This is a genomic window from Vreelandella neptunia, from assembly GCF_022489065.1.
Classification (GTDB): domain Bacteria; phylum Pseudomonadota; class Gammaproteobacteria; order Pseudomonadales; family Halomonadaceae; genus Vreelandella; species Vreelandella neptunia_A.
The window spans coordinates 1-56,841 of record NZ_JAKVTW010000007.1 but is presented as its reverse complement, the minus strand read 5'-3'; the positions used below and the strand labels follow the sequence as shown (position 1 = coordinate 56,841).

General features: G+C 55.4%; 53 protein-coding genes, 1 tRNA gene and 1 pseudogene (1 of these 55 only partly in view). 34 read left to right on the top strand and 21 right to left on the bottom strand.

Annotation, left to right across the window (positions count from 1 at the left end; genetic code table 11):
• From MLE19_RS11290 to hemE, 3 genes are all read right to left on the bottom strand, one after another.
• Window positions 1-724, bottom strand: the 5' portion of a protein-coding gene (locus MLE19_RS11290; RefSeq protein ID WP_240718285.1) for an amino acid ABC transporter substrate-binding protein. Its footprint begins 302 nt before the window's first position; 724 of the gene's 1,026 nt are visible here — the first part of the coding sequence; its start codon is at window positions 722-724; the stop codon falls past the left edge of the window.
• A 244-nt stretch (window positions 725-968) separates the two neighbouring features.
• Window positions 969-1,835 (bottom strand): polyamine aminopropyltransferase, encoded by an 867-nt coding sequence (speE, locus tag MLE19_RS11285; protein ID WP_240718284.1) that lies wholly within the window; start codon window positions 1,833-1,835, stop codon window positions 969-971.
• Complete coding sequence (gene hemE / locus MLE19_RS11280; RefSeq protein ID WP_240718283.1) at window positions 1,832-2,947, bottom strand: uroporphyrinogen decarboxylase; 1,116 nt, start codon at window positions 2,945-2,947, stop codon at window positions 1,832-1,834. The genes speE and hemE overlap by 4 nt, the downstream gene beginning before the upstream one ends.
• A 262-nt stretch (window positions 2,948-3,209) precedes the next feature.
• On the opposite strand from hemE, the gene ribA reads away from it, so the two are divergent.
• Together ribA and trhA are read left to right on the top strand one after the other, a co-directional pair.
• Window positions 3,210-3,845 (top strand): GTP cyclohydrolase II, encoded by a 636-nt coding sequence (gene ribA, locus MLE19_RS11275; protein WP_240718282.1) that lies wholly within the window; start codon window positions 3,210-3,212, stop codon window positions 3,843-3,845.
• Window positions 3,846-3,880: 35 nt separating this feature from the next.
• Window positions 3,881-4,579 carry a PAQR family membrane homeostasis protein TrhA gene (gene trhA, locus MLE19_RS11270; RefSeq protein ID WP_240718281.1) on the top strand — a complete coding sequence of 233 codons (699 nt, stop codon included), beginning with the start codon at window positions 3,881-3,883 and terminating at the stop codon, window positions 4,577-4,579.
• Here trhA and MLE19_RS11265 read toward each other — a convergent pair.
• From MLE19_RS11265 to MLE19_RS11245, 5 genes are all read right to left on the bottom strand, one after another.
• Window positions 4,576-5,199 (bottom strand): glutathione S-transferase family protein, encoded by a 624-nt coding sequence (locus MLE19_RS11265; protein ID WP_240718280.1) that lies wholly within the window; start codon window positions 5,197-5,199, stop codon window positions 4,576-4,578. The genes trhA and MLE19_RS11265 overlap by 4 nt on opposite strands.
• A 104-nt stretch (window positions 5,200-5,303) precedes the next feature.
• Window positions 5,304-6,068: a co-chaperone DjlA gene (gene djlA, locus MLE19_RS11260; protein ID WP_240718279.1), complete on the bottom strand. Its 765-nt coding sequence runs from the start codon at window positions 6,066-6,068 to the stop codon at window positions 5,304-5,306.
• A gap of 32 nt (window positions 6,069-6,100) precedes the next feature.
• Complete coding sequence (gene dxs / locus MLE19_RS11255; RefSeq protein ID WP_240718278.1) at window positions 6,101-8,023, bottom strand: 1-deoxy-D-xylulose-5-phosphate synthase; 1,923 nt, start codon at window positions 8,021-8,023, stop codon at window positions 6,101-6,103.
• Between the two features lie 2 nt (window positions 8,024-8,025).
• On the bottom strand, window positions 8,026-8,919 hold the full coding sequence (ispA, locus tag MLE19_RS11250) for a (2E,6E)-farnesyl diphosphate synthase (protein ID WP_240718277.1): 894 nt from the start codon (window positions 8,917-8,919) through the stop codon (window positions 8,026-8,028).
• Window positions 8,913-9,203 (bottom strand): exodeoxyribonuclease VII small subunit, encoded by a 291-nt coding sequence (locus MLE19_RS11245; protein WP_240718276.1) that lies wholly within the window; start codon window positions 9,201-9,203, stop codon window positions 8,913-8,915. Before MLE19_RS11245 ends, ispA begins: the two co-directional genes overlap by 7 nt.
• A 249-nt stretch (window positions 9,204-9,452) precedes the next feature.
• On the opposite strand from MLE19_RS11245, the gene serA reads away from it, so the two are divergent.
• On the top strand, window positions 9,453-10,697 hold the full coding sequence (gene serA, locus MLE19_RS11240; RefSeq protein WP_240718275.1) for a phosphoglycerate dehydrogenase: 1,245 nt from the start codon (window positions 9,453-9,455) through the stop codon (window positions 10,695-10,697).
• A gap of 88 nt (window positions 10,698-10,785) precedes the next feature.
• On the opposite strand, the gene MLE19_RS11235 is transcribed toward serA, so the two are convergent.
• Entirely contained in the window at window positions 10,786-11,475 is a 690-nt protein-coding gene (locus MLE19_RS11235) for a pirin family protein (RefSeq protein ID WP_240718274.1), read from the bottom strand.
• Between the two features lie 184 nt (window positions 11,476-11,659).
• Here MLE19_RS11235 and MLE19_RS11230 point away from each other — a divergent pair, with 184 nt between their 5' ends.
• The 5 genes from MLE19_RS11230 (at window position 11,660) to ybiO (ending at window position 17,504) form a co-directional block, all read left to right on the top strand.
• The gene (locus tag MLE19_RS11230) at window positions 11,660-12,613 is read left to right on the top strand and encodes a rhodanese-related sulfurtransferase (RefSeq protein ID WP_240718273.1); all 954 of its coding nucleotides are present in this window, start codon (window positions 11,660-11,662) and stop codon (window positions 12,611-12,613) included.
• 58 nt (window positions 12,614-12,671) lie between these two features.
• A complete protein-coding gene (locus tag MLE19_RS11225; RefSeq protein ID WP_240718272.1) occupies window positions 12,672-13,469 on the top strand; it encodes an enoyl-CoA hydratase in 798 nt (265 codons plus the stop codon).
• 177 nt (window positions 13,470-13,646) lie between these two features.
• Window positions 13,647-14,468 (top strand): IclR family transcriptional regulator domain-containing protein, encoded by an 822-nt coding sequence (locus MLE19_RS11220; protein WP_240718271.1) that lies wholly within the window; start codon window positions 13,647-13,649, stop codon window positions 14,466-14,468.
• A gap of 17 nt (window positions 14,469-14,485) precedes the next feature.
• Window positions 14,486-14,917 carry a YqaA family protein gene (locus MLE19_RS11215; RefSeq protein ID WP_240718270.1) on the top strand — a complete coding sequence of 144 codons (432 nt, stop codon included), beginning with the start codon at window positions 14,486-14,488 and terminating at the stop codon, window positions 14,915-14,917.
• Window positions 14,918-15,104: 187 nt separating this feature from the next.
• Entirely contained in the window at window positions 15,105-17,504 is a 2,400-nt protein-coding gene (gene ybiO, locus MLE19_RS11210; RefSeq protein WP_240718269.1) for a mechanosensitive channel protein, read from the top strand.
• Window positions 17,505-17,577: 73 nt separating this feature from the next.
• Here ybiO and MLE19_RS11205 read toward each other — a convergent pair whose 3' ends face one another.
• Entirely contained in the window at window positions 17,578-18,336 is a 759-nt protein-coding gene (locus MLE19_RS11205) for an SDR family NAD(P)-dependent oxidoreductase (protein ID WP_240718268.1), read from the bottom strand.
• 183 nt (window positions 18,337-18,519) lie between these two features.
• On the opposite strand from MLE19_RS11205, the gene folK reads away from it, so the two are divergent.
• Entirely contained in the window at window positions 18,520-18,966 is a 447-nt protein-coding gene (gene folK / locus MLE19_RS11200) for a 2-amino-4-hydroxy-6-hydroxymethyldihydropteridine diphosphokinase (RefSeq protein WP_240718267.1), read from the top strand.
• A gap of 72 nt (window positions 18,967-19,038) precedes the next feature.
• The gene (locus MLE19_RS11195; protein ID WP_276322423.1) at window positions 19,039-19,860 is read left to right on the top strand and encodes a flagellin; all 822 of its coding nucleotides are present in this window, start codon (window positions 19,039-19,041) and stop codon (window positions 19,858-19,860) included.
• A gap of 31 nt (window positions 19,861-19,891) precedes the next feature.
• On the opposite strand, the gene MLE19_RS11190 is transcribed toward MLE19_RS11195, so the two are convergent.
• Window positions 19,892-21,445 carry a BCCT family transporter gene (locus tag MLE19_RS11190; protein ID WP_240718266.1) on the bottom strand — a complete coding sequence of 518 codons (1,554 nt, stop codon included), beginning with the start codon at window positions 21,443-21,445 and terminating at the stop codon, window positions 19,892-19,894.
• 362 nt (window positions 21,446-21,807) lie between these two features.
• Between MLE19_RS11190 and MLE19_RS11185 the strand changes: the two genes are divergently transcribed.
• The 3 genes from MLE19_RS11185 to MLE19_RS11175 are packed head-to-tail and all read left to right on the top strand — an operon-like array spanning window position 21,808 to window position 24,492.
• Complete coding sequence (locus MLE19_RS11185; protein ID WP_240718265.1) at window positions 21,808-22,896, top strand: ABC transporter substrate-binding protein; 1,089 nt, start codon at window positions 21,808-21,810, stop codon at window positions 22,894-22,896.
• A 2-nt stretch (window positions 22,897-22,898) separates the two neighbouring features.
• Window positions 22,899-23,681 (top strand): ABC transporter ATP-binding protein, encoded by a 783-nt coding sequence (locus MLE19_RS11180; RefSeq protein ID WP_240718264.1) that lies wholly within the window; start codon window positions 22,899-22,901, stop codon window positions 23,679-23,681.
• 40 nt (window positions 23,682-23,721) lie between these two features.
• Window positions 23,722-24,492: an ABC transporter permease gene (locus MLE19_RS11175; protein WP_240718263.1), complete on the top strand. Its 771-nt coding sequence runs from the start codon at window positions 23,722-23,724 to the stop codon at window positions 24,490-24,492.
• 23 nt (window positions 24,493-24,515) lie between these two features.
• Here MLE19_RS11175 and MLE19_RS11170 read toward each other — a convergent pair whose 3' ends face one another.
• On the bottom strand, window positions 24,516-25,244 hold the full coding sequence (locus MLE19_RS11170; RefSeq protein ID WP_425356811.1) for a DUF481 domain-containing protein: 729 nt from the start codon (window positions 25,242-25,244) through the stop codon (window positions 24,516-24,518).
• Window positions 25,245-25,387: 143 nt separating this feature from the next.
• On the opposite strand from MLE19_RS11170, the gene MLE19_RS11165 reads away from it, so the two are divergent.
• The 13 genes and pseudogenes from MLE19_RS11165 to MLE19_RS11105 form a co-directional block, all read left to right on the top strand.
• Window positions 25,388-27,160 (top strand): ATP-binding protein, encoded by a 1,773-nt coding sequence (locus MLE19_RS11165; RefSeq protein WP_240718261.1) that lies wholly within the window; start codon window positions 25,388-25,390, stop codon window positions 27,158-27,160.
• On the top strand, window positions 27,153-27,896 hold the full coding sequence (locus tag MLE19_RS11160) for a response regulator (protein WP_240718260.1): 744 nt from the start codon (window positions 27,153-27,155) through the stop codon (window positions 27,894-27,896). Before MLE19_RS11165 ends, MLE19_RS11160 begins: the two co-directional genes overlap by 8 nt.
• 177 nt (window positions 27,897-28,073) lie before the next feature.
• A complete protein-coding gene (locus MLE19_RS11155; protein ID WP_240718259.1) occupies window positions 28,074-29,072 on the top strand; it encodes a Bug family tripartite tricarboxylate transporter substrate binding protein in 999 nt (332 codons plus the stop codon).
• 104 nt (window positions 29,073-29,176) lie between these two features.
• Window positions 29,177-29,659: a tripartite tricarboxylate transporter TctB family protein gene (locus tag MLE19_RS11150; RefSeq protein WP_240718258.1), complete on the top strand. Its 483-nt coding sequence runs from the start codon at window positions 29,177-29,179 to the stop codon at window positions 29,657-29,659.
• Between the two features lie 66 nt (window positions 29,660-29,725).
• Window positions 29,726-31,228, top strand: coding sequence for a tripartite tricarboxylate transporter permease (locus tag MLE19_RS11145; RefSeq protein ID WP_240718257.1), 1,503 nt, complete (start codon window positions 29,726-29,728; stop codon window positions 31,226-31,228).
• A 390-nt stretch (window positions 31,229-31,618) separates the two neighbouring features.
• The gene (urtA, locus tag MLE19_RS11140) at window positions 31,619-33,010 is read left to right on the top strand and encodes an urea ABC transporter substrate-binding protein (RefSeq protein WP_425356810.1); all 1,392 of its coding nucleotides are present in this window, start codon (window positions 31,619-31,621) and stop codon (window positions 33,008-33,010) included.
• A gap of 117 nt (window positions 33,011-33,127) precedes the next feature.
• Window positions 33,128-34,744, top strand: coding sequence for an urea ABC transporter permease subunit UrtB (urtB, locus tag MLE19_RS11135; RefSeq protein WP_240718256.1), 1,617 nt, complete (start codon window positions 33,128-33,130; stop codon window positions 34,742-34,744).
• A 3-nt stretch (window positions 34,745-34,747) separates the two neighbouring features.
• A complete protein-coding gene (gene urtC / locus MLE19_RS11130; protein WP_240718255.1) occupies window positions 34,748-35,929 on the top strand; it encodes an urea ABC transporter permease subunit UrtC in 1,182 nt (393 codons plus the stop codon).
• The gene (urtD, locus tag MLE19_RS11125; RefSeq protein ID WP_240718254.1) at window positions 35,926-36,762 is read left to right on the top strand and encodes an urea ABC transporter ATP-binding protein UrtD; all 837 of its coding nucleotides are present in this window, start codon (window positions 35,926-35,928) and stop codon (window positions 36,760-36,762) included. The genes urtC and urtD overlap by 4 nt, the downstream gene beginning before the upstream one ends.
• Window positions 36,762-37,469: an urea ABC transporter ATP-binding subunit UrtE gene (gene urtE / locus MLE19_RS11120; RefSeq protein WP_240718253.1), complete on the top strand. Its 708-nt coding sequence runs from the start codon at window positions 36,762-36,764 to the stop codon at window positions 37,467-37,469. The genes urtD and urtE overlap by 1 nt, the downstream gene beginning before the upstream one ends.
• Before the next feature lie 241 nt (window positions 37,470-37,710).
• Window positions 37,711-40,392, top strand: coding sequence for a TrlF family AAA-like ATPase (locus MLE19_RS11115; protein ID WP_240718252.1), 2,682 nt, complete (start codon window positions 37,711-37,713; stop codon window positions 40,390-40,392).
• A gap of 60 nt (window positions 40,393-40,452) precedes the next feature.
• Window positions 40,453-41,688: an RNA-binding domain-containing protein gene (locus MLE19_RS11110; protein WP_240718251.1), complete on the top strand. Its 1,236-nt coding sequence runs from the start codon at window positions 40,453-40,455 to the stop codon at window positions 41,686-41,688.
• Window positions 41,689-42,041: 353 nt separating this feature from the next.
• Window positions 42,042-42,173 (top strand): annotated as a pseudogene (locus tag MLE19_RS11105) (ABC transporter ATP-binding protein); the annotation flags it as partial.
• 16 nt (window positions 42,174-42,189) lie between these two features.
• On the opposite strand, the gene MLE19_RS11100 reads toward MLE19_RS11105, so the two are convergent.
• Together MLE19_RS11100 and parS are read right to left on the bottom strand one after the other, a co-directional pair.
• Window positions 42,190-42,654, bottom strand: coding sequence for an RES family NAD+ phosphorylase (locus MLE19_RS11100; protein ID WP_240718250.1), 465 nt, complete (start codon window positions 42,652-42,654; stop codon window positions 42,190-42,192).
• Entirely contained in the window at window positions 42,651-43,100 is a 450-nt protein-coding gene (gene parS / locus MLE19_RS11095; protein ID WP_240718249.1) for a type II RES/Xre toxin-antitoxin system antitoxin, read from the bottom strand. The genes MLE19_RS11100 and parS overlap by 4 nt, the downstream gene beginning before the upstream one ends.
• Before the next feature lie 265 nt (window positions 43,101-43,365).
• On the opposite strand from parS, the gene MLE19_RS11090 reads away from it, so the two are divergent.
• The 7 genes from MLE19_RS11090 to ureG all read left to right on the top strand — a co-directional run bounded on the left by MLE19_RS11090 (window position 43,366) and on the right by ureG (window position 48,825).
• Entirely contained in the window at window positions 43,366-44,250 is an 885-nt protein-coding gene (locus tag MLE19_RS11090) for an urease accessory protein UreD (protein WP_240718248.1), read from the top strand.
• Window positions 44,251-44,302: 52 nt separating this feature from the next.
• Window positions 44,303-44,605, top strand: a complete 303-nt coding sequence (locus MLE19_RS11085) for an urease subunit gamma (protein ID WP_088699454.1) — start codon at window positions 44,303-44,305, stop codon at window positions 44,603-44,605.
• 27 nt (window positions 44,606-44,632) lie between these two features.
• Window positions 44,633-44,953: an urease subunit beta gene (locus MLE19_RS11080; RefSeq protein WP_240718247.1), complete on the top strand. Its 321-nt coding sequence runs from the start codon at window positions 44,633-44,635 to the stop codon at window positions 44,951-44,953.
• Entirely contained in the window at window positions 44,950-46,665 is a 1,716-nt protein-coding gene (gene ureC / locus MLE19_RS11075) for an urease subunit alpha (RefSeq protein ID WP_240718246.1), read from the top strand. The genes MLE19_RS11080 and ureC overlap by 4 nt, the downstream gene beginning before the upstream one ends.
• Before the next feature lie 161 nt (window positions 46,666-46,826).
• Entirely contained in the window at window positions 46,827-47,411 is a 585-nt protein-coding gene (locus MLE19_RS11070; RefSeq protein ID WP_240718245.1) for an urease accessory protein UreE, read from the top strand.
• Window positions 47,401-48,126, top strand: a complete 726-nt coding sequence (locus MLE19_RS11065) for an urease accessory protein UreF (protein WP_306420913.1) — start codon at window positions 47,401-47,403, stop codon at window positions 48,124-48,126. The genes MLE19_RS11070 and MLE19_RS11065 overlap by 11 nt, the downstream gene beginning before the upstream one ends.
• Before the next feature lie 57 nt (window positions 48,127-48,183).
• Window positions 48,184-48,825 carry an urease accessory protein UreG gene (gene ureG, locus MLE19_RS11060; RefSeq protein ID WP_240718244.1) on the top strand — a complete coding sequence of 214 codons (642 nt, stop codon included), beginning with the start codon at window positions 48,184-48,186 and terminating at the stop codon, window positions 48,823-48,825.
• A gap of 95 nt (window positions 48,826-48,920) precedes the next feature.
• On the opposite strand, the gene MLE19_RS11055 is transcribed toward ureG, so the two are convergent.
• The 5 genes from MLE19_RS11055 to MLE19_RS11035 all read right to left on the bottom strand — a co-directional run bounded on the left by MLE19_RS11055 (window position 48,921) and on the right by MLE19_RS11035 (window position 53,851).
• Window positions 48,921-49,685 carry an SDR family oxidoreductase gene (locus MLE19_RS11055; RefSeq protein WP_240718243.1) on the bottom strand — a complete coding sequence of 255 codons (765 nt, stop codon included), beginning with the start codon at window positions 49,683-49,685 and terminating at the stop codon, window positions 48,921-48,923.
• 66 nt (window positions 49,686-49,751) lie between these two features.
• Entirely contained in the window at window positions 49,752-50,678 is a 927-nt protein-coding gene (locus MLE19_RS11050; RefSeq protein WP_240718242.1) for a YihY/virulence factor BrkB family protein, read from the bottom strand.
• Between the two features lie 393 nt (window positions 50,679-51,071).
• On the bottom strand, window positions 51,072-52,334 hold the full coding sequence (locus tag MLE19_RS11045; RefSeq protein WP_240718241.1) for a TRAP transporter large permease: 1,263 nt from the start codon (window positions 52,332-52,334) through the stop codon (window positions 51,072-51,074).
• Window positions 52,331-52,855 carry a TRAP transporter small permease gene (locus MLE19_RS11040; protein WP_240718240.1) on the bottom strand — a complete coding sequence of 175 codons (525 nt, stop codon included), beginning with the start codon at window positions 52,853-52,855 and terminating at the stop codon, window positions 52,331-52,333. The genes MLE19_RS11045 and MLE19_RS11040 overlap by 4 nt, the downstream gene beginning before the upstream one ends.
• Window positions 52,856-53,851, bottom strand: a complete 996-nt coding sequence (locus MLE19_RS11035; RefSeq protein ID WP_240718239.1) for a TRAP transporter substrate-binding protein — start codon at window positions 53,849-53,851, stop codon at window positions 52,856-52,858. It abuts the gene before it with no gap.
• 145 nt (window positions 53,852-53,996) lie between these two features.
• Between MLE19_RS11035 and MLE19_RS11030 the strand changes: the two genes are divergently transcribed.
• A tRNA-Arg gene (locus MLE19_RS11030) sits at window positions 53,997-54,073 on the top strand.
• 157 nt (window positions 54,074-54,230) lie between these two features.
• Here the strand turns inward: MLE19_RS11030 and MLE19_RS11025 are convergent.
• The gene (locus tag MLE19_RS11025; protein ID WP_240718238.1) at window positions 54,231-55,937 is read right to left on the bottom strand and encodes a methyltransferase domain-containing protein; all 1,707 of its coding nucleotides are present in this window, start codon (window positions 55,935-55,937) and stop codon (window positions 54,231-54,233) included.
• Between the two features lie 147 nt (window positions 55,938-56,084).
• On the bottom strand, window positions 56,085-56,841 hold a 757-nt coding region (locus MLE19_RS11020; protein ID WP_240718237.1), incomplete at its 5' end, for a hypothetical protein.

Genomic DNA, 56,841 nt, shown 5'->3' with positions numbered 1-56,841 from the left:
TGTTGAACCAAAGATCGTCGCCCTGGCGAACAACAGGACCCAGCGGCTCCTTGGAGATAACGTCGGAGAGGATCATTGAAGCTTCAGGATCGTCTAGCTGAATACGCAGTGCGGCCAGCTGAGAGGTATCAGATGTTAGAACGTCACAGCGGCCAGCTTGGTAGCCACCTACGGTTTGCTCAGAGGTATCAAATACGATGGGGTTGAATTCCATGTCGTTAGCACGGAAGTAATCAGCCAAGTTCAGCTCGGTAGTAGTACCTGACTGGATACAGATAGAAGCGCCGTCGAGCTCATCGGCACCGGTAATGCCCAGGTCACGGGAAACCATGAAGCCCTGACCATCGTAAAAGTTAACGCCTGTGAAGTTCAGACCCAACGTGGTGTCACGAGTAGTGGTCCAGGTGGTGTTACGAGAAAGAACATCAACTTCGCCAGACTGCAGGGCGGTGAAGCGCTCAACGGCGTTTAGGGAAATGTAGTTAACGGCTTCTGCATCGCCAAGAACCGCTGCTGCGACTGCACGGCAAACGTCAACGTCCAGACCTTGCCAATTACCATCGTCATCCGGTGCTGAGAAGCCCGGTAAACCATCACTCACACCACACTGAACGGCGCCACGCTCAATGGTATCTTCCAAGGTATCGGCTTGAGCGGTCGCCATTCCTGCTAGGCTAATTGAGCCAGCAGACGCCAGTAGCGCTAGGTGTTTTTTGGTCAACATGTAGTTCCCCTCGAATTGATTGAAATCCGTCATTAAAATAGTTGTGCATGCCGAAGCATGTAACTAAACCTAGCAAGGAAGATGCCAACAAGGGTACAGGCCCACATTCAGCGCTTTTCAACGCTACTCAACGAATTCGAGACGAACGTCTAGGTGCAAAAAATGATACCTCCCGCCTCGCGTTGCACCGATATGGGGCAAAGTGAGGTGAGAGGTGACAAGAAAGGAGCGCTAAGGTCGCGCTTTATTCGGCCGCGAAGGCCTTGCGCATAAACGGCGGGAGGACTAGCGCACCGCGATGGGCATCAACGCTATAGTACTCAAGTGGCAGCGTGTGGCTTGTCGCAGCCTGTTCGCGAAACGCATTAACGTCAGTGGCTTTACCCGCCAAGGTCACGCTCCACCAGCCTGAGGGGTAAACCGGCTGCGGGAAAGGTAGCGTTGCAACGCTGTCAAAACCCGCTTCAAGCATATCGTTGCGCAGCTCACGAATGATCGTACCGCTATGGTAAAGCGGTGACTCGCTCTGCTGCACCATCACGCCGCCGCTTTTCAAAATACGGTGGCAGCGCTTGAGAAAGTCGGTTTTAAACAACCCCTCAGCGGGGCCAACCGGGTCGGTAGAGTCGATAATCAATACATCGATGCTCTCATCCGGTGCATCGTCCACCCATTTCACGCCATCGGCGAACAGTAATTCAGCGCGCGGGTCATTGTTTGACTCAACCAGCGAGGGAAAGAAACGCTCTGAGGCCTTGGTAACTTCTTCGTCGATATCAATTTGGGTGACTTTTTCGACGCCTGAGTGGCGCAGTACCTCTTTTAACGTGCCGCAGTCACCGCCACCGATGATCACTACCCGCTTGGGGTCTTGATGGGTAAACAGCGCCGGATGGGCAATCATTTCGTGATACAGAAAGTTATCGCGATCGGTCAGCATCACGCAGCCGTCCAGCACCATCAGGTTGCCATAGGTCTCGGTGGCGTAGACCTCCAGATGCTGGTACTGGCTCTGAACATCCAGCAGCTTTTCAGAGATCTTCAGCGAGAAGGCGCTGCCGTGGCTATCAAAGACTTCGGTAAACCACTGGTCGTCGCGTAATTCGCTCATGAATTGGCTCCTGAGTGCGCTGTGTTGGGTTGCGTCGGAATATCCTGATGATACTGCGGGCTTAGCTCGTGCAGCGCCTCCATAAAGGCGGTGACGTGGTCTGGATTGGTAAACTGGCTGATACCGTGGCCCAGATTAAACACGTGACCAGGGCCATGGCCGTAGCTTTCCAGCACGCGGGCTACTTCAGCGCGGATAGCCGAGGGGCGGGCAAACAGTACGTTGGGATCAAGGTTGCCCTGCAACGCGACCTTGTGGCCAACCCGGGCGCGGGCGTCGGAAAGCTCAGTAGACCAGTCGATACCCAGCGCATCGGCACCGGCGCAGGCGATATGCTCAAGCCACTGGCCGCCATTCTTGGTGAACAAAATCACCGGCACGTGGCGTCCATCGTGCTCACGGATCAAGCCAGAGACGATCTGCTCCATATAGCGCAGCGAGAACTCAAGGTAAGCAGGGGTCGAGAGCGCGCCGCCCCAGGTATCAAAAATCTGTACCGCCTGGGCGCCAGCACGAATCTGGGCATTTAGGTAGTCAGTTACCGCATGCGCCAGCGTATCCAGCAGCTGGTGCATGGTATCCGGCGTATCGTAGAGCATGGTTTTTAGGTGGCGGAAGTCTTTGCTGGAGCTACCTTCGACCATATACGTCGCTAGCGTCCAGGGGCTGCCAGAGAAGCCGATCAGTGGCATACGGCCGTTCAGCTCGCGGCGAATTGTCGACACTGCACGCATCACGTAATCCAGATCGCGCTCGGCATCGGGCACGCTCAGTGCGGCAACCTCTTCCTGGGTACGCACGGTTTTGCGAAATTTAGGGCCTTCGCCGGTTTCAAAATAGAGCCCCAGACCCATGGCATCGGGAATGGTTAAAATATCTGAGAACAGAATCGCGGCATCCAGCGGGTAGCGCTCTAATGGCTGCATAGTGACTTCGCAGGCCAGGTCGTGGTTGCGGCACAGATCCATAAAACTGCCTGCATCGGCGCGGCTGGCGCGGTATTCAGGCAGGTAACGACCCGCTTGGCGCATCATCCACACCGGGGTGCGGTCGACGGGCTGCTGCGCCAGGGCGCGAAGAAAACGGTCATTTTGCAAAGGTGTAGGAGTCATAGACACTTGCTCTTAAGAAGTTTGCCCGCATTGTCCTTGAGACACGTACTGGGTATAGGCATTTGCGATCGTATGGGGCAATTGTACTTGAAGATAAGCGCTATGGCGGGGTGCTCGGTGGCAAAAATCGTCGCACCCGAACAATTTTTCTCATCAAATTAACCAACTTTAGCCACTTTGCCACCGTGAGGCGGGCGCCGCTTCCTGGTAGAATACCTGCCCACTTTGCCAACGCTCGTTTGGTTAATCCGCGAGGTATCCTGTGACCATTCGCTTCATCGCCGCTTCCAAGCTGCCAACGCCCTGGGCAACATTCACCATGCACGGCTTCGAGGATGAGGCCACCGGCAAGGACCATATCGCCCTAACCCTGGGTGATGTGACCGGCGATACGCCCGTATTGGGGCGGGTACACTCCGAGTGTTTAACCGGCGATGCACTGTTTTCCATGCGCTGTGACTGTGGCTACCAGTTGCAGGAAGCGCTCAAGCGAATTGCTGAAGAGGGGCGCGGCGTGCTGTTTTATCTGCGCCAGGAGGGCCGCGGGATTGGCCTGCTGAACAAAATTCGCGCTTATAATTTGCAGGATCAAGGCGCTGATACGGTCGAAGCCAACGAGCAGCTTGGCTTTGGCGCAGATATGCGTCGCTACGATTTATGCGTGCCGATGCTCAACCATCTGGGCATTACGTCGCTGCGATTAATGACCAACAACCCACGTAAGGTGGATGCCCTCACCCGCGACGGTGTGAATGTCGTGGAGCGCCTGCCGATCACCACCGGCCTCAACCCCCATAACGAGCACTACCTCTCTACCAAAGCCGGCAAACTTGGCCATATGATGGCCCTGGACGACTTCACCCACGCCAGCGATGTGGATATTGAGCGTAAGGGGTGATAATAGTGAGGTCTAGGTTTTAGGAGTTCCCCCAAATGAAAGCCGCACGTGAAGAGCAGGGTGACGTCTTTACTGAAGAGCAGGGCGAATTCAGCGCTGCCGAAGAGTGGCTGCACAGTATCACTCACGGCATTGGAGCCTTACTCAGCCTAGTGGGGATGGTGGTTCTACTGGTGGCGGCGAGTTTGGCGGCCCACGTTGATCCATGGAAAGTGGTCAGCCTGAGTCTCTACGGCACCACGCTAGTACTGCTTTATACCGCTTCGACCCTTTACCACGGCATTCCGCATCGACGCTGGAAGCAGCGCTTTCAACTGCTTGATCACTGCGCGATTTATCTGCTTATCGCAGGCACTTACACACCCTTTCTGCTTGTTAACATGCGTGGTACTACGGGCTGGATCCTGTTTGCCGCCGTGTGGTCGCTGGCGCTGGTGGGCATTGCTTGCATACTGCTATGGCCTCAGCGCTTTTCAGTATTACGTGTGGCGATATATCTACTTATGGGCTGGATGATCGTGCTGGCGTCAGGCGAGATGGCGGCGAGCCTGTCAACGACCGGCATCTTTCTGCTTGCTGCAGGAGGAATCACCTATACGCTAGGCGTTATCTTCTATGCCGTGCGTGCGATCCCCTATAACCACGCTATTTGGCACGTGTTTGTCATAGCGGGCAGCGTCTGCCACTACTTTGCCATTTATAGCGCGGTTCTCCCTCACGTAACGGCGGCTTAACCTTCTGCCGCGGCCTTCTCTCGCGCGACGGCTTTGGCCATCGCGGGGCGCTGTACATGGCGTTCGCGGTAGGCAAGAAGCGGCTCGGGCAAGCGGTGCTTCATGCTCACCGCCCACGAAAGGGTGTGGGTTAAGAACAGATCCGCGAGCGTGAAGGTGTTACCTACCAGATATTCCTGGCCGTTATAGCGGCGCTCAAGAGCGCTCAGCGCACGCTGAAACTCCCAGGCGCAGACGGGTAGAATAGCGGGGACGCGCTTATCGGCAGGCAGGGCAAATTTATGCTTGGCCTGATTCCACAGTGGCTGCTCGATTTCGGTCACGATAAAGCTGAGCCACTGGTCGACCTGGGCGCGGGCAGCGGGATCGCTGGGAAGCAGTGTGCCATCACCATAGGACTCAGCCAGATAACGGCAAATCGGCACCGACTCAAAGAGATGAACATCGCCATCTTCCATGACCGGCACCTTGCCATCCGGGTGACGCGCCAAATGCTCGGCTGTTTGGCCTTCGCCTTTATCCAGCGCCACGTGGTGACACTGATACTCCAGGCCAAGCTCCTCAAGTGTCCAGGCTGCTCTAAGCGAGCGGGACTGGGGAAAACTGTATAGCGTGATCATGGCGTGCTCCTGGCGATAATTATCGATTTTTCAATCTAGCGAGCGTTAGCAGCGCTGTCGATGTTATATGCCCCGCTTTTAAGCTCCGTTATTAGGCGCCGCTATTAAGCGCTACCCCGTGCCGCGCGAATTCGCTCGTAAGCGTTGCCGATTTCGCTGGTGCGCGCCTGGGCGATATCGCGCATGCTTTCGGGTAGGCCTTTACCCGCCAGTTTGTCGGGGTGATTTTGGCTCATTAGGCGGCGGTAAGCCTTCTTAATCTCGGCATCGCTGGCGTCATCAGAAACACCTAGCACGCGGTAGGCATCTTTAAGTGCTTCTTCGCTGGAACCCTGTGAGTTAGCGGCGGCGCCGTGGAGCATTGCTTCGATCTGCTGAACTTCGGCGTCGCTGCAGCCTACGCCACGGGCGACGCGCAGAATCATGTCGTGCTCGGCGGGGTGAAGCACACCATCGGCGGCAATGGCGGAGAGCTGAACCTGGATAAAGACTTGCCGCAGTACCGGCTGGCGCTGGGTGAGGCGGTTTACGTTGGCAAGCTCGGCATCCAGATTGAAGTCGTCGGCGCGACCGCGCTCAAAGGCGGCGCGGGCCTTGGCGCGCTGCTCGCCCTGAAGATGCATCTGGTCAAACAGTTTCTCGGCAATATCCAGCTCGCCTTCGGTCACTTTGCCGTCGGCTTGGCAGAGGCAGCCCATTACCGAGAAAATCGACTCTAGAAAGCCTTCCTGAATACGCATACGCGCAATGTTTAAGCGTCGACTGATGCGCCGACCCAGCCACCAGCCAAGGCCGCCGCCAATCAGTAGCCCTACCGGGCCACCCGCTGCAAGGCCGATCAGGCCGAAAATAACAATAAGCAATAGCATGGCAATCTCAAAAGTAGTTTAAAAGTAATGGCTTATGGCAATCGCGCGCGTATGGCGCGCTCGATGCCTTCAATATCCAACTGACAATCGGTAAGCAGCTGTGCGGGCGTGCCGTGCTCTACAAAGGCGTCCGGCAGGCCAAGGTTTAATACTTCTACCTGAACGCCTTCGGCGTGAAGCAGTTCATTCACGGCGCTGCCTGCACCACCGGCAATCACGTTCTCTTCCAGGGTCACCAGCAGCTCGTGCTCATCAGCGGCATGCAGCACCGCATCGCGATCCAGCGGTTTGATGGAGCGCATATTGATGTGGGTAGCGTTGAGCCGTTCGGCGACGTCTGCCGCGGCGCTGTTCATGCTGCCAAAGGCGAGCAGCGCTATACGCACACCGTCGCTTGACGCTTGGCGGCGTACTTCTGCTTGGCCAATGGTCATTGGCTCAAGGTGAGCGGGAATTTCCACGCCAGGGCCGGTACCGCGTGGGTAGCGCACCGCGGCAGGGCCAGGGTAATGATAGGCCGCGCTCAACATGGCGCGGCACTCGGCTTCATCTGCCGGGGCCAGAATTACCAGGCCGGGCACACAGCGTAGGAAGGAGAGGTCCATGCTGCCGTGGTGAGTCGGCCCGTCTTCGCCCACTAAACCTGCACGGTCAATGGCAAAGGTGACGTCCAGGTTCTGCACCGCAACGTCATGGATCAGTTGATCGTAGCCACGCTGTAGGAAGGTAGAGTAAATCGCCACTACCGGCTTCATGCCTTCGCAGGCCATTCCCGCCGCGAGTGTGACGGCGTGCTGCTCCGCGATGGCTACGTCAAAATAGCGTTCGGGATACGCTTTAGAGAAGCGAATCAGGTCGGAGCCTTCGCGCATGGCGGGGGTAATCCCCATCAGGCGCGAGTCAGCGGCGGCCATATCGCATAGCCAGTCACTGAAGACATTGCAGTATTTTTTCTTGGCGACGCTCTTAACGACAGGTTTATTCACCGTCGAGGCGTTAACCGTAGTACTTGGCTTTTCCAGTTTGGTAATCGCGTGGTAGCCAATTTGATCTGCCTCGGCGGGTAGAAAGCCTTTGCCTTTGACCGTTTTGATGTGCAGAAACTGCGGGCCGTCGAGATCGCGCAGGTTTTCAAGCGTGTCGGTCAGCGTTTCGAGGTCGTGGCCATCAATGGGGCCTACGTAGTTAAAGCCCATCTCCTCAAACAGCGTGGCGGGGCTGACCATGCCTTTCATATGCTCTTCGGTACGTCGGGCAAGCTCAAGCGCGCCAGGCAGATGGGAAAGCACTTTTTTGCTCTCTTCGCGTATTTTTAGGTAGGGCTTGCTGGAGAGTACCCGGGCAAGGTAGGTCGCCATGCCGCCGACGTTCTCGGAAATCGACATCTCGTTGTCGTTGAGCACCACCAACAGATTGGCATTAACGTGACCCGCATGGGCCAGGGCTTCAAAGGCCATGCCTGCGGTGAGCGCACCGTCGCCAATGATGGCACACACGCGCCGCTTATTGCCTTGGGCTTTGGCCGCCAATGCCATACCCAGCGCCGCCGAAATCGATGTGCTGGAGTGGCCCACACCAAAGGTGTCGTACTCGGACTCAGCGCGGCGCGGAAAAGCGGCCAAGCCGCTGTGCTGGCGAATGCTTAGCATCGTTTCGCGGCGGCCGGTCAGAATCTTATGCGGGTAGGCTTGGTGGCCAACGTCCCAGACCAAGCGGTCCTGGGGCGTGTTAAAGGCGTGGTGCAGCGCAACGCTCAGCTCGACAACGCCAAGGCCTGCGCCAAAATGGCCACCCGACACGCCCACGCTATAGAGCAGGTAAGCGCGCAGCTCATCGGCCAGCTGGGCGAGTTGCTTGTCGTTCATGGCCCGCAGCGCAGCGGGGTGATCAAAGGAGTCGAGCAGCGGCGTAGTGGGGCGCTCGCGGGGGATTTCGTCGAACAGCTTCATGGGCATCGTTAGTGGTCGCGCTCGATCATATAGTGGGCTAAGTCGGCCAGCGGTGCAGCACGTTCACCCAGGGGGGCGAGCGCGGCAATGGCCTCGTCAATCAGGCTGTGCGCTTTGCGTTGAGCGCCCTCTAGCCCCAGTAGACTGGGGTAGGTGGGCTTATCGCGTGCGGCATCGGCGCCTGATGTTTTGCCTAGGGTAACGGTGTCACCCGTCACATCCAGAATATCGTCATGAATCTGGAAGGCTAGACCAATGGCGCGGGCGTAGCGAGTGAGCGCGCTTAATCGGGGGTCATCTACGGCGACCGCGACCAAGCCACCCAAGCGTACAGCAGCGACAATCAGGGCGCCGGTTTTGTGGGCATGCATATGGGCCAGGGCGTCGACATCCGGGTGGCCACCGACAGCGGCTAAATCCAACGCCTGGCCCGCCACCATGCCGTCTCGCCCAGAGGCCGACGCTAGGGTTTGCACCAAATTGCTTAAACGTGGGTGGTCAGTGCTGGCCAGTACTTCAAACGCTAGCGCCTGCAGAGCATCACCGGCCAGAATCGCGCTCGCTTCATCGAACGCCTTATGCACGGTGGGCTGACCACGGCGCAGGTCGTCGTCGTCCATGGCCGGTAGATCATCATGAATCAGCGAATAGGCGTGGATTAACTCAATCGCGGCGGCGGGGGCGTCTAGCGCCTCGTCTTCTGCGCCTAACGCGTGGCCAGCCATGTAGACCAGCAGCGGGCGCAGGCGTTTACCCCCAGCTAGCAAACCGTGGCGCATGGCCTCTTCAAGCCGTGCTGCTACCGCCGGGCGGGTGTCGAACAGTGCTGCAAGCGTGGCGTCTACACGGAGATTGCTGGTGTGGCGCAGGGTGGCGAGCTGGCTAGGCTGCATGGCTACCATGGGGGCGTCTCCTTGCTCTCATCCTCGTCCGCATCCTTGGGATCGTCGGGGCCTGCAAACGGGGCGACGTTTAGGCGGCCTTCGCTGTCTTCACTCAGCGCCCGCACCTTGAGTTCGGCGCTATCCAAACGCTGCTGGGCATCGCGGGTTAGCCGCACGCCCTGCTCAAACGCGGTCAGCGCATCCTCCAATGAGAGCTCGCCTGACTCAAGACGTTCAACGATGGTTTCGAGTTGTTCAACCGTCGCGGCAAAATCCTGCGGGGGTGATGTCGTGTCGCTCATTGGGGTATGCCTGCCAACCGGTATGTTTTTAAAATAAGCTGAAATAAGCGCACAGTATACACCGACGCCAGGGGGTGACGTCTGCCTTTCAGCCTACGCCTATGGTAACGACTTGCGGTTCATTCATTGTCAGCACGCACACTTTTCATCATCTACACCCGGCGTTTACGCGGCGGGCTGTGCTACGATATGCGCCTCCCGTGAACCGATACACGGCGCATGCCGCCGACCATAGAGGTTGATTCAGCCATGGCCAAAACGTCCCTGGACAAGAGCAAGATCAAGATCCTGCTACTCGAGGGCGTCCACCAAAGTGCGGTGGACAATTTTCACAACGCCGGTTATGAAAATATCGAGCATCTGCCCACATCCCTTGATGAAGACGCGCTGATCGAAAAGATTCGTGATGTTCACTTCATCGGTATTCGTTCCCGCACCCAACTGACGGAGCGCGTGTTCGAGGCGGCAGAGAAACTGGTCGGCGTTGGCTGTTTCTGTATCGGCACCAATCAGGTCGATTTAACCGCAGCCCTCACCCGCGGTATCGCGGTGTTTAATGCGCCTTACTCCAATACCCGTTCGGTGGCCGAGCTGGTACTGGCGGAAGCGATCATGCTGCTGCGCGGTATTCCGGAAAAAAATGCCCGGGCCCACCAGGGTGGTTGGTTGAAATCAGCCAAGAATTCTCACGAAGCGCGCGGTAAAACTCTCGGTATCGTGGGTTACGGCAGCATTGGCGCGCAGCTCTCCGTGCTAGCCGAATCGCTTGGCTTCAACGTTATCTTTTACGATGTGATTGCCAAGCTAGGCATGGGCAATGCAAGCCAAGTCGGCAGCCTTGAAGAGCTGCTGGGACGGGCCGATGTGGTCAGCCTGCACGTGCCAGACCTGGCTTCTACCCGTTGGATGATCGGTGAGAAAGAGATTGCTGCCATGAAACCTGGCGCGATTTTCATCAATGCCTCACGCGGCAGCGTGGTTGAAATCGAACCGCTGGCAGATGCGATTAAAGCAGGCAAGCTAAATGGTGCCGCTATCGACGTCTTCCCGGTGGAGCCGAAAGGCAACGATGAAGAGTTTGAAAGCCCGCTACGCGGCTTGGAAAACGTAATTCTGACCCCGCACGTAGGGGGATCTACCCTGGAGGCCCAGGAGAATATCGGGATCGAAGTATCGGAAAAACTGATCACTTATTCCGATAACGGCACCACCGTGACCTCGGTCAACTTCCCCGAAGTGGCGCTGCCCGCTCACCCGGATAAGCACCGCTTGCTGCACATTCATGACAACGTGCCGGGCGTGCTGTCGCAGATCAACCGCGTGCTGTCTGAAAACGGCATCAACATCTCGGGCCAGTATCTGCAGACCAACGAGAAAGTCGGTTATGTGGTGATTGATGTGGATAAAGCCTACGGGCCCCAAGCATTGGAAGCGTTGCGCGAAGTAGACCACACGCTGAAAATTCGTGCGCTCTACTCCTCGCAAAACAGCTAAAACGCGGGTAATAAAAAGACCATCGAAAACGGCGCCTCTCATGAGGCGCCGTTTTGGTTAGGGAAGCTGGTTCAGTTGATCAAGCTGATCAAGCCAAATCAAACAGCAGCACTTCGCCCGCTTGCTTGCCAGTGAGGCTAATCGACTCATCCGGCGTAAACGCCGCAGCATCGCCTGCGCTTAGCGTTTCGCCGTTCACCTCCATTTCTCCGTTCACTACATGCAGCCACGCATGGCGGGAGGTTGGAACGTCGGCCTGGTCGCCTTCGCTAAATAAGCCAGCGTAAAGGTTCACGTCCTGATTGACGCTGACTGACCCTTCGCGACCCTCTTGAGACGCCACCAGGCGCCACTGGCCCTGACGCTCGGCGATAGGAAAGGCCTTCTGCTCATAGCTGGGTTTAATGCCGAGCTGCTTGGGTTCAATCCAAATTTGCAGAAAGTGCAGCCCGTTCTCCTTGGAGTGGTTGAACTCGCTATGCAGGACGCCGGTACCTGCCGACATGCGCTGCACGTCGCCTGGACGCATCACCTCGCCGTTGCCCATGTTGTCTTTGTGCTCCATCTCACCTTCAAGTACGTAGGAGATAATTTCCATATCGCGGTGAGAGTGAGCGCCAAAGCCATGGCCGCCGGTTACGCGGTCTTCATTGATCACACGCAGGGCACGAAACCCCATATGGTTGCGGTCAACATAGTTGGCAAATGAAAAGGTATGAAATGAACGTAACCAGCCGTGGTCAGCGTAGCCCCGCTCGTTTGAACGACGAATAATCATGGTGTGCTCCGCAGGTTGCGTGAGGGAATAGTGACAATATACGCCTCACAGCGGCGGCGTGGAGTGAAGCTTTCAGTAAGGTTGTGTCGAATAAATCGACGTTTTCAGCGTCAGGTTGCGCTAGAATATGCGCGTCTTTATAACCCGGTCCGTCCTTTACGAGGATGACTACCTGGAGCTTTACATGTCAGACACCATTCAAAATCCGCCCATTGTGGTCGCGGCGCTGTATAAATTTGTCACCCTGAATGACTTCGAAGCGCTGCGTGAGCCTCTTCACCAAACCATGCTTGATAACGGCGTGAAGGGTACCCTGCTGCTCGCAAAAGAGGGTATCAACGGCACGGTAGCGGGTAGCCGCGAAGGGGTTGACGGCCTACTTACCTGGCTGACCGCTGATCCGCGCTTGGCCGATATTGACCATAAAGAGTCCTATTGCGACGAAACGCCGTTCTACCGCACCAAGGTCAAACTCAAAAAAGAGATCGTCACCCTTGGCGTGCCTGACATCGACCCCAACGACACCGTGGGCACTTACGTCGAGCCGGAAAACTGGAACGACATTATTGCCGACCCAGAAGTGCTGGTGATTGATACCCGTAACGATTACGAGGTGGCGATTGGCAGCTTTGAGCGGGCGATAGATCCTAAAACCACCACCTTTCGCGAATTTCCCGAGTACGTGCGCGAGCACTACGACCCGGAAAAACACAAGAAAGTCGCCATGTTCTGCACCGGTGGCATCCGTTGTGAAAAAGCCTCCAGCTTTATGCTTAAAGAGGGCTTTGAAGAGGTCTACCACCTGAAAGGCGGCGTGCTGAACTATCTGGAAAAAGTCCCGGAAGAGCAGTCGCTATGGCGCGGCGAGTGTTTTGTGTTCGATAATCGGGTCACGGTTCGCCACGACTTGAGCAAGGGTGAGTTCGAGCAGTGCCACGCCTGCCGCATGCCGATCTCCGCCGAGGATATGAAGTCGCCCGCTTTTGAGCCGGGCATTAGCTGCCCCCACTGCATCGACTCGCTGCCGGAGAAGACCCGCGCGGCGGCCCGTGAGCGCCAGCGTCAAATCGATCTCGCCAAACAGCGCGGCGAGCCGCACCCGTTAGGCCGTGATACCCGCTTAATGAAAAAAGCCTGATAAAAAAGCGTGTGCGCTAGACTGATGGGCAATGTGTTACTCACACCAGGAGTTCACCATGTCCATCATCTCTGATTCACCTGCCCCCATCCTGCAGCGTCTTGACCATCAAGGCGTTGTAACGCTGACGATGAGCTCGCCAGAGCGCTTTAACGCGCTCTCGGAAGCCATGCTGCAAGCACTACACGATGCCTTCACTGAGATTGCCGACGATAGCAGCGTGCGCTGTGTGGTACTTGCCGCCAAAGGCAAAGCTTTCTGCGCCGGGCATGATCTGAAACAGATGCGCGCCAACCCCGATAAAGCCTACTATCAAGCGCTGTTTGCCCGCTGTGGCGAGGTGATGCAGGCCATTGTGAATCTCTCCGTGCCGGTCATTGCCAAAGTGCAGGGCATCGCTACTGCCGCAGGCTGCCAACTGGTGGCGAGCTGTGATCTGGCGGTGGCGGCGCGCAGCGCCCGTTTTGCGGTTTCTGGTATCAACGTTGGGCTGTTTTGTTCCACCCCAGCGGTGGCGCTATCGCGGAACGTTGCCCGTAAACGAGCCATGGAAATGCTGCTGACGGGGGATTTTATCAGCGCCGATCAAGCCGCGGAGTGGGGGTTGATTAATCGCGTGGCAGAGGACGATGCACTGGATGAGGCAACGGATGCACTGACCGCCAGTATCTGCGCTAAAAGTGCTGTGGCGGTGCGCACGGGGAAAGCCATGTTTGCCCGGCAGCTCGCGATGCCATTAGATGAAGCCTACGCCTTCGCTGGAGAAACCATGGCCTGCAATATGCTGGCCGAGGATGTGGGCGAAGGGATTGATGCCTTTATCGCCAAGCGGCCACCGCAGTGGCGGCATCGCTGAGTTGTCGTTGCTGAGTGGCCATTGCTGAATGAATGGAATTCGTTTCCGTAAACGCGACAACGGCCATGTGGTCACGTTATCCTGACGCCCTTTGTGTTTTCAGGAAAGACGCCTTCAGCAAAGGCGCTTTTAGTCGATGGGAGCGCCTTTTTAGGAGCGTCTTTAGGAGAAAGCTAGGTGAGTGAAGCCAAGCGCAGGACGGTCGGCCGTCCGGCGAGTACCGCCAAAGCCAGCGGAGGGCATAGCCAGTCGTTGGTACGTGGCTTAACGCTGCTGGAGTATCTCGCTGCCAGTCCCCTCGGATTAGCCCTTTCAGAAGTGGCTGAGATGGCCGAGTTGGCGCCATCCACTACCCACCGGCTGTTGCAGGCTCTGCAAAGTCAGGGGTTTGTCACTCAGGAGAACGAGCAGGGGCTGTGGCGAATCGATGTTAAAACCTTTCGGATCGGCAATAGCTTCCTTGAGGCGCGCGATGTAGTCGCCACCAGTCGGCCGTTTCTACGCCGCTTAACCGCCGAAACCGGCGAAACGGCCAACCTAGGCATACGTGATGGGGCCACGGCGGTGTTTCTAGCCCAGCATGAATCGCCCCAGATGATGCGTATGATCACTCGCCTAGGCTCCCGGGCGCCGCTACATGCCTCCGGTGTCGGTAAGGCGCTGCTGGCGTGGATCCCTGACGACGAACGCGAGCAATTGCTGGATGGCCAAGAGCTTGCACGAGTGACCGCTAATACGCTCTACCAACCCGATACGCTGCAAGTGGAAACAGCGCAAATTCGAACGCAAGGCTTTGCCTGCGACCGCGAAGAGCATGCCATTGGCCTGCACTGCGTCGCCGCCTGCGTGTTTGATGAGCACGGCACGCCGCTGGCGGCGATCTCCGTGTCAGGCCCAGTGGCGCGTATCCCCGAGGCCCGCTTACTCACCCTGGGTGCCCTGGTTCGCCAAACGGCCGATGAAATCACCCAACAGCTGGGTGGCCAGGTGCCGCGCTAGAGGGCGCTACTGACGCTATGGTAAGCCTGTTTTTTATTGCCCTGGTAAGCGCCACGCTGCTACCCGGTGGGTCTGAAGTGTGGCTGGCCCGGCTGTGGTGTGTTGGCGAGCCGCCGTTAGCGCTGTGGTTTTTCGCCACGGCGGGCAATACCCTGGGCAGCATGATCAACGTTAGTCTGGGCCGCTATGCTCGCCAGTTTCAAAGCCGCCGCTGGTTTCCTGCTTCGCCGCGCAGTTTAGCCCGCGCAGAAGGCTGGTATCACCGCTTTGGCGAGCTGAGCCTGTTGATCTCTTGGGCGCCGATTATTGGTGACCCGCTGACCGTATTGGCCGGCATATTTCGACTGCCCTGGTGGCGGGCGCTGGCGTGGATTTTAGTCGCTAAGGGTACCCGCTACGCAGTGGTACTGCTGCTGGCACAACAGTGGCTAGTACCTCTGTGTCAGTGAAACGCCTTATTAATCAAGTCATGTTACCCTGTACAACTTTTTAACAAGCTGTACTGTTAGTGTTAGCAAGATGGTTAGTGTTAGCAAAATCGTTTGCCCTTAGTGTTACAGCGGTTATGTGCAAGCTTGCTTATCATCAGGCAGCCGTTAGATTAAAAAGAACACTCACCCAAAAGGAGGTTTAGGTGTGAAGCCACTTCGTTTATTACCCTGGCTAGGTGTCTGGCTTTTGGCAATGATTGCCATTGTGGCCACGCCAGCAATGGCGCAGAGCACGCCAAGCGAGCCGGCCAGCGCCGATGGCACCGCCTCATCCGAGGAAGCTGCGCCAACGTCGTACGAGGCATTGGCCAATCTCTTAGAAGATGAGCAGTCGCGACAAGAGCTGATTGAGATGTTGCGCAGTCAAGCCTCAGCGCTGCCCGACGGTATAGCCAACGAGCTTTCGCCAGAAGCTGCCGCCCAGGGCAGCGAGATAGCGCCGGAAGATGTCTCGCTGCCGCGCCAGTTAGCTGAACTCACCAGTCGTGTAGTTAGCGATGTGGGTGGTCAGTTTGAACAAGTGGTTAGCATTGTAGGTGGGCTTTTCTCGGGTGAGGAGGCAGACAGTGTCTTTGATATGACCGCGTTTACCAGCGCGGCGATCAATCTGGGCATTGTGATTGTCGCCACGTTTGCGATGTTTATGATCTTCCGTCGTTTAGCGAAGCCGCTATTTACTAAAATAAGTGGCTGGTCGCTGAACGGTAGTAATTTAACGCCCGTATTACGTTTGATTGCCTGCGTGGCGATAGCGGCAGTCATCGATGTGTTGCTGATCGCTGTTGCTTACGTTGGCGGCAATTTATTGGCCACCTTCGCCATTGGTGAAGCCGGAGAACTCTCTACCCGCGCTTCTCTGTTCTTAAATGCGTTTTTGATTATCGAATTGCTCAAAGCCGGGGTGCGGATGCTGTTCTCTTCGCGCTACGAAGGGCTGCGGCTGCTGCCTATTTCGGCTCAAGAGGCGTCCTATTGGAACCGCTGGCTAGCGCGGCTGATCGGCATGGTAGGTTATGGCCTGATGGTGGTGGTACCGCTGGTCAATTTCTACGTGGCCGCGTCGCTGGGCCAAGCCGTCGGTACGCTGATTATGGTGCTGGCATTTATCTACGCCGTGGTAGTGGTGCTCAAGAACCGCACACGCCTACGCGATAACGTGAATGAGATGGCGGCAAAATCAACGCTCACCGCCAGCCGCGTTTCACTACAGCTATTTGCCCGCACCTGGCATTTGTTTGCACTGCTGTACTTCTTGATTGTGTTTGTACTGACGTTGACACGCCCCGGCGATGCGCTGCCGTTTGTGATGTTTGCGACCTTGAAGTCACTGGCCGCCATCGTTGTGGGGCTATTGGTCTCCTCATTTCTTAGCCAGACCATTGGTCGCCGTATCACGCTGTCGGACGACCTGCGCCGCAAACTGCCACTGCTTGAAAAGCGCCTGAATAGCTACGTGCCCAATGCGCTACGCGTGCTGCGCACAATCATTCTGGTCGTGGTCATAATGGTGGTGCTGAATGCCTGGGGCGCCTTTGATCTAGCCGCTTGGTACGCCTCAGAGCGGGGGGGCAATCTGGTAGGTAACCTTACCAGCGTTGCGGTGATCTTGATTGTGGCCATTGCTGCCTGGTTGGGCTTGGCGAGTTTGATCGAGCACAAGCTCAATCCGGAAACCGGCCATGGGGAGCCAACGGCACGGGCCAAAACGCTGCTTAGCCTGTTCCGCAACGCCCTGGCGATCGCCATGGTGACCATTACCGGCATGATCGTGCTGTCGGAAATTGGCATCAATATCGGCCCGCTAATTGCCGGTGCTGGTGTGCTGGGTCTGGCGATTGGTTTTGGTGCACAGAAGCTGGTGCAAGACGTCATCACAGGGGTGTTTATCCAGGTTGAAAATGCCATGAACACCGGTGATGTAGTCACGGTCGGCGGCGTAACGGGTACCGCCGAACGGTTAAGCATCCGTTCAGTAGGTATTCGTGACCTGTCGGGCACCTACCACATTGTGCCGTTCTCAAGCGTCGATACCGTGTCTAACTACATGCGTGAGTACGGCAATCACGTGGGTGAATACGGTATTGGCTACAACGAGAGCATCGACGAAGCCATCGAGCAGCTCCAACTGGCCTTTGAAGATCTTAAAGCCAGCGAAGAGCACGGTCATAAGCTGCTGGCAGACCTAACCGTAGCCGGTGTGGTGGCCCTGGCGGATAGCTCCGTGAACATTCGTGTAGTGATCAAAACCACACCGGGCGACCAGTGGGGTGTTGGCCGCGCTTATAATCGCTTGGTGAAGCTGCGCTTTGATGAAGCGGGTATTGAAATTCCCTTCCCGCACACCACGCTCTACTTTGGTGAGACCAAAAATGGCAAGACACCGCCTGCCAATGTGCGGGTACTGGAATCGACCGCCAAAGAGAAGAAAGTGGAAGTGGAGCCTGATGCATCACCCGCTGTTAAGCATGATACCCAGCAAGGGGTACAGCACACTGCGGACGAAGATCATCACAAGCCCGACCATGATGACGTCGATGAAACCTAAATTATCGTCATCTTAACGTGTTAACGGGGCCACCTTCGGGCGGCCCCGTTGCGTTTTAAAGGGGTGGTTTTATTTAATGACCATAGTTTTCTGAGTGCCGACCTTCCAGGTTGATGGATTCACCGCCATCGACAAACAGAATCTGACCCGCCACAAAGGGGTTATTCAATAAGTAGTGCAAGGCTTGTACAAGATGTGCAGGCTCACCCTGTCGTTTAAGCGGAATTCCTTCAATTCGCCACTCCACATAGTCGCTGGTGCGCTGGGAAGCAGGCAGCACCACGCCGGGCGCAATACCGTTAATGCGAATGCGCGGGGCGAACTCCAACGCCGCCATGCGCGTCATCTCCGCCAAGCTCATTTTTGAAAGCAGGTACGCTGCATAAGGGAATTGGTGATAGGCCACTTTGTTATCGATGATATTGATCACCTGGCCTTCATCAACCGCTTCTGCAAAGTGGCGCGTGAGCAGCAGTGGGGTGAACATATTGACCCTGAACTGGCTCTCAAGCATGGCAAGATCTGTGGCCGCGATTGGCGCTGATGTATACGCAGAAGCGCTATTTAGCAGCACATTAAGACCAGGAAAGCGATTTTTTAATGCATGAATTAAATCACTTAGCTCTGTGTCTACGTTCTCGCTTAAAAAATCGCAATGGAAAATCTCACACTCACGGCCTTTGGCACGAATGCCTCGGGCGACCTCCTCGGCCTCTACGCGGGATCTGTTGACATGCAGAGCGATGTCATAACCTGCATCGGCCAGCGCCTCAGAAAAGTACCTCCCCAAGCGGGTAGCACCGCCGGTTACCAAAGCAGCTTGTTGGTGCATAAAGCGTTCCCTGTTGTTTTATTGGTATAGGTTGACTCTCTGCGTGAGTGCAGCGTTTGTCAATAACTTATACAGAGCTTGCACGAAGCACTAGCTTAAAGGTATTGATGGAAGGGCCCTGCAACAAAGCGGTTTTAAAAACAGGGCAGTTTTAGAAGACGTCACTTCAAACAGGATGTCGCTATGCCACCAATACCTCTCACCAACGAACAGGCAGCCGCGCTCCACGAGTGTTTAATCTCACTGGGGAGTAATATCGATCCAGACCACTATTTCGGTCAGGCGCTGAGGATTATTAGCCATGAATGTGACCTGCTGGCGCGTTCAGAAGCGATTCGAACCGCGCCTGTCGGGTACCAGCAGCAGCCTGACTTCTTGAATGCCGCTATGTTGGTAAGCACGCCCCTAGAGCGTGAGGCGTTTCGCGCCTATCTCAAAGAAGTTGAAAACCGCTTAGGTCGGGTGCGGGGAGTGATTAAATCGGGTCCTCGAACGATGGATCTCGACATGGTGGCGTGGGATGGGGAGGTGGTGGACGAGGGCTATTATCACTATGATTATGTACGAATGCCCGTAGATGAAGTACTCGCCAGCAGTGGCCGCACTTTAAATGACAAGAAAACCTCATGATTGTCACTCACGCGCCGATAGTAATGCTATAGCTGTCCGAAGACAGGCAGCTATCTTCCCCGGAGGCGCGCGTTGCTCAGCCTAAACACCAATGTGATGTCGCTTATCGTGCAGAATAATCTGCGCGGCAGTCAGCAATCCATGCAGACCGCAATGCAGCGCCTCTCATCTGGGCTGCGTATCAATAGCGCAAAAGATGACCCGGCGGGGCAGGCAATTGCCAACCGCATGACGGCACAAATCAAAGGCATGACTCAGGCGATCCGCAACACCAATGATGGCATCTCTATGGTGCAAACGGCGGAAGGCTCTCTCAACCAGATTAACGATAACTTGCAGCGCATTCGCGAACTGAGCGTGCAAGCGGCGAATGGCACCAACTCTTCTAATGACCTTGCTTCTATCCAAGCCGAGATTGGTCAGCGCATGGAAGAGATTGACCGCGTTGCCGGGCAGAGTAATTTCAACGGTATTGGGTTGTTGAACGAGACCAGATCATTAAATATCCAGGTCGGCGCGAACGCGGGCGATACCATCGCGGTGCGTTTTGAAGGTATGAACTTACAGGGGTTGGGGCTGGAAGGCTTAAGCGTACTGGACGATGGCAGTGGGTCGGAAAAACCAATCGATAGGGTCGATGAGGCAATTAAGCGGTTAGATCGCCAGCGCAGCTATATGGGAGCCGTGCAGAATCGCTTCGAGAGCGTTATTGATGGCCTGAACAACAGCATCGTTAATACTTCCGCCGCCCAGTCGCGCATTCAGGATGCCGATTACGCTAAGGAAGTCTCCAACCTTATTCGCGCACAGATCCTTCAGCAAGCAGGTATCGCTATGTTGGCCCAAGCCAACCAGCAGCCGCAGATGATTCTGCGCCTGCTGGAAAGTCTATAAATCAGGATTAGGGAAGCGTAGAGCAGCTTACCTATTCAATAATGCCCTGTTCCCGTGCCATGGCGTAGGCGGCCTGAGGGCCATTCCACAATGATGGCAACAGAATCAACGACACCGGAATCGCGGTGATAACGATAAACTGCTGCAACGCTCCAATCTGACCCGCACCCATATACAGCAGTACCGCCGCCATTAGCGCCATGGCGATGCCCCAGAAGGCCCGCATTACCGGGTTTGGATTGTCATGCCCCGCGCCAACCACTGCGATCGCATAGCTCATTGAGTCGCCGGTGGTGGCAACAAAAATCGTTGTCAGCAGTAAAATGGCCAGCGCCATCCAAGTGCCGCCGGGCAGCGCCTGGGCAACGGTCAAGGTAGCCACATCAAACTGGAAGTTATTGAGTGCTTCGGTTAAATCAATCACGCCATTGAGCTGATAGTAAATGCCCGAACCGCCCAGCAGGGTAAACCAAACGGTAGTGGCGATAGGGGCAAGAATAGCCACCGCAACAATCATTTCACGGATGCTGCGACCACGAGAAATACGCGCCACAAAAATCGCCATTACCGGGGCGTAGCCAATAAACCAAGCAAAGAAGAATACTGTCCACCACTGCATCCACCACGCCGGGGCTGTTTCAGCGGTCATGGTCGCCATGGTAAAGAATTCGCTGATGTAAGCCCCCATGCCGGAAACGTAGCTATTAACTAAAAACAGCGTGGGGCCAAAGACCATAATCACCGCACCGATAGCCAGCGCCAGCAGCACGTTAAAACGACTTAGTATCTGAATACCTTTGTGAACACCGCTCATAGAGGAGAGCACATAAATGCTGGCCAGCACGCCTAGAATAATCAGTTGGCCGGTATAGCCTTCCGGCAGTCCAAACAGCTCATGAAGACCAAAACTAACCTGAGTAGCCAGAAAGCCTATCGGGCCGACGGTGCCTGCAACCAACGCAATAACACAGCAAGCATCGACTAAGCCGCCCAAAGGCCCACGCATTAAACGTTCACCCAGTATCGGGTAGAGCAGGGTGCGTGGCTGCAGCGGTTGGCCTTTTACGTAGTGCGCATGTGCAAGAACGACTGCCGTTAGCGAGCCCAATACAGCCCAGGCCATAAAGCCCCAATGCATAAAGGATTGCCCCAAAGCGCCAGAAACAGCTTCAGCGGTGCCCGCTTCGCTATCAAAGGCGGGAGGTGTCACCACAAAGTGATAAACCGGCTCCCCGGCGGCAAAAAATACCCCGCCGCCCGCCAGTAGCGTACACAGAATGATCGAGAGCCATTTAAACGTGCTCATTTCTGGTGCATCTAAATTGCCAATTTTGGCTTTTGCAGCCGGTGTCATCGCTAAACCGATGGCAATAAAGAACGTCATCAGAAGTAGCAGCTGGAAGTAGCTACCTAACACTAACGCGGTCCATGCAAAGCCTGCGCTTATGCTATCCGCCACCAGGGCTACGTCATAAAACGACAGTGCCAGAAAAGCGACGATAAAGCCGATGCTCAAGATAAGCACAATAGGGTCGCCAAGTGAAAACCGCTGGTCGCCCTCAGCGTTGGGGCCAGGTTGAGACATGTTGAGTACCTTATGGAGGAGCAGGGGGAGGTGTAAAAAGAGCCTAACAAAGCGTGTCGTTAGGTGGTTTAACGCCGCTTGATTGACGTAACAGCAGATAAAAAAATAGCAGGTAAAAAAAAGCGCCATTCAATGAATGGCGCGAGGACAGGAAACTGAACATAGTATACCGCCAATATAGACCAACGTCTAATATGTTTTATCTTGGTGCGTTCTAAGAGTGCAAATGCACACTATTGGCGCGTTGACGAGGCATTCTTTGTCAAAGTGATTTTGTAATTAACTGATAATCATGAGAAATACGAAATTTGGCAGTATTGCTGCTAACGCTTAAGCATATTTTGTATACAAGGTGTGCCGCTATGTCGCCCGTTTTTACGCTTCTCAACTCTGCGCTTACCGCTTCTTCTTTATACCGTTCGCCAATGCGTTTATTGGTGGGTGGTGCAGCTGCGCTGGTTTTAATGCCTTCCTTCAGCCATGCCGGTGACACTCAGATACGTTTTCAGTTGGACTGGCGTTTTGAAGGCCCTTCAGCGCCGTTTCTAATGGCTGCCGAAAAGGGCTACTTCGCCGACGAGGGGCTGGATGTTCAAATCGATTCCGGCAGTGGCTCGGCGGGTGCGATCAACCGTGTCGCGTCTGGTGCCTACGAGATGGGCTTTGGCGACCTTAACGCGCTGGTCGAATTCCTTGCGGAGAACCCCGATGGCCCTGGCATTCAGGGCGTTTATATCGTTTACGACGGCACGCCTGCTGCAGTGTTTGCAAGCAAAGAGAGTGGTATCGAGAGCCCCGCTGATTTGGCCGGTAAAACCATTGCCGCTCCCGCCTTTGATACTGGTTACCGCGCCTGGGGCGTGTTTGCTGCTGCCAATGATTTAGCGGCCGATGCGGTGGAGTGGCAAAACGTCGACCCAACCCTGCGCGAAACCCTGCTAACCCGGGGTGATGTGGATGCTATTACCGGTTTCTACTTCACCAGCCTGCTCAATCTTGAGGAGCGCGGTATGAGTGAAGACGAACTCACCATTATGCCGTTCCCTGATTACGGCGTGCCGCTATACGGTAACGCGATTATCGCCAGTGAATCCTTTGCCGAAGCTAACCCTGAAGCCGTGCAGGGCTTTCTGCGCGCCTTCAATAAGGCCCTGGGCGAGACCATTGCCGACCCTGAAGCCGCTATTGAGTATGTTAAAAACCGCGATGGTTTAATCGATGTGGAAATGGAAACCCGGCGTTTGAAGCTGGCCCTAGATAGCGTGGTGGACACCCCCGATGCCCGCGATCATGGCGTAGGTGGCATTGATGAAGCGCGTCTGCAGGAGGCCATTCAACTGGTTGCCGATGCCTATAATTTGCCCTCTGTGCCGTCGCCAGACCAGGTGTTTAATTCAAACTACTTACCATCCCAGGAAGAGCGCATGCTGTTTTCGATAGAGGGCGAATAAGCATGTCGGCAGCGTTCGTCAGCTTTGATGACGTGAGCCTTGCCTACGATGCATCTGGCAACGCCATTGAAGATATCAACCTGAGTATCCACGAAGGCGAGTTTGTTGCCTTCGTGGGGCCTTCCGGGTGCGGTAAATCGACCTTTATGAAGCTGTGTACCGGGTTGCATGCACCTACCACCGGGACCGTTCAGGTGGATGGGGAAGCGGTCACGGGGCCACTGAAGATCTCCGGCATGGCGTTTCAAAACGCCAACCTGCTGCCCTGGCGCACCACCCTGGATAACGTCTTGCTGCCGCTGGAAATCGTCAAACCTTACCGGCATCAGTTTCGTAAACGGCGCGAAGAGTTTGTTGGCTGGGCGCGCAAGCTGCTCAAGACCGTCGGGCTTGAAGGCTACGAAGACCAGTACCCCTGGCAACTTTCCGGGGGTATGCAGCAGCGGGCGTCAATCTGCCGGGCGTTGATTCACCAGCCGCGCCTGCTGATGCTGGATGAGCCTTTCGGGGCGCTGGATGCCTTTACCCGGGAAGAGCTGTGGTGCGTGCTGCGCGACCTGTGGGAAGCACAGCGCTTTACGGTCGTGTTGGTGACCCACGACCTGCGTGAGGCGGCGTTTCTGGCCGATACGGTCTATATCATGAGCCGCCGCCCCGGCCGGGTGATTGAACGGCGATCCATTGAAATGCCGCGCCCTCGTGCGCTGGAAACCACCTATGAAAAACCCTTTATTGATCTGGTGCAGGAACTGCGTGCTCAGATTGGCGAAGTACGCAGTACTTAATGGCCGTACTTAATGACAGTACTTGATAAAAGGCGCGCTCATGACAAAAAATAATCGGCTAATTGAACGATTAGCGCCGTGGATCGCGATGGTGGCACTGGTCATCATTTGGGAAGTCACAGTGCGGGCTTTTGATGTGCCTAGCTTTATCTTCCCCAGCGCCCTGGAGACCGCCCAAGCACTGGTGACCTATTCCGGGCCTATCGCCATGCACTCCTGGCAAACGTTCTGGACAACGCTAATTGGCTTTGGCCTGGGCGTTGCCGTAGGACTGGTGTTGGGCTTTATTATTGGCTCGTCGCGCTTTCTATATAACGCCTGCTACCCGCTGCTGGTGGGTTTTAATGCTATTCCCAAGGTCGCCTTTGTGCCGATTCTGGTTGTCTGGTTTGGCATTGGCTCGGTGCCGGCGATTCTCACCGCCTTTTTGATCTGCTTCTTCCCGATTGTGGTCAACGTGGCGACCGGTTTAGCCACGCTAGAGCCCGAGATGGAGGACGTGCTGCGGGTGCTGGGAGCGCGGCGTATGGATGTGTTGCTCAAAGTGGGACTGCCGCGCTCGCTGCCCTACTTCTTTGCCTCGCTGAAAGTCGCCATTACCCTGGCGTTTGTAGGCACGGTCGTGTCGGAAACCGTTGCCTCTAACCAGGGCATTGGTTACCTGATGATGAGTGCCGGTTCGCAAATGCGCATGGGGCTGGTATTTGCCGGGCTGCTGGTGATCAGCGCCATGGCCATGGTGATGTATGAGTTATTTGCACAGTTAGAGAAACGCATGACCGGCTGGGCGCACCGCGGTCAGAATCGCTAGACCCAGAGCACCCAGAGCAGGACTTACCAGCGATAAAGCAGCGATGCGCTGGTGGTGCTGTCAGTGCGCTCGCTGGTGTCGTCAGGCGGCTGGGAGTTGTGCTTAATTTCATGTGATAAGCGCAGCGAAAGCCTGGCATTAAGCCTGGCGGTAAGCGCCGTTAGCGAGCGGGAAGTGGTGTTCTGGTTGGTATACTCTATCGACATCTCCTGCTGAATATCGGCGTAGTCGGAAAATCCCCAGCGATAGTCCAAAGCCGTGTAGGTCACCATTAAGCGCTCATCGTCGTACTCGCGTAGCCGGTCGTGTCGATAGCCGGGCCCCGCTTCTAACGACAGGGTGTGGGTGTCGTTCTCCAGAATCTGACGCCCATAACCCCCAATCGCAGACAACTGCTGGTCGTAACCGGCAAAGCGATCCTTCTCCCAGCGGGCAAAGCCAAATAGATAGTGTGGGCCATCCAGTTCATAACGTTCGCGCCCCGATACCAAGTACTGCTCGGCGCTGGTTTCGTTATCTTTACTCACTGTGCGCACTTCACCGCGGAGTGAGTAGGTAAACTTACCGGTTAACCAGGTCAGCAGCGTTTTGCCAATCAGTGTTTGACTATTGGTATTGCCCGAAAGGTGGGTAAAACCAAGCTCGGCATCGCCACTGAAAACGGGAGCATCATCCTGGGGAGGCGGTGGAGCGTAAAACGGGTTGGCATAAGCCACGGTTAACCATAGAGGCCAGCAGGCCAGCAAGAGCATCCATCGAACGATCGCCACTACATCCCTCCTTGGTTTCGGCATTGGCCCATTATATCAGCGAACGATGACTCTGGGGTGACGGCGATTATCGCCGTTTGCTGGCGCGTGCCATAATGGTGCGGTCACGCATTTCGAGTCTACTTATGAGCGTTTCTCGCCCCCGAACATTGGCCGACCTGCAGCGCTGGCGCCGAACCCGCGCAAGGCGCAGTTGGTATAAACGCAGTTTTCGCCTGCAGGTAATGCTGTTAGTGGGGCTACTGCTGGCAGGCATGCTACTGGCACAGGGCACCTATCTCAATCATCGCAAGGCGGAAATTATTAGCCAGCAGATGGGGGAACGCGCGCTAGCGGTAGCCAAAACGGTGGCGTCAATGCCGCAAATTATCAATGCCTTTGCGATCCCCGACCCCTCCTTCATTATTCAGCCGCTGGCAGAGCGAGTACGCCATGAAACCGGCGCCCGCTATGTCGTGGTTGGTAACGCCCAAAGTATCCGCTACTCCCACCCCGTGCCGGAGCGGATAGGGCAGCCCATGGTAGGGGGTGATAATGACCAAGCGCTGATTCATGGCCAGTTCTATGTCTCCGAGGCGACCGGTTCTCTGGGCACTGCTATGCGCGGCAAAGCGCCTATTTGGGATGAAGAGGGCAATATCATTGGCCTGGTGTCCGTCGGCTTTATGATGGATCGCGTGGCGATGGACGTGGCGCGCTATAACAGCTTCGGGTGGGCGCTGGTCGCACTGATGATTACGCTAGGCTTTGCTGGCGCCTACTGGCTGTCGCAGCACCTTAAAAAGGTCATTTTAGGTCTGGAGCCCTATGAGATTGCCCGGCTGGCGATGGAGAAAGAGGCCATTTTGCAGTCGATTCACGAAGGGATTCTGGCGGTTAATCGTGAAGGGCACATCACTTTGGTGAATCAGCAGGCGCGGCGCTTTCTCAACTTGGACGATGAGCATGTACTGTTAGGGCAGCCCATCCGTGAGATCGTGCCTAATTCGCGGCTTCTCGAGGTACTTCGGCGCGGCGAACAGGAGTTCGACCAGGAGATGTGGCTGGGCGATCACCCGGTGGTGGTCAACCGCGTGCCGATACTACACGAGGGTGAGATTGAGGGGGCGGTGGCCACCTTCCGTAGTCGGCGCGAGATCGTCGATCTATCCCACGCCTTGACCCAGGCCAGCCGCGATGTGGATATGCTGCGTGCCCAGGCCCACGAGTTTTCCAATAAGCTCTACACCATCTCCGGGCTACTGCAATTACAGCGCATTGAGGAAGCCCTGGCGCTGATCCATCAGGAAACTGAACGCGCCCAGGCGCAAATGAGCTTTTTAATGCGCCACGTGGCCGATGCCGTGCTTAGCGGCACGCTACTGGGTAAACTAACCCGCGCGCGGGAGCTGGGCGTGGCGATGGAGATTGATGAGCAAAGCTCGCTCTCCTGCCCACTAACGCCTACCGGCCAGGAGGTGATGATGAGTGTGGTGGGTAACTTGCTGGACAATGCCTGCCACGCCGCGCTGAATGGGCCGAGTAAAGCGCCCAAAGTACGCCTGTTTTTTACCGATTTAGGCGAGCAGTTGTTGATTGAAGTGGAGGACAACGGGCCAGGTGTGCCCACCGAACTCGCCGAGTCGATTTTCCAGGAGGGGTTTTCGACCAAAACGGGCAAGCACCAGGGGATTGGTCTGGCGCTGGTGGCCAGGCTCTGCCGCCAGCACGGCGGTGCTGTGACGCTGGAGGAGAGCGAGCTGGGGGGCGCATGTTTTATTGCAGTGCTCGACCGCTCGCTATGCCAAAAAAGCCTCAACGACGATCTCAAAAGCACTCTTAAAAGCAATCTCAAAAACGATCTCAAAAACAATTCCAATAACAGTGACCACAATGGCGAGGGGGGAGGCAATGTCTGATGGGCGTCATGGCATTTTGGTTGTTGAAGACGATTTTCGCATTGCGGATATCCACAGGGCCTTTATTGAGCAGAGTGACGGCTTTTATGTGGTGGGCATGGCGCGCAATGGCGGCGAAGCCAAGGCGATCATGGCGGAGCACGCTACCAGCATCCAATTGATTTTATTGGATGCCTACCTTCCTGACGTTGAAGGCCTAGAACTGCTGTGGGCGATCCGCCGCGACTATGTGCATGTGGATATCGTCATGGTTACTGCCGCCCGGGAAGTGGAAACCATCAGTGAGGCGCTGCGTGGTGGCGTGTTTGACTATCTCATCAAGCCCATTGAGGCGGCACGGATGACCCAAATGCTGACCCGCTTTCGACGCGAGCGGGAGGCGTTGGCCAACCGTGCGGAAATGAACCAGGACGAGCTGGATCACGTGCTGGCGCGTTTGAAGCCTGGGGAGCCTTCACGTGGCAAACACCAAAGCTTGTCTCAATCCCTGCCAAAGGGCATTGATCGCCTCACGCTGCGACGGGTGATTGACGCCTTTGCGGACGCTCCCGATTCCCTCACCGCCATGCAGATGGCGCGCATTATGGGGGCTAGCCGCTCCACAGCACGGCGATATTTAGAGTTTCTGGTCGCCGAGCAGGCCGTCAGTGCTGAACTGGGGTATGGCGACGTGGGGCGACCCGAGCGCCGCTATCGGCTGTTGGAGGCAGCCCACGAGTGGCTTGAGTCGCTGTGAACGGCCAGGTGTGAACAAAATGAACAAAATGGCCATAAAGAACTTTTTGTCTTTTATGCGCACAAGCTTGTCGGTCAGGGTGGCGGTCTTCTAACGTTCGCGGCGTGCCGTTACACAATATAGATATAAAATAAGACAACACCCACACAACAACACTGACACGTGGAGAACGCCATCATGACGTCGCTTACCCTCAAGCGCTTATCAGTATTCGCGCTACCCCTAGCCGCCTTTGCAGGCATGACTACCGCCGTACAGGCTCAAGAGTGGACGCCCGAACGCTCAATCGAATTCGTTGCCCCGGCTAACCCCGGCGGCGGTTGGGATACCTTGGTTCGCACCATGTCGCGGGTGATTCAGCAAGAAGAGCTGGCTGACGAAAGCTTCGCTGCGATCAACGTGCCCGGCGGCGGCGGTGCGGTAGCCTGGGCCCAAGTCGCCCGTGATAACGGCAACCCGCATAAGCTATTTGCCACCAGCCCACCGATGATTTTGGTGCCACTGGCTGGCGCATCACGCTATGACCACACCGATTTTACCCCGGTCGCGCGGATCAATACCGACTACTCGATCATTCTGGTGGCGGCGGACTCTGAGTATCAGAACCTTGAAGATCTACTCGATGCGCTGAAAGCAGACCCCAGCTTAAGCGTGGGTGGCGGCAGTGCACCGGGCTCCATGGATCATATTGCTATCGCCGGTTTAGCCTCTGCAGCGGGCATGGACGCTTCGGCAGTCAACTACATCCCGTTCTCGGGTGGTGGCGACGCCATGACTAACCTGATGGGCGGCCACATCGAAGCCGTGGTCGGTGGTGCGGGTGAAGCCGTTGGCCAACTGGGTGAAGGCAGCCAGCTGCGTGCGCTAGGCGTCTCTTCTGAAGAGCGTTTGGGTGGCGGTTTGAGAGAAGTGCCCACCTACCAAGAGCAGGGCTTCGACTACACCTTCGATATCTGGCGTGGCGTGATGGGCGCTCCCGATATGCCGGAAGAAGCAGTGGCCTACTACGAAGACCTGTTCTCCGCAATGCTTGAGACCGATGCATGGCGTGAAGCGAGCGATCAGCTGGGCTGGATCGACGCCTACCAGAACAGCGAAGAGTTCAGCGCCTTCCTAGATCAGCAGCAAGAGCAGTTCAGCGATGTGCTGAGCGAGCTTGGCCTACTGCGTCAGTAACTCCACGCCTTTCGCCCCAGCCGCCCAAGCGTGGCTGGGGGCTTCCGTCGTTAACCCTATGCGTTAACCGCGGGAGGCGTGTTGGCTCCTTCGGAGAGAATCCTATGACTCGTTTAAATACCAATCAGTGGCTAGCGCTGGTATTTGCGGTATTGGCCGCTGGCTATCTCGCAATGGCGTGGCAAATCCCCACCTTTCCGTTGCCGCGTCCGGTCGACTCTGACCTGTTTCCTAAAGTATTGGGCTTCTCGCTCTTGATCCTGTCAGTGTTTCTGTTCTTTGAGAAACCCACCCCGATTGCCGGTGCCGATGAGATAGACGATGAGGCGCAGCAAGGGCCTCTGCTATTAACGCCCTGGGCGCGTGTTGTAGTGACATCACTGGCGATTGTCGCCTATGCGTTTTTGCTGGTGCCGCTGGGCTTTGTTCTCGCCTCTACGCTGCTCTGCGTTGGCCTGACGGCCTATTACGGCTATCGCCGCCATGGGGTCAACCTTGCCACGTCGCTGGGGGTAGTGCTGGCGCTCTACTTGACCATGACGCGGGTGATGGATGTCTACCTACCCACTGGCGTGTTGCCGTTCTAATCACACCCAGTTGGCCGTTAGCAGCCCTTATCAGATCTTCTAGCCGGTTTTAAGAGAGCAACTCCCATGGATGCCTTCAATAATCTAATGTATGGCTTTGGCATCGCGCTTGAGCCAATCAATATTGCCTATGTATTTGCCGGTGTATTTGCTGGCACCATAATCGGCATGCTGCCGGGCCTGGGGCCTATCAGTGCGCTTGCCTTGATGATTCCTATCACCTTTGCCATGGAGCCTTCATCGGGCTTGATCCTGATGGCTGGGGTTTACTACGGCGCCATCTTTGGTGGCTCCACCTCGTCGATTCTGCTCAACGCCCCCGGCGTGGCGGGCACTGTGGCGACCTCCTTTGATGGCTACCCGATGGCTAAAAAAGGACAGGCGGGTAAAGCGCTGGCGATTGCTGCCTACGCCTCCTTTATTGGTGGCACCATTTCCGTTATTTTCTTAATGCTGATCGCCCCGCTGCTGTCAAAAGTGGCCGTGAGCTTTGGCCCTTCTGAGTACTTTGCCTTAATGGTGCTGGGCTTGACCGCTGTTGTCTCGCTGTCGGATAAGTCACTGGTTAAAGGGCTAATTGCCGCCGTGGTGGGGGTGATTATTTCCATTATCGGTATCGATATGCAGACCGGTACTGAGCGCTTTACCTTCGGTTCAGTGCAGTTGCTTGATGGCATCGACTTCCTGGTCGTCGCCCTGGGTATTTTCGCCCTTGCCGAGGTCTTTTACATGCTGCTGCGGGGCGGCGGTGGCAAAGAGGCGCCTCGTAATGAGATCGGCTCGCTGAAATTGACCCGCAGCGAAGTGAAAGAGATCGCTGGCCCGATTGGTCGTAGTTCGGTGTTGGGCTTTTTCACCGGCGTACTGCCCGGCGCGGGCGCGACCATCGGTTCGTTCCTTGGGTACAGCATGGAAAAACGCATTGCCAAAGATGGCGACACCTTTGGAACCGGCAATATCAAAGGCGTGGCCGCGCCGGAAGCCGCCAACAACGCTGCCTGTACGGGCTCCTTTGTGCCGCTGTTGACCCTAGGTGTGCCGGGCTCGGGCACTACTGCTGTCCTGTTAGGTGCATTGCTGGTCATGGGCGTTAATCCGGGCCCGATGATGCTTGTAGAGCGTCCGGACGTGTTTTGGGGCGTGGTTGCCAGTATGTATATCGGCAACATCTTCCTGCTGGCACTTAACCTGCCGCTGATTCCCTATATCGCCAAAATTCTCGATATGCCCCGCCCATTGTTGCTGTCGCTGATACTGATCTTCTGCATGATCGGCGTTTACGGCATGAGCTTCAGCGTATTCGATCTGCTGCTACTGCTTGGCTTTGGACTTGTGGGCCTGGGCATGCGCCTGTTTGGCTTCCCGGCGGCGCCGCTGATTTTAGCGCTGATTTTGGGCAATATCATGGAAGAGTCCATGCGCCGTGCGCTGCAGATCTCCGGTGGCGACTGGATGACCTTTATCGACAAGCCGATTGCTCTTGGCCTGCTGGTCGTCGCTCTGCTGTCGTTGACCCTGCCGCTGTTCAAGAAGCGTCGCAAGAAAGCCGCCCCTAACGTGGCCAACTAACAGCGCTTTTCGAAAGTAAAAAAGTAAGGAGCCTTGGTCATGCCAAGGCTCCTTTTTTTATGCCTAATGATGTAACTGATGAGTAAGTATTGGGTTTCTAAATTGTATATGACTAAGCTAAGTGCCTAGTTGGTGCAGTGAATCTAATTGGTGCATCAATGGGGGGCTTAAAGGGCGGTTTGCTGCATCTATTTGGTGCATAAGATGAGATTTAGTATTCTCCAGCAATTACTAAGTAATTGATTAAGTAACTGTAAGCGAACGTTGTGCCAATCTGGCGCACCCCTTGCAAGAGTTATTGGCTAGTGGACGTATTAGGGGCTAATACAACAACTCCGAATGCGAAGCCAATACACAAGCCCCAGACATAAGGGGTGCAAGGAGGTTCAAGTGACCACATTGCAACACAATACTCATACTCGCTCGACACACTCTTACCAGAAACAAGCGCAATCAAGCCGCTCGCCTGGCCGATTGGCAACCGCTCTTCTGACTGCCGCTGTTATGGGGGCCAGCACCCAGGTCATCGCCCAAGATGATGACCCCATCAAAGTTGGTATCCTGCACTCCCTCTCCGGCACCATGGCCATCAGTGAGACCGTGCTGAAAGACACCGTCGAAATGCTAATCGAACAGCAGAACGAAGCCGGTGGCTTGCTGGGACGCCAGCTAGAAGCCGTGGTGGTTGACCCCGCCTCTAACTGGCCGCTGTTTGCCGAACGCGCTCGTGAGCTGTTGGCCCAAGAAGAAGTTGACGTTATTTTCGGCAACTGGACCTCGGTTTCCCGTAAAGCGGTGCTGCCGGTCGTCGAAGAGCTCAACGGTCTGTTGTTCTACCCGGTGCAGTATGAAGGCGAAGAGTCTTCTGAAAACGTCTTCTACACCGGCGCCGCGCCCAACCAGCAGGCCATTCCTGCAGTTGAATACCTAATAAACGAAGTGGGTATCGAGCGCTTTGCGTTAGTCGGTACTGACTATGTCTATCCGCGTACCACCAACCGCATCCTTGAAGCGTTCCTTAAGGATGAGCACGGCATCGCGGAAGAGGACATTATGGTTAACTACACGCCGTTCGGTCACTCCGATTGGCAGAACATCGTAGCGGAGATTCGTCGCTTCGGTGAAGAGGGTAAACCAACCGCCGTGATCTCGACGGTTAACGGCGACGCCAACGTGCCGTTCTATACCGAGCTTTCCAACCAGGGGATCGACGCTGCGGATATCCCGGTCATCGCCTTCTCTGTGGGCGAGCAGGAGCTTACCGGTATTGATACCGGCCCGCTGGTGGGCCACTTGGCCGCCTGGAACTACTTTATGAGCGTCGATAACGACGACAACTACGACTTTATCGATGCCTGGATTGAGTACACCGGCGACGATATGGCGGTCACCAACGACCCGATGGAAGCGCACTACATTGGCTTCAATATGTGGGCCGAAGCGGTTCGCAAAGCGGGCACTACGGACGTCGATACGGTGAAAGACGCCATTATCGGTGTGACCGTGCCTAACCTCTCTGGCGGCTATGCGGCCATGATGCCTAACCACCACATCACCAAGCCGGTGCTGATTGGTGAGATTCAGGATAACGGTCAGTTCGATATCGTTTGGCAAACGCCGTCTACTGTGGCGGGCGATGCGTGGTCTGACTACCTGCCTGGCTCGCGTGACCTGATTGCCGATTGGCGCAAGCCGATGGAGTGCGGCAACTTCAACGTCGTTAACGGCTCGTGTGGTGGCAGCACCGCAGCAGAAGAAGCCGAAGCAGCACTCGCTGAGTAAATACTCATCTACTGAGTAACTACTAATCCCTCGCCACCTGGCTTGAGTCGGGTGGCGAGGGAGCACGCTACCTCCCCCTTTTAGATAACTGATTTAAATAACTGAAGGAAGAACCCCATGAGGCGTTTCCTTTCCTTAGGGCTCCTGTGTCTAATGTTGTTGAGCATTACAGTGACAGCCCAAGCACAAACGAACTCCACGGCGAGCAGTACCGATGATACCGCCGCGCTCGAGCTATTAGAGGCGCTGGACGTTGAGTCTTACACAGCCAAAAGCGAAGCGATTACCGCGATTTTGCAAAGCGATGACGAGCGCGCCCGCGATTGGCTGCAGGCCCTGCTGGATGGCCGCTTACAGCGTACCGAAGATGGCCGGTTCGTGCTGGTACTCGAGAACCGCGGCCGTGACTGGCCGGTGGCCGATGTATTGACCGGCGAAGCGCTGGGCGAGATGTCCCGCCGCGACCTGGAGCGTGTTGGTATCAACAACAACCTACGCAATCAACTGCGTAGCGCTATCGCGGTGGTTGATCTCTACTCGCCTAACGTTGAGCGCCGCCGCACATCGGCCGAGCGCCTATTAGGCGAGGTAGATAGTGACCTAGTGCAACCTATTAATGAGCTAATTGAGCAGGAAGAAGACGACCAAGTGCGCTACCGCCTCACCCAGGCCGTGGCGATTTATCGCGCAGAAGCGGGTGAAATGGAGGGCGTTGAAGCGCTGGATGGCAGCCTCCACCCGCGCTCTCGTGTGGCCCTGAGTCGAGCAGCTAATGGTGACGACCCGGTGGTCGCTAACGCCGCAGCGGCCTCTTTGGCTGGCATTGAGCAGCAGCTCAAAATCAATCGTGGTTTGGAAACGCTCTATTTCGGCTTGAGCCTTGGCTCGGTGCTGGTGCTCGCGGCCATTGGCCTGGCGATCACCTTCGGCGTCATGGGCGTGATCAATATGGCCCACGGCGAGCTAATGATGCTGGGCGCCTACACCACTTGGGCGATGCAGCAACTATTACCAGGCCAACCAGGGCTGGCGCTGATTCTATCGATTCCCGCAGGCTTTATGGTTGCCGCTCTAGCAGGCGTGGCGATCGAGCGCGGTGTGATTCAGTTCCTCAAGGGCCGCCCGCTGGAAACCCTGCTGGCGACCTTTGGTATCAGCTTGATTCTGCAGCAGCTGGTGCGCACGGTAATTTCTCCGCTCAACCGTACCGTCATCACCCCCGAGTGGATGAGCGGTTCGCTAGTGGTGAACGATGCGCTCTCATTAACGCTCAACCGTATGTACGTACTCGGCTTTGCGCTGGTGGTGTTTGCTGGCCTGATGCTGATTATGCGCCGCACGCGGCTAGGGCTTGAGGTGCGTGCTGTTACCCAGAACCGCGCCATGGCCCGCTCAATGGGTATTCGTGCCACTCGCGTGGATATCATGACCTTTGCACTGGGCTCTGGTGTGGCCGGTCTTGCTGGTGTCGCGCTCTCCCAGCTCACCAATGTCGGCCCCAACCTGGGCCAGAACTACATCATCGACTCCTTTATGGTGGTGGTGTTCGGCGGTGTGGGCAATCTGTGGGGTACGCTGGTCGCCGGTCTATCGCTCGGGGTCATCAACCAGGTGCTGGAACCCTGGGCAGGCGCGGTGCTGGCCAAAATTATCGTGCTGGTCTTTATCATCCTATTCATTCAAAAACGCCCGCGTGGACTCTTCCCGCAGAAGGGCCGGGCTGCGGAGGGCTAAGCGATGTCATTAACGACCGAATCATCGACAAATTTTTGGCTAACACGCCCGTTCAGCGAACGCTCCACGCAGATCTTTCTCGGCGTGCTGATAGCCGCGCTGGCACTGGTTACACTGCTACACGTGGCGGTGCCTGCGGACAACCCGTTACATATTGGTGCCTATACGGTCAATCTGTTCGGTAAATACCTGAGCTACGCGCTGTTGGCCGTGGCGGTGGATCTGGTGTGGGGTTACCTGGGGATTCTGAGCCTGGGCCACGGCGCCTTCTTCGCCATTGGTGGCTACGCCATGGGCATGTATTTAATGCGCCAAATTGGTGATCGAGGCACCTACGGCAACCCCGTATTGCCCGACTTTATGGTGTTCTTAAACTGGGACAGCCTGCCGTGGTTCTGGCACGGCTTCGATATGGCCTGGTTTGCCTTTGCCATGGTGCTGCTGGCGCCGGGTCTGCTGGCACTGGTGTTTGGCTTCCTGGCGTTTCGCTCCCGGGTCACCGGGGTGTATCTTTCAATCATCACCCAGGCACTGACCTTTGCCTTGATGCTGGCCTTCTTCCGCAACGAGATGGGCTTCGGCGGTAATAACGGCCTGACCGACTTCCGCGAGATCGTCGGCTTCGATTTACGCAGCGACGCCACACGCCTAGGGCTGTTCCTGGCCACTGGGGTGGCGCTGGCGCTGGGCTTTATTCTCTGCCGTGCGATTGTCACCAGCAAGCTGGGTCGGGTGAGCGTGGCCACTCGCGATGCCGAAGCGCGCACGCGCTTTCTCGGCTACCGGGTCGAGCGCTTTCAGCTGTTTGTGTTTGTGGTTTCCGCCATGCTGGCGGGTCTGGCGGGGGCGCTTTACGTGCCGCAAGTGGGGATTATCAATCCCAGCGAGTTCTCGCCGATTTTCTCCATCGAGATTGTGCTGTGGGTAGCCCTGGGCGGTCGCGCCACGCTTTATGGCGCGGTGATTGGCGCTATTTTGGTCAACTATGCCAAAACCATCTTTACCGGCGTAATGCCCGATGCCTGGCTGTTTGCGCTAGGGGCAATGTTCGTACTGGTCACGGTGTTTCTGCCTAAAGGGGTGGCGGGGCTGTTTCGCTATTTCAAGCGTCGCAAACGCGACGATACGGCAACGTCTGACCCGAACGCTGATCCCAACAGTACGCCCAAGGAGGCCTCCGCATGAGTTTGCTGCACTCGCTGACCCAGCGTGACCGGGTGTTCGATTTTATGGCGCCTCAGGCCTCACCGGTGGACGTTCGCCACGGGCCGATTCTCTACATGGAAGATGTCACCGTGAGCTTCGATGGGTTTAAAGCCATCAATAACCTCAACTTAACCATCAACGATGGCGAGCTACGCTGCATTATCGGCCCCAACGGGGCGGGAAAAACCACCATGATGGATATCATCACCGGCAAAACCCGCCCCAATAGCGGCAGTGTGTGGTTCGGTAGTCGTCATAATTTGCTGCACATGAACGAACCTGATATCGCCAGCCTGGGCATTGGTCGCAAGTTTCAAAAGCCCACGGTGTTTGAAGCGCTGTCGGTATTTGAAAACCTGGAACTGGCCATGGCGGCTGACAAGCGGATTTTTCCTACGCTCACTGCACGCATGACCGGTGAGATCAAAGACCGCATTGATGAAGTGCTAGAAACCATCGGCCTAACCGCGCTGCGCCATCAGCCGGCGGGGATTCTCTCTCACGGCCAAAAGCAGTGGCTGGAAATCGGCATGCTGCTGATGCAGCGCCCGCGCCTGCTGCTAGTAGATGAACCGGTGGCGGGCATGACCGAGCAGGAGATGGAGCGCACCGCCGAACTACTCACCGGGCTGGCCGGTAAACAGTCCGTGGTGGTAGTGGAGCATGATATGGGTTTCGTGCGTTCGATTGCTCGCCAGGTGACCGTACTGCACCAGGGCAGCGTGCTGGCGGAAGGCACCATGGATCAAGTCTCCAACGACCCCAAAGTGATCGAGGTCTACCTAGGTGCCGATGACGAGGAGGCCGCCTAATGCTAGCCATTGAAAAGCTCAACCAGTTTTACGGCGAAAGCCATACCCTTTGGGATCTGGATCTTGACGTGCCCGCCGGGCAGTGCACCTGCGTGATGGGCCGCAACGGCGTGGGTAAAACCACGCTGCTGAAAGCCGTGATGGGCGAAGTGGCGGTAAAAAGTGGCGAGCTGCGTTACACCACCGAGACAGGCGAGATCGAGCTGACTAAAAAAGCGGTGGAAGCGCGTTCCCGCATGGGAATTGGCTACGTGCCACAAGGGCGGCAGATTTTTCCGTTGCTGACCGTGGAAGAGAACCTGCGCACCGGCCTTGCCGCCCGTAGCGACGGGCTGAAGAAAATCCCCGAGCGGGTCTATGAGCTGTTCCCAGTACTTAAAGAGATGAAAAACCGCCGTGGCGGCGACCTCTCCGGTGGGCAACAGCAGCAATTGGCGATTGGCCGCGCATTGGTTATTGAGCCCAAACTGCTGATTCTTGATGAGCCAGGGGAGGGTATTCAGCCCAATATCGTCGCCCAAATCGGTCAGGTAATCCGCCAGTTGATCAACGAAGACGGCTTAACGGTGCTCTTGGTGGAGCAGAAGCTGCCCTTCGCCCGTAAGTACGCCGACCGCTTTGTAATTATGGATCGCGGCCGACCGGTGGCTAAAGGCGAGATCAGCGAGCTCTCCAATGAGCTGATCAAGCAGCATCTGACGGTTTAAACGCTGTCAAGACACGCTGGCTCATAAGGATGTGAGCCAGCTTTGGGTGCGTGCCATCACCAACCTATATGCAAATTCTCTTACCCCGACGCCCACCTTTTTTCTGTCTAAGCCTCGCTCTTTGTCTTCTCTAACCATGCCCAGCGCTTGTCATCGTGTAAGATGCTCGTAAATGATTTAGCTAATTTATATATTGGCTCGGCATAAAGGCATGGAGGCCTCATGCTGGAGGAGTGCATCAATGCGCGATATCAACAAAGTTAACGAAAAGACATATACCAAAGCGCGCTTTTTTAAGTGTGCTTTACAGGTCAACCCTGCCGGTTACATTAAATACCGAGGGCAGCAGCAAACCATTAGTGAAGATGACTATAACCAGCAACTGTTAGAAGCGGCACTTGAAGCTGGTATTGAGATCATTGGGCTAGCCGATCACGGCTCAGTCGATGCGGTAGATAAACTGCGCCGCTTATTTATGGAACACGGTATCGTTGTGTTTCCGGGCTTTGAAATTGCTTCTAGCGAGAAAATTCATTTCGTCTGCCTATTTGATGAAAATAAAAGTTCCCAAGAGTTAGAGCGCGTACTGGGTAGCCTAAGATTACTGGACCCACAGGACGGAATTTGCCCATCTCGGTTGAGCGCCGAACAATTGATTGATGAAGTGGAGCAGCAAGATGGCTTTATCTTTGCTGCTCACTGTACCAATGACAATGGGGTGTTAAAGATAGGCCAGATGAACCATGTGTGGCAGCACAAAGAGTTGCGCGCGGCACAAATCCCAGGGCCTATTGAGGACTTAAGAGGCGTAGAAAGTGATTTTTATCGCAAAGTTTTTCTCAATAAAGATCCCAACTATCGCCGTGAACACCCGATCGCCGCTATTAATGCGGCTGATGTCTCAAAACCAGAAGAAATTAAAGCCGATGGGGCTTCATGTCTTATCAAAATGACCAAGCCTTGTTTTGTATCGTTTAAACAGGCATTTAAAGATCCTGAATCCCGCGTTCGCCTCAATTCTGACAAGCCTGAAAACTACTCTTCAGCCCTTGAGCGCGTTTATTTTGTAGGCGGCTATCTTGATGGTGTGGATATAGAGTTCTCTGACCATTTAAATGCTTTGATTGGTGGAAGGGGAACCGGAAAGTCTACGCTGATCGAGTGCATTCGGTTTGCCTTAGATCTTCAGCCATTTGGAACAGCAGCTAAAAAGCAGCATGACGATGTGGTGAAAGCTAATTTAGGAGTGGAGCGAGGTAGAGTTGAATTGATGGTACGGTCTGCCGCTATGCATGGACGTCGCTTCAAGATTAGTCGTAAATACGGCGACCAACCCGTTGTGTTGGATGAAGGCGGCAATGTCTCCCCCTATCGTCCCCGTGATTTGCTTCCAAGAATAGAATTATTTGGCCAGAATGAGATCTATGAGATGACGCATGATCCTCAAAGCCGTCATCAACTGGTAGAGCGATTTTTGGAAAGTGATCACGCAGCGTATGACGATGTGATTGCTAATGTTCTACATCGCTTAAAAGAGAATAGCGACTCTGTTATTAAAGCCCTACAACAAAAGAACGAAATCGAAGAGGATGTAGAGCGTCTGCCAAAGCTGCAGGATCAAGCGAAGCAGTTCCGCGAGCTTGGCTTGGACGAAAAGCTAAAAGTTATTCCTAAACTGGAGAAAGAGAAACAGCTAAGTAGTCGCAGTAGTGAAGAGGTTAGTCGTCTCCAGGAAGCCATTGACACCCTCCAGGACTCTCTACCCGATACAGCCTTTCTCAGTGACGCCGCGCTAGAGGCATTACCGCATGCAGATTTACTGCGCAGCCAGCGAAGCGCCTTAGACGGGCTAACGGTAAAAGCTCAAGAGGTGCTCAAACACCTCACCGAAGCTCAGCAGCAGACTAGCGCCCAGTTAATTCATCTTCAGGAATCGCTCCAGGCATTGATTGCGGCGGAGGAGCTAACCCTGGAGAATGCATTCAAAGACATTCCTGCTAGCCAGGGGAAAACCGGACGTCAAATTGGTGCTGAGTACCAATCACTACTGAGACAAATTGAGAATATTAAACCCAAACAAACCCTGTTGCAGTCGCGGCAAGCGCACATCGAAGAGCTATACCGTCTGCGGAAAAAGTTGCTGTTTGAGTTGTCCGAGGCAACCAGCGCCCGAGCAAGTGCTATGCAGAGGTCGGTAAAGCGACTCATTAAGCGGTTGGGTAAAAAGGTTCATCTCAAATTGAAAAACGAAGGTGATCGGCAACCGTTATTAACCTTTTTAGTAGATTGCCGTTTAGAAAGTGTTGGCCCAAAGCGCTTATCTTGGGTAACTGATGGTGATTTTTCCCCAGCGGCACTGGCAGAGCGCATCCGTTTAGGTGAAGACGCATTGCGAGAAACAGATTGGGGCATCAGCCCCTTGGTGATAAGCGCGCTGTGTCATTTGCCAGAACGTAAGCTGCTGGAGATGGAGACACTTGCTCTGCCGGATATCATGGAAATAGAGCTGAACGTGACCCACGGCACTCAAGAACCACTATTTCGCAAGATCGACGAGCTATCGACAGGTCAACAGTGCACCGCTGTACTGCATCTGTTGTTATTAGATAACCATGATCCGCTTATCCTTGACCAGCCAGAGGATAATCTAGACAACGCCTTTATCGCTGAGCGGATTGTCACTGAGCTTCGCAACGCCAAATTGGCACGCCAATTTCTGTTTGCTACTCACAATGCCAATATACCGGTATTTGGCGATGCTGAATGGATTGGGGTGCTGACAGTTGAAGATAGAAAAGGGCACATCCTCCCAGAACATCAAGGAGCTATTGATCTACCCAATATTCAACATCTAACTGCTGACATTCTGGAAGGCGGCGAGGTTGCTTTCAATCAACGTCGTGAGAAATATGGTTTCAATTAGTTGTGTAAAAATATAGTTGTTTGAAAGATAAAGCGTGTAGAAAGTGGGAGTGGTTTACATATGTTAAAAACGGAGCTTTTAGAAGTTATTGCCAACGGAGAAAACTCTGGTGTTGAGTTTAAACGTGACGATCTCCGACCAGAGCAGCTCGCCAAGGAAATTGTAGCCATGCTGAACTTTCAGGGTGGCATGGTTCTATTAGGCGTGGATGATGATGGCTCTGTGAGTGGGGTCCAGCGAAGCAACCTTGAAGAGTGGGTGATGAATATCATTCAGAGTAAGATTCACCCTATGTTATTGCCATTTTATCAAGAGATTAAGCTGGACGAGCATAAAGTGGTGGTAATCAGCTTTCCCCAAGGTATTTCTAAGCCCTATGTGGTTCGGGATCGAGGTAAAGAAGAGATATATATCCGTGTGGGGTCAACTTCACGTTTGGCAACGCGCGAGCAGCAAATGCGCCTATTTGAACTAGGTGGCATGTTGCATGCCGAAGTAATGCCAGTGCCGCGTACTGATATGAGCTCGCTTGATGACGCACGGTTGATGAATTACCTAAGAGACATTCTGCGCGACCCTGAGATACCCGCAACTCCCGATGAATGGCAAACCAGGCTGCTGGGGCTTGGTTTTCTAACTGAAGCGGCGGGAAGTATATGCTGCACCATCGCTGGGCTTGTGCTGTTTGGTAAGAGCCCACGCCGCCATCTGAAACAAGCCGGGCTGCGTCTTTTCGCTTTTGATGGCACGGATAAAACGTATCGGGCAGAGCTCGACGAACTCCTGGACGGCCCCATGGTGGGACGCTGGGATGTCACTGATGCCGGAAAAACCTTAGTGGATGGTGGCATTGTGGAGCGTTTTATCGACACCATTAGCCCTTTTATTAGCCAAGAATCCGATTCAGTGGATGCGGGCTTACGCAGAGAAACCGAGTGGTTTTACCCGCTTGAGGTGATACGTGAGGTCTTCGTCAATGCCTTAGCACATAGAGATTGGACACGCTTCGTTGAAATAGAGGTCGGTAGCTATAGAGATCGTTTAGAAGTCATTAGCCCTGGTGCGCTTCCCAACTCCATGTCTATTGAAAAAATGAAAGCGGGGCAGCGTTCACCCCGAAACCCACTGATCATGGAAGTCCTGCGGGATTATGGCTATGTCGATTACCGGGGAATGGGGGTGCGCACCAAAATTGTACCTCTTACCCGTGCTCATACCGGGAGAGAGCCCGACTTCTTAGTGACGGATGATTATCTGAGAACGACGCTTTATAGGAAAAGCGTTAATAGAAATTAGAGATAAGGCTTTTCAAAGATTATAAGTAAAATTCAATATTTTATATCGATTATTTCACTTAATAGCCCACTATTTTGGTGGGCATATTCACTAAAATCCTGCTCTGTGTTCGGTTGACGACACTGCTTGGCGTGTAATATCGGCTTTTGATGGATAATAAGCAGGTGGGTATGCGCTATAAAGATAAACATCAGCTCGCCACCGAGTGGCAAGCGCTTTTGGAGCGCACGCCTAAGCCGTTGCGGCAAGCAGTAGAGACATTGGTGTAGAGTCACTGCGAACGCTTTGCTGACCACTTTTATCGAGTGATGCTGGAAGACCCGCATGCCTCGCTGTTTCTCTCCAACGATCAAGTGGAACAGAAGCTGCCCTTCGCCCGTAAGTACGCCGACCGCTTTGTAATTATGGATCGCGGCCGACCGGTGGCTAAAGGCGAGATCAGCGAGCTCTCCAATGAGCTGATCAAGCAGCATCTGACGGTTTAAGTTATCCACACCCGGTTTACAGCCGTGGATCGGGTTGGAACGGCAGTTCCTCGGCTGTGGCAATGGCTTGCTCGAATAAGGGGTGTGCTGGGTTGAGCATGTAGTTAAGCTCTCTTGGCACCACCACACTGGGGAGCGCCAGAGCCAAACTCTGGCCGGATGCCAGCCAACCATCGCCTAAATCAGCCGTTTCTGCAGGCGCTGGCGCTTCCTGCCAGTGATCCGGCAGATCTTCTACACCAACGCTTAAAATACTCTCCGCTTGCAGCGTCAGGCTCAGCAGCGCATAGGCGTTGAGCAGCCGATAGCTCTCCAGATGCACCATGATTTCCAGCAGCGCCAACGACTCGGAGCTTGCCACATACACACAGGCGTTACCGGGACTGTTCCAGCGCCCGCCATAAAGCCGTGCGCCCTCGCCATCAAACGCTGTTTCCTGAAACTTACGCTTAACCAGCCGATAGGCGGTGACCTCGCTCATACCGAGACCCCGTGCTCCAACCGCCCAATCAGGTTCAGTACCGTTTGATACTCCGCCGAGGTAGCGCTCATTTCGACGGGGCGCCGCCCGCCTAGCCCGGCATTGGGCTTGAGCAGCCAGGCGCGAGCACCCTCCGCATCTCCCTCGAACAGATCCAGCGCCGCCTTGAAAAGCTCAGCAAAGCGATACAGCCGATCGCTTTCTGCCATCTTGAAACGGCCCGACTTGGCGCGGCGGCTCAGTGTGGCAGAGGGAATATCCACATAGCCCGCCAGCGCCTTCTGCTCAATACCTGATACCTTGGCAAGCTGTGGGTAAACTCGATACTCCACTCCTTCATGCAATAATTCATGCAGCTTGCGGCCACGGGCAGGCAGGCCGATCTGTTGCCAGAACCCGGATGCCAAGGCCTTTGGGGGCTGATATTGCTTGAAGTGGATATCCATAACGAAACCCTCATTTGATACTTCAATGATGTATCATATGGTATTTAAGGGGCTCGCTCAACCTGTCAAGCAAGTGAATGGCAGTGCGCCAATTTGGTGCGGTTTGTATTTTTCAGCTTACTTTTTGGTGCATTTTCCTGTTTGTACAGCCCGAAAAAAGCTATCTATCTCTAGGAAATAGGGTCGGATGATGCTTTTCACCATTTTGGCGCATTATTTGCACTACTTAACTAAAGGCTAACCGAAAAGGAAGCGATAGCACCCCATGATTCTGAGCGATATCGCAAAACCGCATGTGGCCTCCGGACACCGCTTTGATCAAGGCCGACACTGGGCGGCGTCAATAGCATTGACATTTGCCCAACGCGACGGCGCAACGCGCATGGTGCAGGCGCGTCATCATGGGCCACTGCGGGTGCAGCGCCCTTTCTATCCGGAAGGGCGTAGTGAGGCTTGCCATGTTTATGTGCTTCACCCGCCGGGCGGGCTAGTCAGCGGCGATGCGCTTACCATTAGTGCCCATGTAGAGAGCGGTGCCCATGCGCTACTGACGACCCCAGCTGCCAATAAACTCTATAAAGCCGACAGCCAGGGCGTAGCCTGGACGCAGCACACCCGGTTGAGCGTTGAAGATGGCGCGACACTTGAATGGCTACCCCAGGAGACCATCGCTTTTGATGGTTCCAAGGGCGAGCAGCGCACCCAGATTGATCTTCACGGCAGCGCCCGCTGCCTGGGCTGGGAAGTAATGGCGCTGGGCCGCCCCGCCAGCGACTTACCCTATATTTCCGGACGCATTGAGCAACACTTTCGCTTAACCCTGGACGGCAAGCCACTGTGGTTAGAGCGCCAACCGTTAGACCCACTACACCCCCGCTTTGCTGGGCGCTGGGGGCAGGGTGGCGCCACGGTGCAGGCCACGCTCTGGGCGGTAGGCATCTCTGACGCGCCTGCGGCTATTGAAGCCTTGCGTGAAGCGCTCCCGGATAACCCCCGTTGGGCAGCTACTGTGCGACATGGTGTACTGCTGCTGCGCTACTTAGGCAACTCGCGCAATGAGGCTTGGGCGCTATGCGAACAGGCTTGGCATATTTTGCGGCCCCTGTGGATCGACCGCGCCGCGCATACACCGCGAATTTGGCTAACCTAATAGACACGATTGCCCTGATTGCATGTGGGCTAGTTTTTGTGGAGAGACATCGATGGAATTAACCCCGAGAGACAAAGACAAGCTGCTACTGTTCTCAGCAGCCCAGCTGGCAGAGCGCCGCAAAGCGCGCGGATTGAAGCTCAACTACCCCGAAGCGGTTGCGCTGATCAGCTTCGAGATTATGGAAGGCGCCCGGGATGGCCGCAGTGTGGCCGATCTGATGAGTTATGGCCGCGAGATTCTCAGCCGTGAGGATGTGATGGAGGGCGTCGCCGAAATGGTCGACGAAGTGCAGGTGGAAGCCACGTTCCCCGACGGCACCAAGCTGGTCACGGTACATACGCCTATTGTGTGAAGGGCGATTGAACACAGGAGCAAGCAGATGATTCCCGGTGAGTATCAGTTAAAAGACGGTGATATTGAGCTGTGCGTGGGGCGTGAGCGGATTAACGTCGAAGTGGCGAATACCGGCGACCGGCCGATTCAGATCGGTTCCCACTACCACTTTGCCGAAGCCAATCCCGCATTGACCTTTGACCGTGACAAAGCCCGCGGTTACCGCTTGGATGTGGCCGCTGGCACGGCGTTTCGCTTTGAGCCTGGCCAAACCCGCGAAGTCACGCTGATTCCCTTTGTGGGCAAGCGGGAAATTTATGGCTTCCGCGGTGATGTCATGGGCGCGCTCGACGGAGGTAAACAATGAAACCGGTTAATAAAATCAGTCGGCAAGCCTACGCCGATATGTACGGCCCCACGGTGGGCGACCGCGTGCGCCTGGGCGATACCGAGCTTTGGATTGAAGTCGAAAAAGACGCCACCCACTACGGCGATGAAGTAAAGTTCGGCGGCGGCAAAGTCATCCGCGATGGCATGGGCCAAAGCCAGCTCGCTGACGACACGGTGATGGATACCGTCATCACCAACGCGCTGATTCTGGACTGGTGGGGTATCGTCAAAGCCGATGTCGGTATTCAGAACGGCCGCATCGCCGCGATTGGCAAGGCGGGCAACCCAGACGTTCAGCCTGACGTTGAGATCGTCATTGGCCCCGGCACTGAAATCATTTCCGGCGAAGGGAAAATACTGACTGCAGGCGGCATCGATTCCCATATCCACTTTATCTGCCCCCAGCAGATCGAAGAAGCGCTGATGAGCGGTGTGACCACCATGCTCGGCGGCGGCACCGGCCCGGCTACCGGCACCAATGCCACCACCTGCACCCCCGGCCCGTGGCACATCGGCAAAATGCTGCAAGCGGTGGATGATATGCCCATGAACATCGGCTTTCTGGGTAAAGGTAACGCCAGCCTGCCTGAATCCCTTGAGCTTCAGCTCAAAGCGGGTGCTATGGGCCTCAAGCTGCACGAAGACTGGGGCACCACGCCCGCGTCGATCAATAACTGTCTGAATGTGGCGGATGAGTACGATGTCCAGGTGGCGATCCACACCGATACCCTAAACGAGTCAGGCTTTGTGGAAGATACTTTAGCCGCGTTCAAAGAGCGCTGCATTCACACCTACCACACCGAAGGTGCGGGCGGTGGCCACGCCCCGGATATCCTCACCGCCTGCTCGAAAGCTTACGTATTGCCGTCGTCCACCAACCCGACCCGACCCTATACGGTCAACACTATCGACGAACACCTCGATATGTTGATGGTGTGCCACCACCTTGATCCCAATATTCCTGAAGACGTCGCCTTTGCTGACTCACGCATCCGCCGCGAAACCATTGCCGCTGAGGATATTCTCCACGATCTCGGCGTGATCTCGATGATTGCCTCAGATTCACAAGCCATGGGGCGGGTGGGCGAAGTAGTCTGCCGCACCTGGCAAACCGCGCATAAAATGAAGGTGCAGCGCGGCCTGCTGCCGGAAGACGAAGCCCTGGGCGCCGATAACTTTCGCGCTAAGCGCTATATCGCCAAGTACACCATTAACCCGGCGATCACTCATGGTATCGCCCATGAAGTGGGCTCTATCGAAGTGGGTAAGCTGGCGGATCTGGTGCTGTGGAAGCCGGCCTTTTTCGGCGTTAAACCGGCCATGATGATCAAAGGCGGGATGATTGCAGCGGCGCCCATGGGTGACCCCAACGCCTCGATTCCCACCCCCCAGCCGGTGCACTATCGCTATATGTTTGGTGCTTTCGGCCGTGCGGCCAGCCAAACCCGGCTCAGTTTTGTCAGTCAGGCTGCGTTAGACGCGGGCATTAAAGAGGCACTGGGGCTAAATAGCGAACTAGCCGCGTGTAAAAATGTGCGCCAGGTGCGCAAGCAGGATATGAAGCTCAATGATGCCTGCCCCGATTTGACCGTCGACCCGCAGACCTATGAAGTGCGCTGCGATGGCGAAATTTTAACCTGCGAGCCTGCTACCGAGCTGCCGCTGGCGCAGCGGTATCACTTGTTCTAAACAAATGGGACTACAACCTCCACACCCAGATTAGCCGGGGTAGCCCGGAGTGAGGGTCTTTTGCCATGGATGGCAAAAGTAGCTTACAAGGATGTATTTACAGCGCCCTCACGCAGGGCTGCCCCGGCTAGGCCGCGGAAAATTTCAACGGGACGATAACAATGCTGAAACTCATTGAACGCTTAGGGCCGATAGAGGAAGGCGCCGCCAGCGACACACTCACGCTGCCCTTTGAGCTACGCATTCGTGGGCGCTTAAAAGCCCAAAGCGATAGCGGTCGCGAGCTGGGCCTATTTCTTGATCGCGGCCCGGTACTGCGCAGCGGCGAAGGCTTAAAAGCCGAAAGTGGCGAAGTTGTGCGCGTATGTGCGGCAGTTGAGCCGGTGGTTACTGCGCGAGTGAGTACTGGCTTACCGCTGGCGCGGCTCGCCTACCACTTAGGCAATCGCCACGTTCAACTGGCGCTGGGGGAAGACGACAAGGGAGCCTGGGTACGCTTCCCACCTGATCACGTGCTGGAAGAGCTTGCCGTGCTGTTGGGTGCCGAACTGGAGCACCATGAGGATACCTTCGACCCGGAGCCGGGCGCCTATAACCAAGTAGGCGGCGGTGGGCATTCACATGGACATTCGCACGGGCACGGTCATTCTCACGACCACGACCACGACCACGACCACGACCACGACCACGACCACGACCACGACCACGACCACGACCACTCGCATGAGCATCACCATGCCCACTGATGTAACCGCGCAAAATAGCCAAAGCGATGAGCTGGCGCTGCTAGGCTTAATGCAGTTGGTCAGCCCCGCGCTGCCGATTGGCGCTTTTGCCTTCTCGCAAGGGTTAGAAAGTGCCTTTGAGCTGGACTGGGTGCGCGACGAAGCGAGCCTTGCAGAGTGGCTGAATGGCGTGCTGGAAGATGGCCTAACCCGCTGTGAGCTGCCGGTGCTGGCAAGGTTGCATCACGCCTTCGGACAATCAGACCGTGACGCCGCCAGTGCAACAATAGCCGAGTGGGATGAGTGGCTGGCCGCCACCCGAGAAACCGCTGAGTTAGCCGCTGAGGATAGCCGCCTGGGCGCCTCGCTTAAGCGCTTGTTAGGCAGTTTAGATTTAATGCCAAGTGAGCACTCACTATCGTCTTTATTGCCGAGTCATGCAGGCTATGTAACGCTATTTGCCTATACGGCGCACACTCGCGGCGTAACCGTTCGTCAAACGCTGCTGGGCTTCGCCTGGGCATGGCTGGAGAACCAACTGGCGGTTGCCTGTAAAGCGCTGCCCCTTGGCCACACCGCCGCCCAACGGGTGATTGAACAGCTGCGCCCAGCACTAGTGAATGCCGTTAATCAGGCGCTAACGCTTGAGGACGACGAGCTAGGCCCCGTGCTACCCGGTTTAGCCCTAGCCAGTGCGTTGCATGAAACCCAATATTCACGACTGTTTAGAAGTTAAATAGCTTAGAAGTTAACAGCCTCAAAATTAAACAGCTTATCTATTTAGGAGAGATCAATGACACACTGTTTACGTATTGGCGTGGGCGGCCCGGTAGGCTCCGGCAAAACCGCGCTGCTCAAGCAGCTCTGTTTAGCGCTGCGGGATTATTACGATATCGCCGTGGTCACCAACGATATCTACACCCGTGAAGATGCGGACTTTCTGCTCAAGCACGATGCCCTGCCGGCTGACCGTATTCTCGGCGTAGAGACCGGCGGCTGCCCGCATACGGCCATTCGCGAAGACGCGTCGATGAACCTGGCAGCCATTGATGAGCTACAGGCCCGTCACCCGAAGCTGGAGCTCGTCATGGTGGAGTCAGGCGGTGACAACCTCTCGGCCACCTTCAGCCCCGAGCTTTCCGACCTGACGCTCTACGTGATCGACGTTTCCGCCGGCGACAAAATCCCCCGCAAAGGCGGCCCCGGCATCACCAAGTCGGATCTTCTGATTATTAACAAAATGGATATCGCAGAGCAGGTGCATGCATCGCTCGACATCATGGCGCGGGACTCGAAGAAAATGCGCGGCGAACGGCCCTTTGTATTTACCAATCTTTATGACGGCGTAGGGCTGGAAGAGATCATCCGCTTTATTCTCGATAAAGGGATGCTAGAGGAGAGACGCCCGCAGGCAGGAACGACGGCTTCTGCCTAAGGGGCTCATTGTGATCAAGATCGATAGATGAGTCGCGATCTTGATCACAGCCCCACTGAAGACGTCTGGTTAAGCTGTTTTGAATAACGACCAGTTTAAATAACCGCCAACATGCCACCGTCGACGTAAATGATTTGGCCGTTAACATAGTTCGATGCTGGCGAGGCGAGGTAGACCACGGTTCCCACCAGATCCTCAGGCACTCCCCAGCGCTTGGCAGGTGTGCGGTTAATCAGCCAGCCATTAAATTTCGGGTCGTCGACCAACGGCTGAGTCATTTCCGTCATCATGTAGCCAGGGCCGATGGCATTAGTCTGAATGTCATGTTCCGCCCACTCCGCAGCCATGGATTGGGTCAATAAACGTACACCGCCTTTAGAGGCCGTATAAGCGCCCACCGTGGGTCGTGCGACGGAACTCATTAACGATCCAATATTAATGATTTTGCCGCCCTTGCCGCGCGCAATCATCTGGCGAGCAACATTGCGACCGAGCAGGAAGGTGCTGGTCAAGTTAGTGTTGATGACCTTATCCCACTGGTCGATTTCGACCTCAAGCAAAGGGCGGCGCAGTTGCACGCCTGCATTATTGACCAGGATGTCGATATCGATTCCATCGTCGTTTAGCGCTTCAAGGGCCTGCTCAATCGCGGCTTCGTCGGTAACATCGAACGACGTTGCGAGCACCTTGTGCCCTTCAGTGGAGAGCGCTTCGCGGGCCGCTTCAAGTTTGTCCTGATTACGCCCATGAATTATGACTTGAGCACCTGACTGCGCCAGCCCACGCGCCATCGCGAGCCCTAACCCGCCAGAGGAACCGGTAATTAGCGCCGTGCGGCCTGTTAGATCGAACAACGTCATCGTTTCACCTCTTTATCATTGTGTGCAATAAGCGTTTTAAGACTAGCTTAGCCACGCCCTAGTTGCTCATTCAACCCGTGTAATAGGTTGGCGATTCGGATCGACATACCACGGCATGCCCAGGCGCGAATTGCGCTCTAGTTCGGCAATCACCTGGGCGCCCAGTAGCAAAATGATGGCGCCTACCTCCAAACTAATCAGCACGATGACCAGCGCTGCCAGGGAGCCATAAACGGCGTTAACGAACGAAAGATTGGCAAAATAGTAGACCAGTAACAGCCTGACGCCCTCCCAAAGCAGCGCCGCCACGAACCCGCCCACCACTGCTCGGCGTATGGCAATGCGCACCACTGGAAGCACTTTATAGATAGCGCTGAACATAAGAAAAACGCCAATAAAACTGGTCAGGTTGAGCACAGGTTCAGAAAAACTCGCCAACGGGAGTTCGCGTGCAAACAGTAAAAATACCAACGTATTGAGCGAACTGGCCAGGGTAACCACCAGGGTGAGAACCATCAGCCCTGCCCCGAGTACCACCATAAACGCATATGGCAGCATCACCGAGACCCATAGTCTTCGCTTGATGTGCGGGCTCTCCGGCGCATGGAAAATGATCGCCAGGGCGTCTTCAAGCATGCGAAAGGCAAAGGAGCTGAACAGTAGTAGCACGGGGAAGCTCAGAATGCCGATCACATCTCGTGAATCGAGCAGGCTGCGCACAGCCTCGAGCAGCACTTCCGCGTGGGCGGGCGCCATATGGCGGGCCTGAATGGCGAGCACATTGAGAAGGTGCTGCTGATCAACGACCTGCGTTAAGAACACCACGAGCACGGCAAAAAGCGGCACGATGGAGAGCAAAATATTGTAGCCCACCCCGCCTGCCAGCAGGATACCGTGATTTTTTAGGAAGTTACGCAATACCCGCCAAGAAAAGTGAGCTAGCCTAGGGAGCAGGAGCAAGACAGCGCTTAAAAATGAGTATTTTCGATCCATGCTGGCTATTCTCCTTATTCACTTGGAGCATGATACGCTGATGGCGTTAGCAAGTAACAAGGGCGAATAGCGAAGAAGTCAGGATTTAACGGGCGGGGTAGAAATGACGGCTGCAAAAAGGCGTTCTTAACGGGGAGCCCTAAAGCAAAAAGGTCGCCCTGACCAGGCGGTAAATAGGTCAGGGCAACCGAAGATCGTGGTTAAGCGACTTGCTTAAAACGGGCCATCCTTGGCCACCACCCCTCCACCTTGAACGTATCTGCTTGTCATAACCTTAACCCAGGTTATGAAACCAGCATTTTTTAGCTAAATAGCTGCGTATAAAGCAAAAATGGGGCTTGCCAATGGCAAGCTCCGTTGCGTTAACGCCAGAGCAGATGACGCTGGCCGTAGTTAATTGCCGGACCAGCCCATCCAGATCGGCACGTAAACCACTAATAGCAGCACGCCAATCAGCCCCAGCAGATAAGGAATGATCGCCCGCGTAATGCGCTCTAGCGGCAGCTGAGTAATCGAGGACGCCACATACAGATTAATCGCCACCGGTGGGGTAATCATGCCGATGGAAAGCCCCACCACGATAATCAAACCAAAGTGGATCGGATCAATCCCCAACTGCAGCACCAGCGGCAGCAGCACCGGAGTGAGAATAATCAGCGCACTGGCGGTTTCGATAAACACCCCGGTGAGCAGAATAATCCCCACGATCAGCAGCATAATCACGTAAGGGTTGGTAGAGAGCGACAGCACCGCCTGGGCAATTGCCCCCGGCACCTGCCAGCTTGAGAGCGTCCAGCTCAGCACCGCCGACATGGCAATCACCAGCATAATCACCGCAGTAGTCATCGCCGAACGGATCAGCAGCTTATAAGCCTGCGGCAGGGTTAGGTCGCGGTACACGAACAGCGACACCAGCATGGCGTAGTTCACCGCCACTACTGCCGCTTCTGATGGCGTGAATATCCCCGAGAAGATACCGCCGAGGATAATCACCGGGGTCATCAGCCCCCAGCTGGCGTCTTTAAAGGTATGCCAGATGGTTGCTAGCGACAGCGGTGTGCCCTTGGGGTATTGGCGCTTGTAGGCCTGGGCAATCGCAATGGCCATCAACCCTAACCCCATCGCCAGCCCCGGCAAAAAGCCGTTTAAAAACAGCTTGGAGACGGACTGCTGGGCGATCACCGCGTAGATGATCATCGGCACCGAGGGCGGGATCACCACCCCTATCGTGCCGCTGGCGGCGATCAAGCTGGCCGCTGAAGCCGGGTCGTAGCCTTTGCGCTTGAGCTCCGGCACCAGGCTTGAGCCCACCGCCGCCGTGGTCGCGGCGCCAGAGCCGGAAATCGCCGCAAAGAACATGCCCGCCATCACCGAGACCACCGACAGCCCGCCGCGCATAAAGCCCACTAACGAATCGGCAAAGCTGACCAGCTTTTCGCTCACCTTACCCTGAGCCATTAAATCTCCGGCCAGGATAAACATGGGGATGGCGACCAGGGCGAAGGAGTTGATGCCCTGGAACATCTGCTGGGTGACCACCATTAGCGGCACGCCGGATTGGTGCAGGGCATAAAGCGTGCTGGCGCCAATCGCAAAGGCAATCGGCACGCCCAGCAGCATAAACAGGAAGAACAGCCCAAACAGCAGCAGCGTCATAGCGGCTCCTCCTGGGTGTGGGTCGTCTCGTCGCCTAGCAGCAGTTCAATGATATCGACCAGCGCATACCACGCCATGATCGCCGCGCAGATCGGCATCACCGCGTAGACGTAGGTCATCGACAGCCGCAGCGAGGCGGATTTTTGAAAGCTCTGCACCTGCATATAGCGGTAGCCGATCACGATCAGTGCGATCATAAACGCCAGCACGATCAGCAGGGCGGCAATGCGGGCGATTTGGCGCAGGCGACCGGGTAGGGCATCTACCGCAAAGGTCACGGCAATGTGCCGCCCGCGTTGAAACGCCAGCGTGCCGGCCAAAAAGGTGATCCATACCAGCAGAAAGCGGGCGACCTCTTCGGTCCAGCCCACCGCAGTGAACAGCACCCGGGAGACAATCTGCAGGGTAATCACCCCAATCAGCGCCGCCATGCCCGCAAAGACCACGGGCTGGATGATGGCATCCAGCCCGTGCTCGATTCGACGCAGCAGCTTTAACAGCGGTTGAGTCGTGGTGGTCACTTACTTGAGCGCCTCCTGGATGCGCGGCAGGTAATCACCGAACTGCTCGCCGTACTTCTCATACACCGGCGCCACGGCGGCTTGGAAGGCTTCCATATCCGGATTGTCGTTGATCTCCATGCCTGCATCGCGCAGGGCCTGCAGCTGTTCGCTTTCCATCTCTGCATTCACCTGGCGCTCATGCTCTGCGGCTTCCTGTGCCGCCGCTAGTAGTACCTCTTGGGCGTTTTCCGGCAGTTGGTTCCAGGCGGGCATACCCATCACAAAAATCGCCGGGGCGTAGGTGTGGCGGGAAAGGGTCATGTAGTTCTGGGTTTCATCCAGGTTGAACGAGTGAATTACGTTCACCGGGTTTTCCTGACCGTCGATGGTGCCTTGTTGCATGGCGGTAAGCGCTTCTGTCCACGCCATGGGGATGGCGTTGGCGCCCAGCTCGCGGAAGGTGTCGGTGTAGACCGGGTTCTCCATCACGCGGATGCGCAGGCCGTCCAGGTCTTCCGGCGTGTTAATCGCCCGCTCGCTGTTGGTCAGGTTGCGGAAGCCGCGCTCGGCGTAGGCCATGCCTTTCAGATTCACTTCAGAAAGCTTATCGAGCAGTTCCTGGCCAATCGGGCCATCGAGTACTTCGTAAGCGGCTTCCGGGGAAGGGAACAGGAACGGCAGTTCAAATACCGCCATCTCTTCAACGAAGTTGGCGACCGGACCGTTGGTAATCACGCCCATATCGACGGTGCCGATCTGCATGCCTTCCAGCAGCGTGCGCTCGTCACCTAATGAGGCATTGGGGTAGATCTCGATATCCACCTTGCCGTCGGTGCGCTCTTCCACCAGCTCTTCAAATTTGGTGGCGGCGATATGAAAGCCATCCTGCTCGTTGACCACGTGGGCCAGGCGCAGGGTGACGGGGTCCATATCAGCAAAATCAGCGGCGTTAGCGGCGCTTACCAGCGCCAGTGAGATGCCCAGTGCCAGCGTGCTACGTGCAAATGTTTTCATATTATTGTGTTCCCGATTTTTCTAAGGTGCAGAAGTGCTTCCAAAGCATGCACTAGAGATGGGAAAAGGGTCAATTGAACAAGCCCGCAAAACCGCTTCGCGGCTGGACACAGCCGCCCCGCACGGTTACGATACGCACCCACAAGCGCCCGTAGCTCAGTTGGATAGAGTATCGGCCTCCGAAGCCGAGGGTCGCAGGTTCAAATCCTGCCGGGCGCGCCATCATTTCAAGGGCTTACGTTAACGCGTAAGCCCTTTTGTTTTGCGTGTGTCAAATCTGTGTCATCAGTGTGCCAAGCTCGTCAACATTTGAGCTAATACCTGTCATCAAGCTAATGACCTTTAGCTCTTACCTGACACAAGGTGTGGCACAGGCTTATCAGTGCACCCCCATCCATTCCGCAAGTTGCTGATTCGCCTTCAAGCGTTGGCGTTGTAGTAATGCGCTGTTAAAAATTACATCCAGAGAAGATGTTGGCGTGGCAAGCGGCAGTGCTACGGCAGCTTCATCACGAAATTGCTGACTGACTGTACTGGCATCGATATATTGCCACCAGTGCATAATGTCCTGTTTAGCCTTTTGCATCACTTGAGCTGCAGGCAGTCGATCCGATTTGGATTGATTGGCTTTTGCTGTCGCTGGCAGCAAATTCCATAGATCATTGTTGTTCCAGCGCGACCAGGGAAAGCAGTGGTCGATAGCGTAATTTTGCCTGTGCAGATCATTTTGTGACCAGACGCAAGACAGTGGAGCCGGTTCATGTAAACGTTGAGTGACCAGTTGACGCGCCTGCTGTGTGTCACGGCGACTTTCTTGCCACTGCAAGGCGAGATGCAATGTACCGAGATCGTAGGTGGCGTCATACCGCTGCATTAACTGAGCCCACTCATGAACAATGGCGGGCTCGATCCAGCAGGCGTAGCGGCTCATAGAGTCCCATAGTGAGGTAGGGATACGAAATGTTCCGAAAGAAGCCAGCGTGGCGCTATCAAGTCGAACAGCCTGTTCGCGGATGCGTAGCCCTTGATAACTTCCATCAAATACAGGCCGCCGGCTGCCGGGCCAGGTGGTGAAGTGAGCAGGCATCTTCAGAACTGTTTGGCAGGCATCGCGGATTGCTCGCATGATAGTGGCAGCACATTGAGGATCATAAAAGGCTGAGCCAATGCGCAGATCATGTGGCGATAGTTGCTTTAAGCGATAGAAATCATCCTTAGCGAAACCATACCCCTTCTCGCCGGGAGATTGGCGCAAATCACGCTCTATCAATAAGGGACGGTACAGTTTTATCCAGAAGAGACCTACTGCTCCCAGAGGTACCGTCACCCATTCTTCTGTTCGTGAAATCACTATGCCAGGTGCGCTATCGGCAAGGCGTGTCAGCGTGCGTAGCAAACCGAGCTTGTAAGAAGACGCTTTGTCGTCATTAACGATAATATGCCGAAGGGAAGGCAGCGCCCCAGAGCCATCATCAGGCAGCCTGAACACACGTAGATGCCAAGCAACACTTTGGCGCCCAAGCTGGTCGTCGCTATGGCTTGCCTGCAAGGGGAGTAACGCCAGATCACGAGCCCAGCTATCCAACATGCTCATGTTGACCGAATGAAACTGACGCTCATTGCTATCCGGTCCTTCACGGCAGGTGATTACCATAAGCCCACCCGGCGCAAGCAGTGAGCTAAGAACCCGCAAAGCACGTTGCTGTTCATTAGGTGGTAAATGCATCCACACCGCTGATACCAGAATCAGTTGAAAGCGCTGTGAAAGCTGACGGATGCAATTTAAAGCAGGCAAAGTATCGTCAATCCAACTGACATCCCTTTCGTGCGTATACTTTTGCCCTAACGTTCTCAGCTTTTCTGCTGGCTCTACCGCCATTACCTGCCAACCGCGCTCTGCAAGGGCTTTAGCATCGCGCCCGCTTCCAGCGCCAACGTCTAGTGCTAAACCAGCCTGCTCAGGAAGTTGATGCAGCCATTCACCATGCGCATTTTCAAAACTCAGGGACTGGTACTGGTCAAACAATCGATCAGCGTGGTCGTCGTAGAAACGCATTGACGTAATGAATGGTTGGGAATTCGCCATGCCAAATCCTTGGTAAGCAGTAACGGAAATGCACTTAACCTTACCAGTTTTGTGCACCTCTGGTGGTGAGTGAGATGCTGGGTAATTCAGCTATCGGCCAAGTGCGGACATTCAGCGGGGGCTGATATAACAAAAATCCGGCGTGTGCTATGGCCTCATCGCGTACGCAGCAACTAACGAGATCATCGCCAGAAAAGCGAGTCCGACCGAAAACCCAAAGATTTTGTTCGCTCGCTCTATGAGTCTCAATTCAAGGAACTGTCGAACCTCCCTAGTCTGGGCGCCCAATCCGAATAATGCGGTAAGGCCTACACCAACGAAAGTAGCTGGAGAGTCTGACGAGCCAGCCCAGACCAACGCGGACCAAAGAACCAGCGCAAGAGCGATGCTACCCAACCAACATGAAAGTCCTAGCTTGCTCGACGCAGTTCTAGAGTCAGGGTCATTAGAAAACCACTTTGGGATTCCTCCCCCGTTCTTAGAAATAGAACTAGGGGAAATCAGTTCGGGGTCAAGGTTATACACCTTGCGTTTATACTCAGCACAGCATTGCTCTCTTACGACGCGTGACAGATCTGCGCGGGATTGGTAGACAATCATTGGAGCGTCATCGAGTCCGTACGGAATAGACGGAGCGCTCTTGTGAGCCAAGAGGAATAGCTTCTTTCTAAGACCAAGGACTACACCAGCCTCAAACAAACAAGCATCTCTGATCTGAGACAGATCTGCGATAGCGAACTCTGCGCATTCTAGCGTTTCCCTCCATTGCTTGCGCATTTCTTGGCTCTCACCGATGCCATCTAACGCGATTCGGCATGGCAGGCCGGTTTCCTCGAAGACCGCTTTTGATATCTCCAGATGCTCACGATTGCGAAGAGAGAACGGCAAGATGTTAAACACAAAG

What these genes read in the sequence shown, in the direction of transcription:
- speE (WP_240718284.1), bottom strand. Translation starts at nt 1,835, where the DNA reads ATGAGCGAATTACGCGACGACCAGTGGTTTACCGAAGTCTTTGATAGC.
- hemE (WP_240718283.1), bottom strand. Translation starts at nt 2,947, where the DNA reads ATGACTCCTACACCTTTGCAAAATGACCGTTTTCTTCGCGCCCTGGCG.
- trhA (WP_240718281.1), top strand. Translation starts at nt 3,881, where the DNA reads ATGAAAGCCGCACGTGAAGAGCAGGGTGACGTCTTTACTGAAGAGCAG.
- MLE19_RS11265 (WP_240718280.1), bottom strand. Translation starts at nt 5,199, where the DNA reads ATGATCACGCTATACAGTTTTCCCCAGTCCCGCTCGCTTAGAGCAGCC.
- djlA (WP_240718279.1), bottom strand. Translation starts at nt 6,068, where the DNA reads ATGCTATTGCTTATTGTTATTTTCGGCCTGATCGGCCTTGCAGCGGGT.
- dxs (WP_240718278.1), bottom strand. Translation starts at nt 8,023, where the DNA reads ATGCCCATGAAGCTGTTCGACGAAATCCCCCGCGAGCGCCCCACTACG.
- ispA (WP_240718277.1), bottom strand. Translation starts at nt 8,919, where the DNA reads ATGGTAGCCATGCAGCCTAGCCAGCTCGCCACCCTGCGCCACACCAGC.
- MLE19_RS11245 (WP_240718276.1), bottom strand. Translation starts at nt 9,203, where the DNA reads ATGAGCGACACGACATCACCCCCGCAGGATTTTGCCGCGACGGTTGAA.
- serA (WP_240718275.1), top strand. Translation starts at nt 9,453, where the DNA reads ATGGCCAAAACGTCCCTGGACAAGAGCAAGATCAAGATCCTGCTACTC.
- MLE19_RS11235 (WP_240718274.1), bottom strand. Translation starts at nt 11,475, where the DNA reads ATGATTATTCGTCGTTCAAACGAGCGGGGCTACGCTGACCACGGCTGG.
- MLE19_RS11230 (WP_240718273.1), top strand. Translation starts at nt 11,660, where the DNA reads ATGTCAGACACCATTCAAAATCCGCCCATTGTGGTCGCGGCGCTGTAT.
- MLE19_RS11225 (WP_240718272.1), top strand. Translation starts at nt 12,672, where the DNA reads ATGTCCATCATCTCTGATTCACCTGCCCCCATCCTGCAGCGTCTTGAC.
- MLE19_RS11215 (WP_240718270.1), top strand. Translation starts at nt 14,486, where the DNA reads ATGGTAAGCCTGTTTTTTATTGCCCTGGTAAGCGCCACGCTGCTACCC.
- MLE19_RS11205 (WP_240718268.1), bottom strand. Translation starts at nt 18,336, where the DNA reads ATGCACCAACAAGCTGCTTTGGTAACCGGCGGTGCTACCCGCTTGGGG.
- folK (WP_240718267.1), top strand. Translation starts at nt 18,520, where the DNA reads ATGCCACCAATACCTCTCACCAACGAACAGGCAGCCGCGCTCCACGAG.
- MLE19_RS11190 (WP_240718266.1), bottom strand. Translation starts at nt 21,445, where the DNA reads ATGTCTCAACCTGGCCCCAACGCTGAGGGCGACCAGCGGTTTTCACTT.
- MLE19_RS11185 (WP_240718265.1), top strand. Translation starts at nt 21,808, where the DNA reads ATGTCGCCCGTTTTTACGCTTCTCAACTCTGCGCTTACCGCTTCTTCT.
- MLE19_RS11180 (WP_240718264.1), top strand. Translation starts at nt 22,899, where the DNA reads ATGTCGGCAGCGTTCGTCAGCTTTGATGACGTGAGCCTTGCCTACGAT.
- MLE19_RS11175 (WP_240718263.1), top strand. Translation starts at nt 23,722, where the DNA reads ATGACAAAAAATAATCGGCTAATTGAACGATTAGCGCCGTGGATCGCG.
- MLE19_RS11170 (WP_425356811.1), bottom strand. Translation starts at nt 25,244, where the DNA reads ATGCTCTTGCTGGCCTGCTGGCCTCTATGGTTAACCGTGGCTTATGCC.
- MLE19_RS11165 (WP_240718261.1), top strand. Translation starts at nt 25,388, where the DNA reads ATGAGCGTTTCTCGCCCCCGAACATTGGCCGACCTGCAGCGCTGGCGC.
- MLE19_RS11160 (WP_240718260.1), top strand. Translation starts at nt 27,153, where the DNA reads ATGTCTGATGGGCGTCATGGCATTTTGGTTGTTGAAGACGATTTTCGC.
- MLE19_RS11155 (WP_240718259.1), top strand. Translation starts at nt 28,074, where the DNA reads ATGACGTCGCTTACCCTCAAGCGCTTATCAGTATTCGCGCTACCCCTA.
- MLE19_RS11150 (WP_240718258.1), top strand. Translation starts at nt 29,177, where the DNA reads ATGACTCGTTTAAATACCAATCAGTGGCTAGCGCTGGTATTTGCGGTA.
- MLE19_RS11145 (WP_240718257.1), top strand. Translation starts at nt 29,726, where the DNA reads ATGGATGCCTTCAATAATCTAATGTATGGCTTTGGCATCGCGCTTGAG.
- urtB (WP_240718256.1), top strand. Translation starts at nt 33,128, where the DNA reads ATGAGGCGTTTCCTTTCCTTAGGGCTCCTGTGTCTAATGTTGTTGAGC.
- urtC (WP_240718255.1), top strand. Translation starts at nt 34,748, where the DNA reads ATGTCATTAACGACCGAATCATCGACAAATTTTTGGCTAACACGCCCG.
- urtD (WP_240718254.1), top strand. Translation starts at nt 35,926, where the DNA reads ATGAGTTTGCTGCACTCGCTGACCCAGCGTGACCGGGTGTTCGATTTT.
- urtE (WP_240718253.1), top strand. Translation starts at nt 36,762, where the DNA reads ATGCTAGCCATTGAAAAGCTCAACCAGTTTTACGGCGAAAGCCATACC.
- MLE19_RS11115 (WP_240718252.1), top strand. Translation starts at nt 37,711, where the DNA reads ATGCGCGATATCAACAAAGTTAACGAAAAGACATATACCAAAGCGCGC.
- MLE19_RS11110 (WP_240718251.1), top strand. Translation starts at nt 40,453, where the DNA reads ATGTTAAAAACGGAGCTTTTAGAAGTTATTGCCAACGGAGAAAACTCT.
- MLE19_RS11100 (WP_240718250.1), bottom strand. Translation starts at nt 42,654, where the DNA reads ATGAGCGAGGTCACCGCCTATCGGCTGGTTAAGCGTAAGTTTCAGGAA.
- parS (WP_240718249.1), bottom strand. Translation starts at nt 43,100, where the DNA reads ATGGATATCCACTTCAAGCAATATCAGCCCCCAAAGGCCTTGGCATCC.
- MLE19_RS11090 (WP_240718248.1), top strand. Translation starts at nt 43,366, where the DNA reads ATGATTCTGAGCGATATCGCAAAACCGCATGTGGCCTCCGGACACCGC.
- MLE19_RS11085 (WP_088699454.1), top strand. Translation starts at nt 44,303, where the DNA reads ATGGAATTAACCCCGAGAGACAAAGACAAGCTGCTACTGTTCTCAGCA.
- MLE19_RS11080 (WP_240718247.1), top strand. Translation starts at nt 44,633, where the DNA reads ATGATTCCCGGTGAGTATCAGTTAAAAGACGGTGATATTGAGCTGTGC.
- ureC (WP_240718246.1), top strand. Translation starts at nt 44,950, where the DNA reads ATGAAACCGGTTAATAAAATCAGTCGGCAAGCCTACGCCGATATGTAC.
- MLE19_RS11070 (WP_240718245.1), top strand. Translation starts at nt 46,827, where the DNA reads ATGCTGAAACTCATTGAACGCTTAGGGCCGATAGAGGAAGGCGCCGCC.
- MLE19_RS11065 (WP_306420913.1), top strand. Translation starts at nt 47,401, where the DNA reads ATGCCCACTGATGTAACCGCGCAAAATAGCCAAAGCGATGAGCTGGCG.
- ureG (WP_240718244.1), top strand. Translation starts at nt 48,184, where the DNA reads ATGACACACTGTTTACGTATTGGCGTGGGCGGCCCGGTAGGCTCCGGC.
- MLE19_RS11055 (WP_240718243.1), bottom strand. Translation starts at nt 49,685, where the DNA reads ATGACGTTGTTCGATCTAACAGGCCGCACGGCGCTAATTACCGGTTCC.
- MLE19_RS11050 (WP_240718242.1), bottom strand. Translation starts at nt 50,678, where the DNA reads ATGGATCGAAAATACTCATTTTTAAGCGCTGTCTTGCTCCTGCTCCCT.
- MLE19_RS11045 (WP_240718241.1), bottom strand. Translation starts at nt 52,334, where the DNA reads ATGACGCTGCTGCTGTTTGGGCTGTTCTTCCTGTTTATGCTGCTGGGC.
- MLE19_RS11035 (WP_240718239.1), bottom strand. Translation starts at nt 53,851, where the DNA reads ATGAAAACATTTGCACGTAGCACGCTGGCACTGGGCATCTCACTGGCG.
- MLE19_RS11025 (WP_240718238.1), bottom strand. Translation starts at nt 55,937, where the DNA reads ATGGCGAATTCCCAACCATTCATTACGTCAATGCGTTTCTACGACGAC.